A 50298-nucleotide genomic window follows, 5' to 3' on the forward strand; every position below is an offset into this window, starting at 1 on the left:
ATGGAGAACGGCGTTGATCAGGGCGAGATGGGTGAAGGCCTGCGGGAAGTTGCCCAGATGGTGACCGCTATGGGGGTCGATCTCCTCCCCGTAGAGCTCCAGCGGTCCGGCGAACGAGAGCAGCTTGGCGCACAGCTGGCGCGCGAGGTGGTGCTCGCCGATCTCGCACAGCGCCGAGACCAGCCAGAACGAGCAGATCGTGAACGTCCCCTCCTCGCCGCTGAACCCGTCGTCGGTCTCCTCGACCTTGTAGCGCAGGACGAGGCCGTCGACGGTGAGCTCGTCGCGGATCGCCATCACCGTGGCCCGGATCCGTGGGTCGTCGGGCGGCAGGAACTGCAGCAGCGGCGCGAGCAGCAGGGACGCGTCCAGCGACGTACTGCCGTAGTACTGGGTGAGAACGCCGCGCTCGTCGACTCCGTGGTCGAGGATGTCCTGCTTGATCTCGTCGGCGGCGAGCTCCCACTCCGCGGCCTTGCCGTCGTCGCCGTTCATCCGGGCGAGCCTGGCGCCGCGGTCGACGGCGACCCAGCACATGATCTTCGACGACGTGAAGTGCTTCGGCTCGCCGCGCACCTCCCAGATGCCGGCGTCGGGCTCGCGCCAGTGCTTGAGCGCCTCGGTCACCTGGGTGTCGAGGATCGGCCAGATCCGGTTGTCCAGGTGGTCGGCGGCGCGGGAGTGCAGGTAGACGGAGTCGAGCAGGGCACCCCAGACGTCGTGCTGGCGCTGGGAGTACGCCGCATTGCCGACGCGCACCGGCCGGGAGTTGGCGTAGCCGGGCAGGTGGTCGAGCTCGTACTCCACCAGCTCCCGCTCGCCGCCGATGCCGTACATGATCTGCAGGTCCTGGTCGCAGCCGGCCATGTCTGCGATGAACTCGAAGAAGTCCACCGCCTCCCAGTCGAGCCCGAGGGAGTACATCGCCCACAGGGCGAACGTCGCGTCGCGGATCCAGGCGTAGCGGTAGTCGTAGTTGCGGTTGCCGCCGGGCGTCTCGGGGAGCGAGGTCGTGCCGGCCGCGGTCACCGCGCCGGTCGGTGAGTAGGTCAGCCCCTTGAGGGTCAGCGCGCTGCGCTGCAGGTAGCTGCGCCACGGATGGTCGGGGAACCGGCCTCGGGCCAGCCAGTGCTGCCAGTGGTGAGCGGTCCAGACCAGCCGCTTGTAGGCGTCGTCGTACGTCGTCGGCGGCTCGGCGCCGCCCCACGACAGCGCGACGAACCGTACGTCGCCCTCCTTGAGCAGCGTCCGCGATCCGGCGTGACCGCCCTCGAAGCCGAGCAGCATGTCGGTGGTCAGGGTCAACCGGACGTCGGCGTCGTCGGTGGAGCCCTGTGCCGCCGACGGAGCGGTGGCCACGCCCTGGTGGTAGCTCTCGCCGGTGTACTCCCAGCCGGCCAGGCCGCGGCCGTAGTCGAAGACCGGCTCGCAGTCCATCACCGTCTGCACCTCGCCCGAGACGCAGCGGATGGTGCGCAGCAGGATGTGCTCGGCCTCGTAGTCGTTCGGCGTGCGACGGTAGGTCACCGAGCGGTCGGCCTTGTGGTGCCACGGGCCGATCAGGAGCACGTCGCGGATGATGATCCAGCCGGTCTGGGTGCCCCAGCTGGTCTCGAGGATCATCGTGCCGGGCAGGTAGCGGCGGCTCGCCGGCACGCTCACGTCGAGCGGCGCGATCCGGAACTTGCCGGCCCGTGCCCCGAGGATCGACCCGAAAACGCTCGGGGCGTCGAAGCGTGGCACGCACATCCACACGACCGAGCCGTCCGGCGCCAGCAGCGCCGACACCTCGCCGTCGCTGAGGAAGCCGTGGTCGCCGATCGGCACGGCCCGGCTCCGGCCGATCGCGTCGGTCAGGGCGTCTGCGGCTTCGGCGGACATACCGGCAGGATCGACCGGCGCCCCCGGGATGCGCAAGCGAGTCAGTCGGCCTCGCGCGAGTTGGTACGCCGCGCGCCCAGCACGCCGAGGGTGGCCAGCGCGCTGCGGAGGTCGGCCACCTCGACCACGGTCATCCCGTCGACCGTGCGCTGCCCGGGCCGGGCGCTGCGGTCGCCGACCGGCACCACCGCGACCCTGAACCCGAGCCGGCCCGCCTCGGCGATGCGCTGCGGCAGGTCGCGCGCCTTGCGCACCTCGCCGGCCAGGCTGATCTCCCCGAGGGCCACCACGCCCTGCGGCGGCGCGGACCCGGTCGCTGCCGTCGCGAGCGCCACGGCGATCGCGAGGTCGCCGGCCGGCTCGGTCACCCGCGCTCCGCCGACCGTCGAGGCGAAGACGTCCTGGGTCGCGAGGCCGAGTCCGCAGTGCTGCTGGAGGACGGCGAGGATCATCGCGACCCGCGCCGAGTCGAGCCCCGACGTCGTACGCCGTGGCCGCTCCTGGGGGCTGTGGGTGACCAGGGCCTGCACCTCGGCCAGCATCGGCCGGCGTCCCTCCATCGTGACCGCGACGCAGGTGCCCGGGACCCTCGCCAGGTGGTTCTCCACGAAGAGGCCCGTCGGATCGGTGACCGCGGTGATGCCGTCGGAGCCGAGGTCGAAGCAGCCGACCTCGTCGACCGGGCCGAACCGGTTCTTCATGGCGCGGACCATCCGGAACCGCGAGTTGCGGTCGCCCTCGAAGTGCAGCACCACGTCGACGACGTGCTCGAGCACGCGGGGGCCGGCGATCGAACCGTCCTTGGTGACGTGGCCGACGATGATCGTGGTGATGTTGCGGGTCTTCGCGACCCGGATCAGCGCGGCCGCGACCTCCTTGACCTGGGTGACCCCGCCGGGCACGCCGTCGACGCCGGAGGCCCCGATGGTCTGGATCGAGTCGACGACCAGCACCTCGGGCCGGACCTGCTCGACGTGGGTGAGGACCGCGCCGAGGTCGGTCTCGGCGGCGAGGTAGAGCTCGTCGTGCACCCCGCCGGTGCGGTCGGCGCGCAGCCGCACCTGGGACGCCGATTCCTCCCCGGTGACGTAGAGCGTGCGGCGGTGGTAGCGCGAGGTCTGCGCCGCGACCTCGAGCAGGAGTGTGCTCTTGCCCACGCCGGGCTCACCGGCGAGCAGGATCGCGGCTCCGGGCACGAGCCCGCCCCCGAGCACCCGGTCGAGCTCGGGGACGCCGCTGCTGCGGAACGTCGACGCCTCGACCGAGACCTGCCCGATGGGCACGGCCGCCTCGGTGACCGGGCCGGCCCCTGCCCTTGTGGCGCGCGGCGCCGTGCGGGTCATCAGCGCCTCGGCCACCGACCCCCAGGCCTGGCACTCGCCACAGCGGCCGACCCATTTCGCGGAGGTCCAGCCGCACTCGGAGCACTGGTAGGACGGGCGCGGGGTCTTCGACATGGCGGGAACGCTAGACAGCGCCGCCGACAACGTGCGTGCGACGCGCGCGAGGCCTGTGGACAACAGGCCTGGACGCCGACCGGAACCCACGCCGTACCCCTGCGGGTGTGGCGGCGTCCGGACCGGAGGACGGACGGTATCCTCGCCATTGGATCGATCAAGAGGGAGGGCTGCAGTGGCGTGGTCCGGGCGACTGTCGCTGACGCCGCCGACCCTCGCCGACGTGGCCGAGCGGGCAGGCGTCTCGCGGCAGACCGTCTCCAACGCCGTGAACAACCCCGAGCTGCTCCGGCCCGACACCCTGGCCCGGGTGCAGGACGCGATCGAGGAGCTGGGCTACTCGCCCAACCGGGCGGCGCGCAACCTGCGCACCCGCGCGTCACACCTGATCGGGCTGAAGTTCAACCAGGCGCAGGAGGGCACCGCCAACGCCGCGATGGACCGGTTCGTGCACTCGGTGGTCGAGACCGCGGGGGAGAGCGGCTACCACATCCTGCTGTTCGCCGGGACCACCGACGACCCGCTCGGGGGGTACGACGACCTCCTCCGCTCGACCGCCGTCGACGCGTTCATCGTCACCGATACCTACCTCGGAAACCCGCAGGCCGCCTGGCTGACCTCGCGGCGCGCGCCGTTCGTGGCCTTCGGTCGTCCCTGGGACAACCCCGAGGCGACCCATGCGTGGGTCGACGTCGACGGTGCCGCCGGCGCCGAGCTGGCCACGAACCACCTGCTCGACAAGGGCCACACCCGGATCGCCTGGATCGGCTGGCGCAAGGACTCCTTCATCGGCGAGGACCGGCGCTCGGGCTGGACCCGGGCCATGCACGCGCGTGACCTGCCCACCACGGGCCTGGCGTCGCGGGTCGAGGACACCGTCGCCTCCGGTCGTGAGGCGGCCTCGGTGCTGCTCGACGAGGCCCGTCCGTCGGCGTTCGTGTGCGCCTCCGACACGCTGGCGATGGGGGTGCTGCACGCCCTCGGCGACCGCGGCATCCACTGGGGCCAGGACATCGCGGTCGTCGGCTTCGACGACTCCCAGGTCGCCCAGGTCGTGCCGGGTGGCCTGACGTCGGTCCGCCAGCCGCTGGAGGAGGTGGCCGTCGAGCTGGTGAAGGCGCTCGAGGGGCTGCTCTCCACACCCCCCGTCGCCGGCCCCGGGGTCCTGCTCTCCCCGACCCTCGCCGTCCGGCTGAGCTCGGGATAGGGGCGGTCGGTTTCCCCGGTACACCGGGGATCCATGACGTTCCCGGCCGAAACTTTCCCCCAGAACGTCAGCGTTCCCCGGTGTACCGGGGAAACCGCCGGGCGCTCAGAACCTGCGCCACCAGAGGTTGGCCGCGTAGTCGACGGTGGTCCCGGAGTGCTCGGCCAGGATCGCCTCGGCCACCTCGGGGGTGAACTCGATCCGGACTACCGCTTCGAGGTCCGCTCGGTCGTCGAAGCGCCAGTCGATGTCCAGCGGCACCCGGCTCCAGCCCTGCAGGGACCAGAAGCGCTCGACGGCGGCCGGGTCGACCCCGGGATACCCCCGGCGGAACCACCGGCCGAACGTCGAGCGCGTCGCGTCGTTGTCGATCACGAACGCCGTGCCACCACGACGTACGACTCTCGCCAGCTCGCGCAGACCCGGCTCGCACCCCGGCCCGAAGAAGTACGCCCACCGCGCGTGCGCCACGTCCACCGACGCATCGGGCAGCGGCACCGCTTGGGCGGTGCCACCCAACAGCGTCACGTTCGACAGGGAGCGGGCACGCCGAGCAGCCAGCCGCAGCAGCGCCGGGTGCGGCTCGACGCCGTACACGCGGGCGGCGGACGAGGCGAAGCGGGGCAGATGGAAGCCCGACCCACAGCCGAGGTCCAGCACCTCGCGGCCCGACCAGGATGCGACCGACGACATGGCCTGCTCGATGAGACCGTCACGGTCGACCGCGCGGTTCTCGATCTCGTACGTCGCGGGGTGCTCCCAGATGTTCGGGCTGGGGACGGCACCCCACTCCACGGTCAGACGCGCACCAACCCGCTCGGGGTCTGGAACTGTGCGGCGATGATCCCGGGCGTGCCGTGCGGGGCGACCCACTCGACCTTCACGTCCTCCAGCGGTGCCTCGACGGTCTCGCCGAGCCACTCGCTGACCCGCTGCGGGTCGCCGGCGATCTCGAGGCAGGCCAGCGACCAGTCGTCCACGCCACCGGTCGACGGGTGCAGCCCGTCGGGGCTCAGCCACTGCACGAAGAACGGCAGCTGCGGGTCTGCGATCAGGCCGTTGACACCGATCTGCTTCCACAGCAGCTCGGTGCCGTCGGGACGGCGCCGGTTGCCGGCGACCGACTGGCGGCCGAGCCGCAGCTCGACCGACCCGATGTCATCGACCGCGACCACCCAGCCGAGCCAGCCGCCGCCGAGGGCCGAACGGGCCCGCACGGCCTGGCCGAACGGCGCCTTGTCGGAGGCCGGGTGGTCGAGCACCTCGACCACCTCGAGGTAGGTGTGGTCGGCCAGCGGCAGGACCATGTTGCGGGTCCCGAACCGGGGGTGGATGCCGCCCTCGACGAAGTTCCGGCCGAGCAACCCCCCGATGCGCTGGGCGGTGCCGGCGAGGCCGTCCGGGCCGGCGGCGTAGCTGAGATGGTCCAGGCGCATGCCGAGCATTCTGCGCCACCGGGTACGCCGTTTCGGACAGGGGGTCGGGTTCTCTCGACGTCGAGACGTGATAGGGAGGGGCGGTTCCGGCTAGCGCCGGATCGAACGGTCCTCGCGCGGGTCGGCCGGATGGATCGCCAGCCGGTCGCGCGTTGCCAGGTGTCGCTCGCAGTGCGTGACCAGCTCGTCGTACGCCGGACCACCCATCAGCTCGACGAGCTCCGCCTCGTTGGTGACGTAGAGCGGTTCCCGCGCCACGTGCGCCTCGGTGTTGCCGGAGCAGTACCAGTCGAGGTCGTGACCGCCGGGGCCCCAGCCGCGGCGGTCGTACTCGCCGATCGTCACCTCGGTGTACGACGTGTCGTCCGGCCGCTCGACCTTGCGGAACGTCCGGCGGATCGGCAGCTGCCAGCACACGTCGGGCTTGGTCTCCAGCGGGTTGCGGCCCTGCTGTAGCGCCAGCGAGTGGAGCGCGCACCCCGCACCCGTCGCGAAGTCCTGGCGGTTGTGGAAGATGCACGCCGACTGCCCGTCGTGCTCGACGACCTTCGTCTTCCGCTCACCGTCGGCGTCCTTCTCGACCCAGTCGGACTTCCGGACGCTGCCCCCCGGATGGAACTGCCAGAGGTCCGGGCCGAGCTCCTCGACGTACGCCGCGACCCGCTTCTCGTCGGCCTTGTCCGAGAAGTGCGCCCCGAGGGCGCAGCACCCCACGTCGGGGGCGTCGGCGTAGATGCCGCGGCAGCCCTGGCCGAAGATGCAGGTGTAGCGCGACGTCAGCCAGGTGAGGTCGCATCGGAACACCTGGTCCGCGTCGGCCGGGTCGACGAACTCGACGAAGGCGCGCGGAAAGACCAGATCGACCTCGGGCACCGCACCAGCGTAGGCGCGCAGAGGTGGCGTAATAGATTCGGGCCATGTGCCTGGACCAGCTCTCGGGCGAGGGAGAGTCGTGAGCCTGGTCGCCCTCTCGACCGCGTCTGTGTATCCGGAGTCCAGCGCGCACGCGTTCAGCTACGCCAAGTCACTGGGGTATGACGCCGTCGAGGTGATGGTCGGCATCGACGCGCTCAGCCAGCAGACCGCCGCGGTCAAGCAGCTCTCGGACCACCACGACCTCCCGGTCTGCGCCGTGCACTCGCCCTGCCTGCTGTTCACCCAGCGGGTCTGGGGCACCGACCCGTGGGGGAAGCTCGAGCGCTCGGCGGAGATGGCCCACGCGGTCGGTGCCGACGTCGTGGTCGTCCACCCGCCCTTCCGCTGGCAGCGCGAGTACGCCGCGGGGTTCGTCGACGGCATCGCGGCTCTGGAGGAGTCGACCGGGCTGGCGTTCGCCGTCGAGAACATGTACCCGTGGCGCGCCTCGGCCCGTCGTGGCGTCGAGATGTACCTGCCGGGCTGGGACCCGTCGGAGGAGAACTACGCCAACGCGACCGTCGACCTCTCCCACGCCGCGATCGCGCAGAGCTCGCCGGTCGAGATGGCGCGGCGGCTCGGACACCGGCTGCGGCACGTGCACCTCACCGACGGCTCGGGCTCTGCCAAGGACGAGCATCTCGTGCCCGGCCGGGGAGCGATGGACGCGGCCGGGTTCCTGCGCCACCTGGCGGGCTCGGGCTTCACCGGCCACCTGGTGCTGGAGATCAACACCCGCCGGGCCGCGACCCGTGACGACCGCGAGATCGACCTGCGCGAGTCGCTGGCCTTCGCCCGGAAGCACTTCCGCCCCTGATCCGCTCGGACCTCGGCGTAGCCTTCGCGCATGCCGACCCCGCGCGCCACACGTCGCGGTCGGCGTCCGGGAGCACCGGACACGAGAGCCACGATCCTGACCGCGGCGCGGTCCGCCTTCGCGGAGAAGGGCCTCGCTGGTACGACGATCCGGGCGGTTGCCGCGGCCGCCGGCGTGGACGCCGCGCTGGTGCATCACTACTTCGGCACCAAGGACGACCTGTTCCTGGCCGCGATGGAGCTGCCGGTCGACCCTCGTCAGGTGATCGGACCGGCGCTGGCCGGCGGGGCGGAGGGCGCCGGCGAGCGGCTCATGCGCGTCATCCTGTCGTTGTGGGACGACCCCGCGATCTCACCGTCCCTGGTGGGGATCGTCCGCTCGACGATGCAGCCCGGGGGAGAGCGGCTGCTCACCCAGGGCTTCGTGCCGGTGGTGCTGATGCCGGCCGGGGAGGCGCTCGGGATCGACCGCCCCCAGCTGCGGATGCCGCTCGTGATCAGCCAGGTCGCCGGGCTCATCCTCACCCGCTACGTGATCGGGCTCGAGCCGATCGCGTCCATGCCGGCCGAGACCGTGGTGGCGGCGTACGCCCCGGTGATCCAGCACTACCTCACCGGAGACCTCGGAATCCGCGGCGAGCGTTGAGATTTGCCCCGGAATCGTGTCCGAACTGACGTCTGGAGACACGTTCACGGAGTGTTCCCGCCGGGTCCCCCCGGGCGTAGTCTGCCCGCACCAAGATTCGCTGTGGTCGAGCAGCGAGGCCATTTCCAAGGCTCGGACCGGTCGAGAGACGGAGTACCACCACGATGCAGATACCACCTCGTACCCGCCTCGCGGGGACAGCGGCACTGGCAGCGATCGGGCTGGCCCTCGCTGCGTGCGGCAGCAACAACAGCTCCTCGCCCACCGCCTCCGGTAGCTCCGGCGGCACGACCGACTGGGCCACGGTCCAGTCCGTCGAGGCGGGTGGCGGGATGGACGCGCTGGTCGCGGCCGCGCAGAAGGAAGGCACGCTGAACACGATCGCGCTGCCGCCGTCCTGGGCCAACTACGGCGAGATCCTCGCGACGTTCAAGCAGAAGTACGGCATCAAGATCAACAACGAGAACCCCGACGGCTCCAGCGGCGACGAGATCAACGCCCTGAAGTCGACCAAGGGGCAGTCCAGCGCTCCCGACGTCGTCGACATCGGCAACTCCTATGCGCTCTCGGCCGCCCAGGACGGCCTCTTCGCGCCGTACAAGGTCGCGACGTGGGACGACATCCCCGACGGCCAGAAGGACCCGGGTGGCCTGTGGACCTCCGACTACGGCGGCTACATCTCGATCGGCTGCAACGTGACCAAGGTGAAGACCTGCCCGAAGACGATCGCCGACCTCGACAACCCGGCGTACAAGAACATGGTCGCGCTGAACGGTGACCCGACCAGCTCCAACTCCGCCTTCCAGGGCGTGTGGGCACTGGCGCTCGCCAACGGCGGCTCCGCCGACGACATCCAGCCCGGGATCGACTTCATCAAGAAGCTCAACGGCGAGGGCATCTTCAACAAGACCCAGGTGACGCCGGCGACGGTGGCGTCCGGGGCGACGCCGATCGTGATCGACTGGGACTACCTGAACGTCGCGGTGGCGCCCGAGCTCGCCAAGAAGGGCCAGAAGTGGGAGGTCAACGACCCGGCCGACGGCCTGGTCTCCGCGTACTACTCCCAGGCGATCAGCCGGAACGCACCGCACCCGGCCGCGGCCCGGCTGTGGGAGGAGTTCCTGTACAGCCAGGCGGCCGACGGCGGCCAGAACCTCTGGCTGAAGGGCTACGCCCGTCCGATCGAGCTCGTGGCGATGCAGGACAACAACTCGGTGGACAAGGCGGCCCTCGCCAAGGTGCCGCCCGTCAACGACACCAACCCGTTCGTCCCGACGCAGGCCCAGGTGACCAAGGCGACGGCCACCGTCACCAAGAACTGGTCCGCGGCGGTAGCCGGGTGACCAACACTCTCGAGACCGGCGGGACCGGGCATTCCCGGGCCCGCCGGTTCTCACTGGCGTGGCTCGGGCTGACGCCGTTCTTCGCGTACGTCGCGCTGGTGTTCCTGGTGCCGATCGGGTTCATCCTGTTCGAGGCCTTCCGGCGTACGACGACCTCCGGGGTCACCCGCGACCCCGTCACCCAACAGTTCGTCAAGCACACCGAGACCTCGTTCACGTTCGCCAACGTCCACGACTCGCTCCAGGGCATCTACCGCACCTCGCTGGTGACCAGCGTCAAGCTGTCCGCGATCACGGCGGTGATCGGTGCCGTGCTCGGGATGCTGCTCGCCGCGGCCGTGGTCAACAGCTCCAGCGCGTTCCTGCGCCAGGTCGTGACCTCGGCGGCAGCGGTCACCGCCAACTTCGGCGGCATCCCGCTGGCGTTCCTGTTCATCGCCACCCTCGACGCCAACTCCGGCGTCGCGACCACGTTCCTGCAGGACCACTTCGGCCTCTCGCTGCAGGACGACCTGCATCTCCAGCTCCCCGAGCTGTCCGGGCTGTGCCTGGTCTACCTCTACTTCCTGGTCCCGCTGATGGTGCTGGTGATGGCGCCCGCCCTGGAGGGGCTGAAACCCCAGTGGGCCGAGGCCGCCGAGAACCTCGGCGCCAGCCGCTGGACCTACTGGCGGCTGGTGGCCGCCCCGGTCCTGCTGCCCAGCTTCCTGGGCGCGGTGCTGCTGCTGTTCTGCTCGGCGTTCTCCGCCTACGCCACGGCGTACGCGATCAACGCGTCGTTCCCGCTGATCACCATCCGCATCAACGCCGTCCTCTCCGGCAACGTCCTGGCCGGGCAGGAGAACCTCGGCGCCGCGCTCGCCCTGCTGATGATCGTCTTCGTGCTGCCGCTGACGGTGATCTACCAGCTGCTCCAGCGCCGCACGAGCAGGTGGCTGGCATGAGGTGTGTCCCGTGACGACCGGTATCGGCGGCATCGCCGGGGCGCCCGACCTCGCCGCGGCCCCGACCACCCCGGAGACGGGTCCGTCAGCGGCGGCGCGCCGGAGCCGGAACGCCAGGTACGGACGCTGGCTGATCCTGCTGGTCGCGGCGATCTACTTCCTCGGCCCGCTGGTGGCGGCCATCGCGTTCACGCTGAAGGGCGACAACGGCGGGATCAGCTTCGCGGCGTACGGCGACATCTTCACCACCTCGAACGGCCAGACGGGCCTCGGCGGGGCACTGCTGTACTCACTGCTGATCGCCGCGGTCTCGATCGTGATCACTCTCGCCCTGATGCTGCCGACGCAGCTCCTCGTGCACCTGCGGCTGCCCGCCTGGCGGCCGCTCGTGGAGACGCTGACCCTGCTGCCGCTGGTGTTCCCACCGATCGTCCTCGTGGTCGGCGTCAGCGACGTCTACGCCTGGGCCGCTCCGCCGACGAACGCCGCGGCCGGCACCCAGGAGAGCTTCGTCTTCCACATCCTGAAGTTCCTGCGCGAGGACAGCCATCCACTGCTGCTCGCCCTGCTCTACGTGATCCTGGCGATGCCCTTCACCTTCCGCGCGCTCGACTCCGGGATCCGCGCGATCGACGCGCAGACCCTGGTCGAGGCCGCGCGCAACCTGGGTGCCGGCTGGAGCACGGTGCTGTTCCGGGTGCTGATGCCGTGCCTGCGGACGGCTCTGGTCAATGCCGCCTTCCTGTGCTTCGCCCTGGTGATGGGGGAGTTCACGATCTCCTCGGTCCTCCTCTACACCAAGCCGTTCCCGGTCTGGCTGGCGCAGCTGCCGACCACGTCGGGGCAGGTCCAGGCCGCGGTCTCGGTGTTCAGCCTGTTGCTGGTCGAAGTGATCTTGTTGGTGCTGGGCGCGCTCAACGTGCGCGGCCCGGCGGGTCGGAAGGAGTGAGACGTGTCCAGTCTCCCCGTCACCACGCCGCTGTCGGAGTCGTCGTTCGCGACCCAACGCGGCGCCACCGTCGAGTACCGCGGCGTACGCCGGGTGTTCGGCGCGACCTCGGCGCTCGACGGGCTCGACCTCAAGATCGAGCCCGGTGAGCTGCTGGCGTTGCTCGGCCCCTCGGGCTGCGGCAAGACCACGGCGCTGCGGCTGCTCGCGGGGTTCGACACGCCGACCGCGGGTGACGTCCTGGTCGACGACAAGGACGTCTCGCACACGCCGGCGAACAAGCGCGACATGGGCATGGTCTTCCAGTCCTACAGCCTCTTCCCGACCATGTCGGCGATCGACAACGTCGGCTTCGGACTGCGCATGCGTGGTCAGGGCACGCGCGACCGGCGTGACCGCGCCGGCGAGCTGCTGGACCTGGTCGGCCTGTCCGAGCACGCGAAGAAGTACCCCCACCAGCTCTCGGGCGGGCAGCAGCAGCGGGTCGCGCTGGCGCGCGCTCTCGCCGTACGGCCGCGCGTCCTGCTGCTCGACGAACCCCTGTCGGCGTTGGACGCCAAGGTCCGCGAGCAGCTGCGCGACGAGATCCGGCGCATCCAGCTGGAGCTCGGCGTGACCACGGTGTTCGTCACCCACGACCAGGAGGAGGCGCTGTCGATGGCCGACCGCGTCGGGGTGATGCGCGCCGGGAAGCTGGAGCAGTGCGACGCGCCCGCCGTCCTCTACGACCGCCCGGCGACGCCGTTCGTGGCGGAGTTCGTGGGCACGATGAACCACATCCCGGGTCGCACCGAGGAGGGCGGCCGGGTGCGCGTGCTCGGTCAGGTGCTACCGAGCGACGCGGAGGGCGCGGTCCCGCCGGCCGGGGTCGAGGTCGACGTCCTCGTGCGTCCCGAGGCCGTGGTCCTGCATCCGGCTCCGGACGGTGACGCGGTGGTGATGGTGTCGACGTTCCGGGGCTCGAGCGTCCGGATCCGGCTCGCCCTGCGTGACGGTAGCGAGCTGCTCGCCGACGTCGCCTCGCACCGGGCCGGCGAGCTCGCTGCCGGCACGCACGTGTCGCTGTCGCTCCTCGACCGACCGGTCCTCCTCGCGACCTGACGTGACGACGTACGAGCGGACGCTGCGCGCCTCGGCACCCGACGCGCGCGGCTACCGCCGGCTGGCGCCGGCCCCCGGCGAGGCGCATCTCGACCGCCAGGGCCGCGGCGCTCTCATCGGTGACGAGGAGGTGCTGGTCACCATCGCGCAGCTCTCTGACCTGCACGTGTGTGACGCCCAGTCGCCGGCCCGGGCCGAGCTGCTCGACCGCTGGGCCGACCCGGACTCCCCGATCGGCGACGTGATCGGCGAGGTCGGGACCTACCGGGCCCAGGAGATGCTCACCACGCAGGTCGTCGAGGCGATGGTGCGCGCCCTCAACGACGTACGCCGCGGGCCGCTCGCGGGTGCGCCCGTGGACGCCGCGCTGGTCACCGGGGACAACACCGACAACATGCAGGCGAACGAGCTCGGGTGGTATCTCACGCTGTTGGACGGCGGCGAGGTCAGCCCCGACTCCGGCGATCCGACCCGCTGGGAGGGGGTCGCCGCCGGCACGAACGATGACGATCGGTACTGGCACCCCGACCGCGAGCGCTCGGACCTGCCCCGCAGCCGGTACGGCTTCCCGGTCGTGCCCGGCCTGCTCGACGCGGCTCGCGAGACGTTCCGCGCGACCGGGCTCGACCACCCCTGGCTCGCCGTGCACGGCAACCATGACCGGCTGCTGCAGGGGACCCTGCCGTCGGCGTCGTGGTGGGCCCGCATCGCGACGGGGTCCCGGCACGTGGCCGCTCTCTGGCCGGACGTCACTCCGCAGGAGGTTCTCGAGCTCGTCGCGGGCCTCGACGCGTGCGAGCCCGAGGCTCTCGAGCGGCTCGCGCGCGGGCGCACGGTGTCGGTGACTCCCGACCGGGCACGCCGGGCGACCTCGCGCGAGGAGTTCGTCGCCGCCCACGACCACCCGGCGGCCCGGCCGCCCCGACACGGGTTCGCCGTGGACGGTCGCCTCTACTACCGGCACGACCTCGCAGGGGTGCGGCTGCTGGTGATGGACACCGTCAACCCGAGCGGCGGGTGGCAGGGCTCGGTGGACCGGGAGCAGTTCGGGTGGCTCTCCGCCGAGCTCGGCCGGGCCGACGCCGAGCGTGCCTACGTCGTGCTCGCCAGCCACCACCCACTGGACACCTGGATCAACGACCGCGGCGACCCGACCCGGGTGCTCGCCCCCGAGATGACCGCGCTGCTGGCCGGGCATCCGAGCGTCGTGCTGTGGCTGAACGGCCACACCCACCGCGCCGAGATCCAGGCCCGCGACGGCTGGTGGGAGGTCACCTGCCCCTCGCTCATCGACTGGCCGCAGCAGGGCAGGATCGTCGAGATGCTCCGCGGCGACGGCGTACTCCGGATCGGCTGCACGATGGTCGACCACGGCGGCGACGCGCCGTGGTCGGGCTCGATCGCCGGGCCGGCCGCGCTGGCCGGGCTGTCGCGCGAGCTCGCCGCGAACGACTGGCAGGCCGACCGGCCGGACCACCGGGAGCATCCGCCAGCGGGGCGTGCGCACGACCGCAACGTCGTGCTCACCCTGCCCGACCCGTGGCCCGACCCTCCTCCTCCGGGGCTCTTGACCCCCGTCGTCCGGCGGACCCATAATTCATCGCATGGTGAATAACTTGGTCGAGGTCCGCGGTCTGGTCGTCGACCGGGGCGGGCGACGGGTCCTGCACGGGCTCGACATCACCATCGAGCAGGGGAGCGTGACCGGGCTGCTCGGCCCGAGCGGCTGCGGCAAGAGCACGCTGATGCGCTCCCTGGTCGGCGTCCAGCAGCTGACGTCGGGGCGGGTGACCATCGCGGGCGCCGAGGCCGGCAGCAAGGAGCTGCGCAGCCGGGTCGGCTACGTCACGCAGGCCGCCAGCGTGTACGACGACCTCACCGTCGGCGAGAACCTCACCTTCTTCGCCCGCGTCCTGGGCGTGGACACCGCCGCCGTCACCGACGCGATCGCGACGGTCGACCTCGCGTCCCACGCCGACCAGGTCGTGGGGCGGCTCAGCGGCGGGCAGAGGTCGCGGGCGAGCCTCGCGGTCGCGCTCCTGAACAGACCCGACCTGCTCGTGCTCGACGAGCCGACGGTCGGGCTCGACCCGGTGCTGCGCCGCGACCTCTGGGCGTTGTTCCACCGGCTCGCCGAAGGTGGCGCGGCGGTCTTCGTCTCCAGCCACGTCATGGACGAGGCCGACCGATGCGACCGGCTGCTGCTGATGCGCGAGGGCAGGATCATCGCCGACGACACCCCCGACCGCATCCGCGAGAAGACACAGACCGACGACATCGAGAGCGCCTTCCTCGCGCTGGTCGACGCCGACCACTCCGACGAGGGCAGCGCCGCATGACACCTCGGATCCTGTTCGCGGTCAGCCGTCGGGTGGTCACCCAGCTGCGCCGGGACCGTCGTACCGCGGCCATGCTGCTGGTGCTGCCCTGCGTGCTGATGACGCTGCTCTGGTGGATGTTCCAGGACATCCCCGGCTCGCTCTTCGACCGCTTCGGGCCGGCCCTGCTGGCGTTGTTCCCCTTCATCGTGATGTTCCTGGTGACCAGCGTGACCACGCTTCGCGAGCGCTCCTCCGGCACCCTCGAGCGCCTGCTGGCGATGCCGATGGGCAAGCTCGACTTCCTCGGCGGGTACGCCGTGGCGTTCGGCGTGGTCGCGGCGGCGCAGGCGGCGTTCGCGGTGGCGCTCAGCGTGGGGCTGCTCGGGCTCGAGGTCGAGGGGCCGGTCCTGCTGCTCGGGATCGTCGCCGTGGCCGACGCGGTGCTCGGCACGGCGCTCGGGCTGTTCGTCAGTGCCTTCGCGCGCACGGAGTTCCAGGCCGTGCAGTTCATGCCGCTGTTCGTGATCCCGCAGATCCTGCTCTGCGGACTGTTCGTCCCACGCTCGTCGCTTCCCGACGTGCTCCACGGCGTCAGCGACGTACTGCCCCTCAGCTACGCCACCGACGCGATGCAGACCCTCGTGACCACCCCCGCCACCGGTGACGTCTGGCGTGACCTCGGGATCGTCGCGGCCTTCGTCGTCGCCGCCCTCGGCCTCGGCGCCGCCACCCTCCGCCGCCGTACTCCGTGAGCCCATGGCGGCGGGATCCCCGGTATACCGGGGAACGCTGACGTTCTCGGGCAAAACTTCCCCCCAGAACGTCATGGCTCCCCGGTACACCGGGGAAACCGCCGCCCCCCGGACCCCCCGCGCGCGTCCGGGCTACAGGGAGGAACCGCGTAGCCTGTCGGCATGTCGCTCCTCCGCCAGCCGTTGCTGCTGCTCGCTCGCAGCGGCCGGGTCAAGGACCTGGTCAGCACGTTGCCGGTGTCGGCCGGGATAGTGCGCAGCTACGTGCCCGGTGAGGACACCGAGGATGCCGTCCGCGCGACCGCCGATCTGGTCGACGAGCACCTCCGGGTGACCCTCGACTACCTCGGCGAGGACACGCTCGACTCCGACCAGGCGGACAACACGGTCCAGGCCTACCTTGACCTGCTCGGCGCCCTCTCGGCCAGCGGGCTCACCCGGCACGCAGAGGTCTCGGTGAAGCTATCGGCGGTCGGCCAGGCGATCCCGCAGCAGGGACACAAGATCGCCCTCGAGAACGCCCGGACCATCTGCCGCGCCGCGCGCAACGCCGGCACCACGGTCACCCTCGACATGGAGGACCACACCACCACCGACGCGACGCTGGTGACTCTGCGCGAGCTGCGCAAGGACTTCCCCGAGACGGGCGCGGTCCTCCAGGCCTACCTCCACCGCACCGAGGCCGACTGCCGAGCCCTCGCCTACGAGGGCTCGCGGGTGCGCCTCTGCAAGGGCGCGTACGACGAACCCGCCGAGTTCGCCTTCCAGAGCCGGCTCGACGTCGACAAGTCCTACGTCCGCTGCCTCAAGGTGCTGCTGGCCGGCCAGGGCTACCCCATGATCGCGACCCACGACCCGCGGATGGTCCGGATCGCCTCCTCGCTGGCGAGCCGGAACGGCCGTGCCGCCGGGAGCTACGAGTTCCAGATGCTCTACGGAATCCGGCCCGAGGAGCAGCGCCGGCTGGCTGCGGCCGGTGAGTCGGTGCGCGTCTACGTCCCCTACGGCACCGAGTGGTACGGCTATCTCATGAGACGTCTCGCGGAACGACCGCGGAACCTGACATTCTTCGTCCGGTCCCTCATCTCCAAGAGCTAGTTCTCCTCAGAAGTTAGGCACGCATGTCCGTCACGGCGATCATCGGCGCCGGCGTCATGGGCGAGACACTCCTCTCCGGACTGGTCCGCGCCGGACGCCCGCCCGCCGACCTCCTCGTCGGCGAGAAGCGCCCCGAGCGCGCCCGCGAGCTCGAGGAGAAGTACGCCGTCTCCGTCGTCTCCAACCTCGACGCCACCAAGCGCGCCGCCACCATCGCGCTCGTCGTGAAGCCCCAGGACATGGCCGGGCTCCTCGACGAGATCGGCCGGGCCGTCCGGCCCGGACAGCTCGTCGTCTCCCTGGCGGCGGGCATCACCACGTCGTTCCTGGAGTCGCGTCTGCCGGACGGCGTACCGGTCGTGCGGGTCATGCCCAACACCCCCGCCCTCGTCGACGAGGGCATGGCCGGGATCGCCCCCGGGCTGCACTGCGACGACGAGCACCTGGCCATCGCCGAGGACCTGCTCGGATCGACCGGACGGGTCGTGCGGGTGCCCGAGTCGCAGATGGACGCCGTCACCGCGATCTCCGGCACGGGTCCGGCGTACGTGTTCTTCGTCGTCGAGTCGATGATCGAGGCCGGCGTCCATCTCGGACTGCCGCGGGCCACCGCGACCGAGCTGGTGGTCCAGACCCTGGTCGGCTCGGCGAAGATGCTGCGCGAGACGGGCACCCACCCGACCGTCCTGCGTGAGCAGGTCACCTCGCCCGGCGGCACCACCGCCGCGGCGCTCCGTGAGCTCGAGGTGCACAAGGTCCGCGCGGCGTTCCTGGCCGCCATGGAGGCCGCGCGCAACCGCTCGGCCCAGCTCGCCGAGGGTTCCTGAGCCTGGTCCTGACGCCGGTGGGGACGGTTCACCACGCTGGGTGGTCGAGCCGTCGCTGGGCCAGGTGAGCTCCGCTGGCCATGTGCGGGCTCACCTACCCAGCGTGGTGAACCGTCCGCCGGAACCGAACCTCCCGGCCGCCCGTCGACGTTGGTGAGGCAGAGAGGTCCGGAGGTGCCATGACTGTCCCGGAGTACGACGACGTGTACGCCGCCCTGTGGCCGCGCCTGGTGCGCACGGCGTACGCCGTCTCCGGTGACCGCGGGCTCGCGGAGGACGCCGTGCAGACGGCGTTCGCCAAGGCGTACCGCAGCTGGCGCCGCATCTCCCGGTTGGAGGCACCGGAGGCGTACCTGCGCCGGATGGCCATCAACGAGGTGCTCAACGAACGCAGGCTCGCGCGCCGTCGGCACGAGATGTCGAGCGCAGAGCCGCCGGAGCGCGCCGCCGGCGGGAGCACCGACGAGGCGCTGGCGCACGACGAGATGTGGCGTGCCGTCTCCTCGCTGCCGCCGCGGCAGCGGGCGGTGCTGGTGCTGAGGTACTACGAGGACCTGAGCGAGCAACAGATCGCCGACGCCCTCGGCTGCCGACCGGGCACCGTCAAGTCGCAGGCATCCGCCGCCCTGGCGTCGCTGCGTACGCGTCTCGACCTTCCCACCCGAGCCGGAGAGGGGCTGTGATGACGGAGCTGGAGCAGCAGCTACGAGAGGCGTACGTCGAGCGCCTCGGCGCCCTCGACCTGTCCGGCGGCGACCTCGCCGCCGCGCGTCGTACCGGTGCGCGGATGCGAGGCCGACGCCGTCTGGCCGTGGGCGCGGCCGCAATCGCCGTCGTGGCCGTGGCGATCGGGGGCTCCATGATCGGATCCGGCCGGATGGCCGTCGGTCCGTCGAGCCCGAGCGGGCAGTGGCGCGAGCTGCCGGCCGCCCCGTTGTCGCCGCGTGCGAATGCCGAGTCGGTCTGGACGGGGCACGAGGTGATCGTGCTCGGCGGCGAGACGGAGCCGTGCCCGCCGAACGCCGACTGCGCGGCGGGCCCGAGCGGGCTCCGTGACGGTGCTGCCTTCGACCCGACCACGAACACCTGGCGCCGGATCGCCAGCGCACCAGTGCCGGTCGGGCCGGGAGACAGACTTCTCGCAGCCGGCGACCTCGTGGTGCTGCGGTCCGCCGGCACGTCCGCGTGGTTCGTGTTCGACCCGGCCCGGAACCACTGGCTGCGCCTCCGCGACGTCCCGAAGGGGGTCGGCGGCCTGCCGTCCTCCTACGGCTCCCTCGTGTACGCGCTCGCCGGCCGGCAGGTGGTGTCGTACGACGCGTCGAGCGGCGCGTGGAGCACCCTGCCCCCGGATCCGATCACGCCGGCGTTGCGCCAACGGCGAGTCACCGCAACGTCGTCCGGACCGGTGGTCACCGGGGTCGACGCGACGAAGCCACACGACGGCTCGGTCCCGCCGATCATTCTCGCGGACGTCTTCGACGGCACCTCGTGGCATCGGCTCCCGGCGACCGGGCAGATCGCGGGCAACTCCTGGACCTGGACCGGCACCCGGATGGTCGATCCCGAGCCGTTCACGCTCGACGGGGGCGAGGTCGACGGCTGGGGACGCGCTTATCCGATGGGCGGCATCCTCGACCCCGCCAGCGGCACCTGGACCTCCCTGCCCGAGGCGCTCGTGAACGCATCCCAGGGCGACGATCGAGGGTGGGTTGTCTCGGCCGCGGGAGGTTCCTGGATCGCGGTGCTCGGTCAGGTGTACGACGACTCGACCGGGCGGCTGTACCGACTCGACCGCCCCAACGGCGCACCGGCGTACGGCACCACCGCGGCTTGGGCCGATGGCCGCCTGGTCGTCTTCGGCGGCACGGACTTCAACGAGGACACGTCCTGCCGCGGGCCGGGGTCGACGTGCGCCCAGCTCGTCGACCTCACCAACCACGCCTGGCTCTGGACGCCCTGACCTCACCGCATGAGGTTCTGGGCCGATCCATGACGTTCCCGGGGGAAACTTCCCCCGGGAACGTCATGGTTCCCCGGTGCACCGGGGAACGCGCCGCCCGCATCTCACAGCCCCATGGCGGCGGTCGCGGCCGCGAGCACGGAGGCGGTCACCTCCCGGCACCGCACGGACCCGTCGGCGAAGACCGAGTCGACGTACGCCGGGTCGTCGGCCAGCTCGGCGTAGGCCTTCTGCAGCGGCGACAGTGTCGCCACGACGGCCTCGGTGACCGCCGACTTCAGGGCGCCGTACGTCTTGATCCCGTCCGTGGACCCGCCGCAGGCGGAGAGGATGTCGAGCAGGTTGGACACGCCCGGCTTCTCCGAGCGCGACGACCGCACAGCAGACGGCCCGACGTCGGAGTCCGTGACGGCTCGCGCGACCTTGCGGCGTACGACGTCCGGCGGGTCGAGCAGCCGGATCACGCCGGCATCCGACGCGGCCGACTTCGACATCTTCGTCGACGGCTCCTGCAGGTCCATCACCCGCGCTCCGGCCCGGGGCAGCGTCACCTCCGGCACCACGAAGACGGTCCCGTAGGTGTGGTTGAACCGGATCGCCAGGTCGCGGGTCAGCTCGACGTGCTGCCGCTGGTCCTCGCCCACCGGCACCCGCGCCGGCCGGTACAGCAGGATGTCGGCCGCCATCAGGGCCGGATAGGTGTACAGCGAGGCCCGCGTCGACGGGACCCCGCGCCCCTTCTCCTTGAACTGGATCATCCGGTTCAGCTCGCCGGTGTACGTCGTGCACTCCAGCAGGTAGGCCAGCTCGCGATGCGCCGGCACCAGGCTCTGCCGGAACAGCGTCACCCGCGAGGGATCGAGCCCGGCCGCGAGGAAGAGCGTCGCCATCTCGCGGATGGTGTCCCGCAGTTCGGCCGGGTCCTGGGGTGTGGTGAGGGCGTGCAGGTCGGACAGACCGAAGAAGCAGTCGTCCGGCGAGTACGCCGCGTCCTGCGCCGCGACGAAACGCCGCAGCGCACCGAGGTGGTTGCCGAGCGTGAGCCGCCCGGTGGGAGTGATCAGGGAGAGGTTGCGGTCCATGGTGGGCTCCTGCCGTTGATGCGGTGGTGGCGAGCCCACGGGTGGTCCGGGAAATGCAGAACGGCCGCCCGTGGGCGGCCGTGGGATGCGAGTGCGTGCTCGATCGGGTGTCCGCCGTCAGGCGGGCCACCAGCCGAGGTTCGTGGATCGGAGCACGCGTCGAGGGTACCGGTAGCGTGGCGGCCATGCCAGCGTGCCCGGGTCCCGCCTCGGTGGTGTTCGACCCGACGCTGACCGAGTACGACTTCGGTCCGAGCCACCCTATGTCCCCGATCCGGGTGGACCTCACGATGCGTCTCGCCGCCGACCTCGGCGTGCTCGACCGGCTGGCGACCGTCCCGGCCGAGGTGGCCGACGACGAACTGATCGCCACCGTCCACGAGCCCGGCCTCATCGACGCGGTGAAGCGGGCCGGCAAGGACCCCGAGGCCTTCGAGCCGGCGTACGGACTGGGCAGCGATGACAACCCGGTCTTCGCCGACATGCATCGCGCCGCAGCGCACGTCGTCGGCGCGACGACCGAGGCGTTCCGGCAGGTCCGGAGCGGCGACAGCCTGCACAGTGCGAGCATCTGCGGCGGGCTCCACCACGCCATGCCAGACCGCGCCAGCGGCTTCTGCATCTACAACGACGTCGCCGTCGGCATGCGCTGGCTGCTCGACCAGGGCGTGCGGAAGATCGCGTACGTCGACGTCGACGTCCACCACGGCGACGGTGTGGAGCACATCTTCTACGACGACCCGCGGGTGCTCACGATCTCGTTGCACGAGACCGGCCAGGCGCTCTTCCCGGGCACCGGCTTCCCCGTCGACAGCGGCGGGCCCGACGCGCAGGGCAGCGCCGTGAACGTCGCCCTCCCGCCCGGTACGTCGGACGCCGGGTGGCTGCGCGCCTTCCACGCGATCGTCCCGCCGCTGGTCCGCGAGTTCCGACCCGACGTCCTGGTCAGCCAGCACGGCTGTGACAGCCATCGCGACGACCCCCTCGCCGACCTGATGCTCAGCGTCGACGGCCAGCGCGCGTCGTACCTCGCGATCCACGACCTGGCCCACGAGGTCACCGACGGCCGCTGGGTCGCCACCGGGGGCGGCGGATACGCACTGGTGGACGTCGTCCCGCGCGCCTGGACCCACCTGCTCGCGGTACTCGCGGGAGAGCCGCTCGACCCCGAGACGACCACGCCCGAGTCATGGCGCACCTACGTCCGCGAGACGCTCGGCCGCACCGCGCCGGCGCGGCTCACCGACGGCCGCGACCCGGCGTACCGCGACTGGTCGGAGGGCTACGACCCGGCCTCCTGGCTCGACCGCTCGATCATGGCCACCCGCGCGGAGATCTTCCCCTTCCACGGCCTGGACCCCCGGCCGTGACCCGGTCGATTGGTTCCGATCAGTAAAATTCGCGTCCGTTTCAAGTCGACACGCGTGAGTACCGTGAGTTTCTGTAGAGATTTCCTTCCCCACGAGTCACTTCAGGCCCTATTCTCACCACAAGCGCGGGACGTGGAGTCACCGGAGGGGAAGCCGGTGCGTGCCTGCCAAGAAAGACGGTGCCTGCGATGCCTGCCCACGAGCCCGGAGACATCTCCGAGGTGAAGTTCCTGACCGTGGCCGAGGTGGCCGCGATGATGCGCGTGTCCAAGATGACGGTCTATCGCCTGGTGCACAGCGGCGAGCTGCCCGCGGTGCGCGTCGGCCGGTCGTTCCGGGTGACCGAGGACGACGTGAACGAGTACCTCCGCAAGAGCTTCTACAGCGCCGGTTGATCACGCGATCCGGCTCTCGCGCTGGATTCGTGACCTCACCCCCTGCCCGTTAGGCTGTCGGGGTCGTCCCGGCGCGTCCGGGACCTCCTGACATCGGAGCGGAGAAGGTCTACGTGGGTTCGGTCATCAAGAAGCGTCGCAAGCGGATGGCGAAGAAGAAGCACCGCAAGCTGCTGAAGAAGACGCGCGTCCAGCGACGCAAGCTCGGGAAGTAACCCCACCACCCGGGGATCACCGTGGGCGCCGACCGGTCGGTCGTACTCGTCACCGGGGTCTCCCGCGACCTCGGCCGCAGGTTCGCCCGGCACCTTGCCGCCCAGCCCGGCATCGGCCGGGTCATCGGCGTCGACGCCGTTCCTCCAGGCCATGACCTCGGTGACGATGTCGGTGACGTCTCGTTCGTCCGCGCCGACATCCGCGGCCCGGCGATCGCCGAGGTGATCGCTGCGGAGGACGTCGACACCGTCGTCCATATGAGCGTCATCGCCACCCCCGGCCCGACAGGCGGCCGCGGCACGATGAAGGAGCTCAACGTCATCGGGACGATGCAGCTCCTCGCCGCCTGCCAGAAGTCCGGAGGCCTCCGCAACCTGGTCGTGAAGTCGACCTCGACCGTGTACGGCGCGAGCAGCCGCGACCCGGCCATGTTCACCGAGGACATGCAGCCGCGCCACCAGCCGAGCTCCGGCTACGCCAAGGACGCCGCGGAGATCGAGGGGTACGTCCGCGGCTTCGCCCGCCGTCGCTCCGACGTCCGCGTCACCACACTCCGACTGGCCAACGTCCTGGGTCCGCACGTGACCAGCCCCATCACGTCGTACTTCCGGCTCCCGGCGATCCCGACCGTGCTCGGCTTCGACCCGCGGCTTCAGTTCGTGCACGAGACCGACCTGATGCGGGTGCTCACCCACTGCGTCCAGACCGAGGTGGCCGGCACGTTCAACATCGCCGGCGACGGTGTGCTCCTGCTCTCGCAGGCCGTACGCCGCCTCCGCAAGGCCGCCGTCCCGCTCGTGCGGCCGGCGGTCGGCGGGATCGCCGCCGCCCTCGTGTCGGCGCGGATGGCCGACTTCTCGCCCGAGCAGCTCGAGTTCCTCACGTTCGGCCGCGGCCTCGACACCACCCGGATGCGCACCGAGCTCGGCTTCGAGCCGGCGTACACGACCGAGGAGGCCTTCGCCGACTTCGCCTCCGGTGCCGAGGACGGCACGGGCACGGCAGGTCGAGTGGTCGACGGCCTCGCGTCGTCGGGGGCCGGCAGGGCCCGCGGAACCCAGGGACGAGCGGGCCGTGGCTGACGCCGAGGTCATCCCGATCGGGACCGGCGGCCGGCCCGGGCGCGGCTCCGGAAGCAACCGGCCATCCCGCGCATCGCGCACCTTGGCCGGCGGTGCCGCCCCTCGATCGACCCGGCGCAGGTCCGCGCCGAAGCCGAAGGATCCTGTCCCACCCACGGCCGAGCCCCCTCGAGCGTCCGACGACGTGCGCCCCGCGGCCACGACCGAGGAGCGCGGACCGGGCATTGCGCCGGACGAGTGGCTGATGGCGTTCCGGACCGGCGCCGGCGAGGTCTTCGGCGACGACTGGGAACGGCAGCTGGCGCGGTTCCTGGCGTTCCTGCGCCGCCGACTGACCGGCGAGTACGCCGTCGACGAGTACGGCTTCGACCAGGAGGTGGCCGAGAAGCTCCTGTTCGCGAGCCTGCGCCCGATCGCCGAGAAGTGGTTCCGGATCGAGACCCGCGGCCTGGAGAACCTCCCGGCCGACGGCGGCGCCCTCGTGGTCTCCAACCACTCGGGGACGCTTCCCGTCGACGGCCTGATGACGATGTTCACGATCCACGAGCACACCGGCCGCTTCCTCCGACCGCTCGGCGCCGACCTGGTGTTCCGGATGCCGTTCGTCGGCGGGCTGGCGCGCAAGGGCGGGGCGACGCTGGCGTGCAACGAGGACGCCGAGCGGATGCTGTCCGCCGGCGAGCTGGTGGGGGTCTGGCCCGAGGGCTTCAAGGGGATCGGCAAGCCGTTCGCCGAGCGGTACCGGCTCCAGCGCTTCGGCCGGGGCGGCTTCGTCTCGGCGGCGGTGCGGACGGGCGTCCCGATCGTGCCGCTGTCGGTGGTCGGGGCGGAGGAGATCTACCCCTTGGTCGGCAACATGCCGTCACTGGCCCGGTTGCTCGGCATCCCGTACCTGCCGATCACGCCGCTGTTCCCCTGGCTCGGGCCGCTCGGGCTGGTGCCGCTTCCGTCGAAGTGGCTGATGGAGTTCGGCGAGCCGATCCGCACCGACCGGTACGACGTGGCCGCGGCCGACGACCCGATGGTGGTCCTCGAGGTGACCGACCAGGTGCGCGAGACCATCCAGCAGTCGTTGCACTCCCTGCTGATGCAGCGCGAGTCCGTGTGGCGCTGACGCCGGCGTACTGAACCGTCCGACGGCGCAGCGGGTCAGGGCAGGTCAGGGGAGGGTCGGCAGCGCGCTCTGGATGCCGCCGACGGTCTGGTCGAGGGTGTCCGTGACCTGGTTGCCGACCTCCCCGACCGCGTCGAGCAGGTTGTTCGTGGTGTCGGAGACGGTGGAGGCCACGTCGTTCTGCTGCCCGTCGCTCAGGCCGTCGGTGAGGTGCTTGACCGTGTGCTGGACGTCGCCGGCAGTCGGCGGCTGCGTCTCACCGGGATCGGCGCTCGAGGTGTCCGGGTCGGTGACGCTCGCCGGCGGCAGCTTGGACGGGAGGTCGGGCAGCTGAGGGCCGCCGTCCGACCCCTCGTGCACGATGCCGTGGTGGCGCGGCTTGGGGGCGGCGACCTGCCAGGTGTCGACCGTCGACCGGGACGCATGCACGAGCACGCTCGGCATCGAGGAGACCATCGGACCCGGGCAGGAGGGACAGGTGTGCACCGAGGTCTGCTGCACCTGGTCGAGTGCCTGGGCGGCCTGCAGCAGCGACTCGAGGGACTGCGACGGGATCTCGGACTGCAGTGCCTCGAGCCGGCCCATGCTGGTCGCGGTGAACGAGCGGAGCGCGGTGATCGACGTGCGGTCACCTGTCGCCTCGTAGTCGGCCACCAATAGGTCGGAGCCGTCGATCGCCTGCTGGGTGAACGCGTCCAGTGCCTGGTCGACCCGGGTCGAGTCGGCGTGCTCCCGGCTGAGCTCCTCGGCCTCGTCGAGGCGGGTGCCGGCGCTCGAGAGCAGCACCCGGCCACGGTCGCCCCGGTCGAAGGTGAGCTCGGCGTGGGCGCTCTCGATCCCGCGCTTGACCGAGTAGAGGCCGTCCCCGGGCAAAGCGCTCTGGGACGCGACGGCCATCGTCGCCGAGGCGCCGACCAGGGCGACACCGCTGACCACGGCCGCGAGGCGGCGGTTGCGGCGCCGCGTCCGCGGTGTCGTCGGCCGCAGTCGGAGCCGGGCGTCGGTGTCGTCGCGCTCGGCGGCCGCGGCGGCGAGGACGGACTCGGCCTCGGCAAGAAGCCGTTCGCGCAGCGTGGCCACGAACTCGGGATCCGCGACAGGCTCGGGTACGGCGCGGAGCGCGCCCACGACCTCGAGCAGGTCGGCGTACTCGGGCAGGCGGGCACCACCCGTCGAGGCGCCCTCGACGAGCTCGTGGAACTGCTGAGCGCGTCGCCCCGTGATCACGATGATCCTCGCTGGTCCTTCTCAGAGTGGTGGTGTGAGTGGTGTCGGTCGCGGCGAGGGCCGGACAGGGGAGACAACGACCTGCGCGGGTGTGGGGTTACGCCCCGCCTGCAGCTCGCGTCACTCATCGCGCCACCCCGCGGGCATGAGCTTGGCCAGGTTGCGGACCCCGCGGAGCTGGAGCTGCTTGATCGCGCCCTCGCTCCGGCCGAGCACCTCCGCGGTCTCGGCGATGCTGAGGCCCTGGAGGAACCGCATGATCAGGCAGTCGCGTTGCTCCTCCGAGAGCCGGCGCAGGCCGCCGAGCAGCACCTCGTTGGTGAGCCCGGTCAGCACGGCGTTCTCCGGTCCCTCGGTGGCGTCGTCGTGGACGCCCATGTCCTCGGTGGTCTGCTCGAGCCGGGTGCGTCCGGCCTTGTAGTGGTCGGTGCACAGGTTGCGGGCGATGGTCATCAGCCAGGCGCCGAAGTCCTTGCCCTGCCAGCGGAACCCGCTCATGTTGCGCAGTGCGCGCAGGAAGGTCTCGGAGGTGAGGTCCTCGGCCAGGGTCTGCGAGCGCGTGCGGTAGAAGACGAACCGGTAGACCGAGCCCTGGTAGTGGTCGTAGAGCTGGCCGAACGCCTCGCTGTCACCGCCGCGGGCCAGCTCGACGAGCGCGATCAGGCGGGTGCGCTCGACCTCGGAGTCCTCCGACGAGACGGCCCGGTCGGAGTCGTCGAAACCCCCCGACGACGAGGCGCCACCGGTCACGGTGCTGGTCGGTCGGACCTCGCTGAGCAGCATCCAGGCGGGTACGCCGGCCGGCTGAGGTCGCAGACCGAGGACACCGAGGACTGCGGCGCGCAGGTCGTCCAGTCCGCGTGCCGTGTCGTGGTGAGCCCACGTCATGGCTTGAGTTCCTCCCGAGCACCAGGGGGCAGTGGCGCTCCTTCATGGTAAGTGCCTCAGGTCACAGGTGTAACCCGGTGTGACGAAAACCCCGACGCGTGCCGGCCGGATCGCTACCGGCGGCGGCGTACGGCGGCTCCCGCGGCGACCGCGCCCGTCGCCGCGCCGGCCACGGCGGCGGCCATCAGGCCCGCTCGGGCCGCCTTCCGGCCGGTCCGGTAGTCGCGGACCCGCCAGCCCTGCTGCCGGGCGTAGGCCCGGAGCCGGGCGTCGGGGTTGATCGCGCAGGGGCCGCCGACCAGGGAGAGCATCGCGAGGTCGTTGTAGGAGTCGGAGTACGCCGAGCAGGCGCCGAGGTCGAGTCCCTCGCGCTCGGCGAGCGCCTTGACCGCCTCGCCCTTGGCCGGGCCGTGCAGCATGTCGCCGACCAGCCGTCCGGTGTAGACCCCGTCGACGTGCTCCGCGACGGTGCCCAGCGCCCCGGTCAGGCCGAGCCGCCGGGCGATGATCTGGGCGATCTCGATCGGCGCGGCGGTGACCAGCCAGACCCGCTGGCCCTCGTCGAGGTGCATCTGCGCCAGCGCGCGGGTGCCGGGCCAGATGCGGTGCGCCATCGCCTCGTCGAAGATCTCCTCGCCGAGCTCCTGCAGCTCCTCCACGGTGTGGCCGCAGATGAACGACAGGGCGGACGCCCGCGTGCTCGCGACGTGATCGGGATCCTCGACACCGACGATGCGGAAGTAGGCCTGCTTCCAGGCCGCCGAGGCGATCTCCCGGGTCGTGAAGAACTTGCGACGGTGCAGGCCGCGTGCGAGGTGGAAGATGCTCGCGCCCTGCATCATCGTGTTGTCGACGTCGAAGAAGGCGGCCGCGGTCGGGTCGGCGGGAGTGGCGAGGGCGGCCTCCACATCGGCGGACGCCGCCGCGGCCTCACCCGCGAGAGTCGAGCGCTGCTGGAGGTCCAGCGGTCTGCGGCTCTTCTCGGGAGTCATCCGGGGAAGCCTAGGGGCTCGTCGGTCGGCTCGCGAGTGAGCTCATTCGCCCGTCGCTGCGGCCGTTCCGGCCGCGCTACGCCCGATCGGAACCTCCTCGCTCGCGCGGGAACGTCCTCGGTCGCACTGTGGGATCCTTGCCCGCATGCCCGACATCCATGACGTCACCACGCTGTTGGCGGAGGCGGCGCTCGACCGGCCGGAGATGCTCGCGGTGGTGGAGTCCGGGGGTCGCAGCGTGACCTGGGGCGTTCTCGAGGACGAGGTCGCCCGGGTCGCCACCGGGCTCGGTGCTGCCGGCGTCGTGGCCGGCCAGCGGGTGGTCGTGGCGATGGGCAACCGGATCGAGTTCGTGACGTCCTACCTGGGCGTGCTCCGGGCACAGGTGGTCGCCGTCCCGGTCAACCCGCGCTCGACGGCGGGGGAGCTGGCCCGGATGATCGCCGACTCCGGCTCCGTGGTCGTGGTGGCCGACGGGGAGACGATCGCCACCGTGCGGGACGCCGTACGACTGGTGCGCTCCGCGCTCGCCGGTGACACCGACGAGCTCGACGCAGACCTGGTCGAGCGCGCGCACGACCCGCGGGTCTATGTCGTCGACGGCGAGCCCGCGGAGGGCGAGCAGGCCTACGACGCGCTGCGCTCGGCCGCACCGCGTCCCGTTCCGCCGCTGCCCGACCCGGAGAAGCTGGCCTGTCTGCTGTACACGAGCGGCACGTCGGGTCGGCCTCGCGCCGCGATGCTCACCCATCGCGCCCTGGTCGCCAACATCGAGCAGGCGGCCGAGGTCCAGCCGCCGATGATCCACGGTGACGACGTCGTGCTCGGCGTGCTGCCGCTGTTCCACGTCTACGGCCTGAACGCCGTGCTCGGCGGCGTGCTCCGGCACCGGGCCAAGCTGGTGCTGGCCGACCGGTTCGACCCGCAGGCGACTCTCGACCTGATCGACGACGAGGCGGTCAGCGTGGTCCCGGTCGCACCGCCGGTCTTCGCCTACTGGGCGCCCGAGGAGAACCTGCGCGAGCGGCTCGGTCCGGTCCGGCTGATGCTGTCCGGCTCAGCGCCGTTGTCGCCGGAGCTGCTCGAGCGGTTCACGGAAGCGACCGGCATACCGGTCCACCAGGGCTACGGGCTGACCGAGGCGGCGCCGATCGTGACCAGCACGCTGTGCAGCGCCGGACACCAGACCGGCTCGGTCGGCGCGGCCCTGCCCGGGATCGAGATCAGGCTCCTCGACGAGCACGGCTCGTCGCCCGAGGGCGAGGACGCGGGGGAGATCTGGATCCGCGGCGCCAACGTCTTCAGCGGGTACTGGCCCGACGGCGACGGCGGGCCCGACGCCGACGGCTGGTGGGGCACCGGCGACGTGGGCTTCCTCGATGCGTCGGGGGACCTGTTCCTGGTCGACCGGCTCAAGGAGCTGGTCATCGTCTCGGGCTTCAACGTCTACCCGGTCGAGGTCGAGGACGTGATCCGCGAGGTCGACGGAGTCGCGGAGACGGCCGTGATCGGCGTCGAGGACGCCGTGACCGGCCAGGCCGTGGTCGCGTACGTCGTACCGGCGGACGAGGACGGGGCCGGCGCGCTCGCCGACGCCGTCCGCGACCACTGCGCCGTACGGCTGGCGCGCTTCAAGCAGCCCTCGCGGATCGAGGTCGTCGACCGTCTTCCACTGACGGTGACCGGCAAGGTGCAGAAGGGCCGCCTCCGCGGCATCGAGCGCCGGCGCAGCCTGGGTCTCCTCGAGTAGCAGATCGCGGCGTGTGCGCCATCTCTGCACAATGGGTCGCGTGAGCGAGTCCCGCGTCACCCTGTACACGCGCCCCGGTTGTCACCTCTGCGACGAGGCCCGCGTGGTGATCGAGCAGGTCTGCGCGGACGCGGGGGAGTCCTACGCCGAGGTGTCCATCGCCGGCGACCCCGAGCTCGAGCGCCGGTTCGGGCACGAGGTGCCGGTCACCTTCGTCGACGGCAAGCAGCACGACTTCTGGCGGGTCGACGCCGCCCGCCTGCGCGCCGCCCTCTTCCCCTGACGCCGAAGTGAGGACTCTCCGCCGCCGACGGGTGGTTTCTCCCGCGGCGAAGCGTGAGTTCTCCGTGAGTGGCTGACACCCGGGTTGGCCACTTGTGGCGGAGTTGTCCCACGTGGGCCGTGTCGAGACCCAGGGCGGGGCGGCACGGTCGGTTTCCCCGGTTCACCCGGTAGTCATGACGTTCGGGGCGGAAATTTCGGCCGAGAACGTCATCGATCCCCGGTGAACCGGGGAACGCGCCGCCACGCGCCCGGCGCGCCCGGCGGGCTCGGGACGCGTTGTCAGCCCCTCGTTCCTCGGGTCCGAGCCGACGCTCCTCGACCTCCCGCCCTGATCGCGGACTTCGCAAGCTCAGTGCGCGGGGCGTGATTTTGTTCTCCTGTTCACAAACTCCTACAGTGAACGTTGCCGCTCGGGCCGGGCCTGTCCCACCACGGGGAGACCCCGTGTCCTGCGGCTGGAAAGCGAAGCCTTGACCGCACGGACGTCCAACGACACCGCCCGGGAGATCCCCGAGGCGACCGTGGCCCGACTTCCCGTCTACCTGCGGGCGCTGAGCACCTTGTCCGAGGCGGGCACCACGGTCTGCTCGAGCGAGGATCTCGCCGCGGCCGCGGGTGTCAACAGCGCCAAGCTCCGCAAGGACCTCTCCTACCTCGGCAGCTACGGCACCCGCGGGGTCGGGTACGACGTGGACTACCTGCGCTACCAGATCGCTCGTGAGATGGGAGCGACCCGCGACTGGCCGGTGGTCATCGTCGGGATCGGGAACCTCGGGCACGCCCTGGCCAACTACTCCGGATTTCGCAGCCGCGGCTTCCGCGTCGTCGCCCTGCTCGACGCCGACGGGCAGCGGCACGGCGAGGTCGTGGCCGGTGTCGTGGTCCGCGCGTTCGACGACCTGCGCTCGATCGTCCGCGAGCACGGCGTCGCCATCGGCGTGATCGCCACTCCGGCCGCCGCTGCCCAGGACGTCGCCGACCAGATGGTCGACGCCGGCATCACCAGCATCCTGAACTTCGCCCCGACCGTGCTCAGCGTCGGACCGCACGTCGCGGTCAGCAAGGTCGACCTGTCCAAGGAGCTCCAGGTGCTCGCCTACCACGAGCAGCGCAAGGCCACCCAGGAGCCCGCATGACGGCCCTGGTCGTAGGCATCTCCCACCGCTCCGCACCGATCGCCCTGCTCGAGCGGGTCGCCGTCGACGCCGACGGTGCGTGCAAGCTGATCGAGGACGTCCTCGCCAACCCGCGCGTCTCCGAGGCGACGGTGGTCGCGACCTGCAACCGGCTGGAGATCTACGCCGCGGTCGACCGGTTCCACGGCAGCGTCGAGGACATCTCCCAACGTTTGCTCGAGCCCGCCGAGGAGAGCGTCGAGGCGCTGATCCCGCACCTCTACGTGCACTACGACGACGGCGCGGTCTCCCATCTCTTCCGGGTCGCGGCCGGTCTCGACTCGATGGCGGTCGGCGAGGCGCAGATCCTCGGCCAGACCCGCGACGCCCTGCGGCTCGGCCAGGAGCAGGGCTCGGTGGGGCCGGTCCTGAACACCCTCTTCCAGCAGGCACTGCGCGTCGGCAAGCGCGCCCACGCCGAGACGGGCATCGACCGGGCGGCGCCGACGCTGGTCACCGCCGCGCTCGACCGGGCCGCCGGCGACCTCGCCGGTCGCCGGGTGGTCGTGGTCGGGGCCGGTGCGATGGCCGCGCTGAGCGTCGCCACCGTCGTACGCCGTGGAGCCGGCGAGGTCGTCGTCGTCAACCGCACACCCGAGCGGGCCGAGCGCCTCGCCGCCGAGTACGCCGCGCGGTGGGCGCCGCTGGCGGCCGTCGACGCCGAGATCGCCTCGGCCGACGTGGTCGTGGCCTGCGCGGGCGCCGTCGGCGTCCTCGTCAGTCGCGACGCCGTCGCGGCCGCGCCGGGACCGATCGCGCTGGTCGACCTCGCGTTGCCGCACGACGTCGACCCGTCGGTGGTCGACCTCCCCGGCGTCACCCTGGTGACGCTGGCGGACCTGGGTGACGAGCTCCGTGGCTCCGACGTGGGGGACGAGGTCGAGGCGGTCCGCGCGATCGTCACCGACGAGGTCGAGGCCTTCCTGTCCGCCCGCCGCCAGGCGAGCATGACCCCGACCGTCGTCGCCCTGCGCTCGATGGCCACCGGCGTCGTCGAGTCCGAGATGGAGCGGCTCCAGCGGCGCCTGCCCGGCCTCGACGAGAACACCCGCTCCGAGCTGCTGCAGACCCTCCGTCGGGTCGCCGACAAGCTGGTGCACCAGCCCACGATCCGCGCCAAGGAGCTCGGCGACCGCGACGCCGTCTCGTACGCGACCGCGTTGGCCGAGCTCTTCGCCCTCGACCCGGAGGCGGTCGACGCCGTGACCCGACCGCTGGAGCCGCGTCTGCCGGGGGAGGAGTCATGATCCGCCTCGGCACCCGCGCCTCCCTGCTGGCGATGACCCAGTCCCGCTGGGTCGGCGACCGGCTGGCCCAGGCGCTCGGGCGCGAGGTCGAGCTGGTCGAGATCACCACGGACGGCGACCGCGACCGGCAGCCGCTGGCCCAGCTCGGCGGCACCGGTGTCTTCGTCAGCGCGCTTCGCGAGGCTCTGCTCGACGGCCGGATAGACGTCGCGGTCCATTCGCTCAAGGACCTGCCGACCAGCCCCGCAGCCGGTATCTCGCTGGCCGCGATCCCGCTCCGGGAGGACCCACGCGACGTGGTCGTCGCCCGCGACGGGCTGACCCTCGGCGAGCTCCCCGCCGGAAGCCGTGTCGGCACGGGCTCGCCACGGCGTGCGGCACAGCTCCACGCCCTCGGTCTCGGTTTGGAGATCGCCGACATCCGGGGCAATGTGGACACCCGGATCCGCAAGGTCCGTGAGGGTGCGTACGACGCGATCGTGCTCGCCCGCGCCGGGCTGGCCCGCATCGGCCGACTCGACGAGGCCACCGAGGTCCTCGACCCGCTCCAGATGCTGCCGGCGCCGGGGCAGGGTGCGCTGGCCGTCGAGACGCGGGAGGGAGACGACCTGACGCCCGACGTGGCCGTCCTCGACGACGTCCGTTCCCGGGCCGCCGTGACCGCCGAGCGTGCCGTCCTGGCCACGCTCGAGGGCGGGTGCGCGGCCCCGATCGGAGCTCTCGCCGAGGTGGTCGAGGGCGACGAAGGAGACGAGCTCTGGGTGCGAGCGGCGGCGCTCTCACCCGACGGGACGCTGGCGGTGCGGATGTCCGCCTCCGGCGACCCGGCCGACGCCACCGGCGTCGGCAGCCGCCTCGCCGGGCAGATGCTCGATGAGGGGGCAGGACAGCTGACGGAGACCGAGACAGCACACTCAGCCCAGGCAGCACCGACATCCCAGACAGCACAGCCGACGACACCGCACGAGCAGCCGGTGACCGACTGCGAAAGGCAAGACGCATGACGACCCGAGCCCAGCGGGCCCAGTCCGAGACCACCGTGACCCCGACGACCGGCACAACAGGGCCGGTCAAGCCGACCCGTACCAGCCCGAAACCGGGGTGGGTCGCCTTCGTCGGGAGTGGACCGGGTGACCCCGGTCTGCTCACGGTGCGTGCCGCCGACCTCATCCGCGAGGCCGACGTCGTGATCACCGAGGGTCCCGAGCACCCGGCGCTGGTCCGCAGCCTGCTCGGTCTTCCCGAGGGCTCCGAGGGTGGGCCCGAGCTGGTCGACGGCGGGTTCGGCGAGGACGGCCAGCCGCTGACCCACGCGGCGCGCGCCAAGGTCGTGGTCCGGCAGGCGAAGCGCGGCGGCCGGGTCGTCCGGCTGATGACCGGAGACCCGTTCGTCTACGCATCGGGCCCCGAGGAGGCTGCGGCGTGCGCGAAGGCGGGGCTCGGCTTCGAGATCGTCCCCGGGGTGTCCTCTGCGGCCGCGGTTCCGGCGTACGCCGGCATCCCGCTGACCACCAAGGACCACCGCGAGGTCACCGTGGTCACCGCGGGCGACAAGGTCGACTGGAGCCGGTACGCCGACTGCAGGACCTTGGTCCTCCTCTCGGCGGTGAACTCCATCGCCGACATCGCCAGGGCGCTGGTCGTCGCCGGCCGCGACCCCGAGACCCCGGTGGCGATGACGCGCACCGGCACCACGACCGAGCAGCAGACCGTGACCTCGACCCTGGAGCACATCGCCGCCGACGCCCGCGCCGCTCGGATGGCGCCGCCGGCCGTCACCGTGGTCGGCGAGGTGGTCGAGATGCGCGAGGCGCTCTCGTGGTTCGAGACCAAGCCGCTGTTCGGCTGGCGGATCCTGGTGCCGCGCACGAAGGAACAGGCGGGCTCCCTGTCGGCCCGGCTGCGCGGCTTCGGCGGCGTTCCGGAGGAGGTCCCGACGATCTCGGTGGAGCCCCCGCGCAACCCGCTGCAGATGGACAAGGCCGTCCGCGGACTGGTCGAGGGGCGCTACGAGTGGATCGCGTTCACCAGCGTGAACGCGGTCAAGGCGGTGCGCGAGAAGTTCGAGGAGTACGGCCTCGACGCCCGTGCCTTCTCGGGTCTCAAGATCGCCGCGGTGGGCGACAAGACGGCGGCCGCGATCTCCGACTGGGGACTGCGCGCCGACCTGGTCCCCAGCGGCGAGCAGTCGGCCGCCGGCCTGCTCGAGGACTGGCCGGAGTACGACGAGCTCCTCGACCCGATCAACCGGGTCTTCCTGCCGCGTGCCGACATCGCGACCGAGAACCTCGTGGCCGGGTTGATCGACCTCGGCTGGGAGTGCGACGACGTCACGGCGTACCGCACCGTCCGCGCGGCCCCGCCGCCGGCGCCGGTGCGCGACGCGATCAAGAGCGGCAAGTTCGACGCCGTGGTGTTCACGTCGTCCTCGACGGTGCGCAACCTGGTCGGCATCGCCGGCAAGCCGCACCCGTCGACGGTGATCGCGGTGATCGGCCCGGCCACCGCCAAGACCGCGGAGGAGCACGGCCTGCGGGTCGACGTCCTGGCACCCAAGCCGGACATCGACGACCTGGTCGACGCGCTCGCCGACTACGGCGCGGGTCGTCGCGCGGAGCTGCTCGAGGCGGGTCTGCCGGTCACGAAGCCGTCGGAGCGCAAGTCGTCCTCGCGCAAGAAGGCCACGTCCTCGCGATGACGGCGTCATGAGCGAGCAGCTCGGCGAGTCCGTCCCGCGGCCGGTGACCCGTCCGCGGCGGCTCCGCACGACCCAGGGTCTGCGGAGCCTGGTCGCCGAGACCCGGCTCGCTCCGGAGCAGCTGGTGCTGCCGATGTTCGTCCGTGAGGGGCTCAGCGATCCTCGTCCGATCGCCTCGATGCCGGGCGTCGTGCAGCACACCCGCGACTCGCTGCTGAAGGCCGCCCACGAGGCCGCCGAGCTGGGTCTCGGTGGCGTGATGCTCTTCGGCATCCCGGAGGACAAGGACGCCGTCGGCTCGGGCGCCATCGACCCGTCGGGCATCCTCAACCTCGCGATCACCGACGTGGTCGCCGAGGTCGGCGACGCGTTGACCGTGATGAGCGACCTGTGCCTCGACGAGTTCACCGACCACGGCCACTGCGGCGTCCTCACCCCCGACGGCCGCGTCGACAACGACCGGACCCTCGAGGCCTACGCCGAGATGGCGCTCGCCCAGGCGCACGCGGGCGTCGACATGGTCGGTCCGAGCGGGATGATGGACGGCCAGGTGGCCGCCATCCGTGGTGCGCTCGACGGAGCGGGTCACACGGACGTCGCGATCCTGGCCTACTCCGCCAAGTACGCCTCCGCCTTCTTCGGCCCGTTCCGCGAGGCCGTCGACTCGTCGCTGCAGGGCGATCGCCGCACCTACCAGCAGGACCCCGCAAACGCCCGCGAGGGTGTGCGCGAGGCGCTGCTCGACGTCGCCGAGGGCGCCGACATCGTGATGGTGAAGCCGGCGCTCGGCTACCTCGACGTCGTACGCCGGGTGCGCGACGCGGTCGACGTGCCGGTCGCGGCGTACAACGTCTCCGGTGAGTACGCCGCGATCGAGGCCGCTGCCGAGAACGGATGGATCGACCGCGAGCGGGCCGTTCTCGAGGTGCTCACCTCGATCCGCCGCGCCGGCGCCGACGTGGTGCTGACCTACTGGGCCGCCGAGGCCGCTCGCCTGCTGCGCGCCTGAACCCTCGGGGAGCGGTGACCTGGGATCGGTTCGCGGCGACCGGTCGGGTCCTATGTCACCGCCGGTGGGTGGGTCGGCGGTGGGTCGGTGGTTGGGGTGCGGGGAGCGGTGACCGGGGATCGGTTCGCGGCGACCGGTCGGGTCCTATGTCACCGCCCGGTGGGTGGGTCGGCGGTTGTGGTGCGGGGAGCGGTGACCTGGGATCGGTTCGCGGTGACCGGACGAGTCCTGTCTCACCGCCGGGGGGCGGGCGCGGTCAGTGCGTCAGGTCGTAGACGCACTGGTCGAAGGCAGCGGTGCCCACGATCAGGTTCTGCAAGAGACACTGTGTCGTGGCTTCGGCCTGCGTGAGCAGAGTCGGCGTAGACGTCGGGATCAACGTCGGGAGGCTGATCGACGGATCCGGGAGTGCCGTCGAGCCGCTGGTGGCTGCCTGAGTCGGGTTGACCGTGGGATCCGCAGTGGGATCGGCGGTCGGCCCCACACTGGGTCCGGCGGTCGGACCGGACGAGGTCTGGGTCGTCGTGGCGTTGGTGTGATGCCCATGATGGCTGACGCCGTGATGCCGGGTGTGATGGCCGTGGTGGACGGCGTTGGTCAGCAGCGGCGGCGTCCCGAGCGAGAAGCCAATCGTCGTCGTGCCGTTGGGGACCGAGGTGTAGTCGCCGCTCAGGTAGGCCCGCGTGATCGCGAGCACGAGCGCGACGTACTTCTGGCTGTGGTTGTAACGGAACACCGCGGACCGCTGGCCGGCCGTCGTCGAGAGGTCGTCGGGGCCGGAGCACAGGTAGACCGCCGAGCCGAGCGCGGCGTCGTAGATGTCCTGCGGGTTGCGCTGCCCGTCGTTGTCGGCGTCGACGCCCACGATCGCCCAGGTGGAGGGGATGAACTGCATCGGGCCTACCGCCCGGTCGAATTTCGTGTCGTGGTCGTACTGCCCGGCGTCGGTGTCCCTGATCAGCGTCGTCCCGTGCTTGCCGTCCAGGGCGGGGCCGAAGATGCCGGGCTTCGCGATGCCCTTGTCGGTCAGCACGTTGCCGTCGATCCGACCGTGGTCGGACTCGACCCGGCCGATCGCGGCGACCAGCTGCCACGGCATGTGGCAGGAGCGGTCGGCTGCGTCGATCACCGTGGCGGCGCGCTGGTACGCCGCGAGCGCGACCGCGGGGATGCCGCTCGCGGAGGCTGTGGAGACAATCTGGCTGGTGTTGCCGCCGATGCCGTGCGTCAGGTCGTGGGGCGGGGTGAGGCTGGCCGGCGCCCTCACCACGTGGGACGGGAGTTTCGTGCCGTCGGGGAGGGAGTTCGGATCGGCCGCGGCCGAGGCGTCGGACCCGGTCGTGGCCAGCCCGGCCGTCCAGGCCGCCGAGAGCACGGCGAGCGGCAGCAGCGCCGACGCCTGTCGTGCACGTCCGAACCTGGCCATGGACAATTCTTCCTCCCGGGAACCGCGTCCGTTCCGGCCGCGCAGCGACGACGCAGTCCGTCTGGAGAGTTCCCTTCCCTGACAACCTCTAAACGATCGACACCGAGGGATGTTACGCACCAGTACGCGTGGCCCGGGCCACTTCCCCCGAGGCTTGACCCCCCGCGATTCTCGCCCGGCTTGGGGCCTCGGCCACAATGGCCCGGTGACGCACGACCGGTCGGACGCTCTGTTCGCGCGCGCCTGCGCGGTCACGCCCGGCGGTGTCAACTCCCCCGTGCGCGCCTTCCGGGCCGTCGGCGGCACGCCGCGCTTCATCCGGTCGGCGTCCGGAGCACGGCTGACCGACGTCGACGGCCGCGAGTACGTCGACCTGGTCGGTTCCTGGGGTCCGATGCTGCTCGGCCACGCCCATCCCGAGGTGATGGCGGCGGTGCGGGACGCTCTTGCCCGCGGCACGTCGTACGGCGCGCCCACGGAGGCCGAGGTCGGCCTGGCCGAGGAGATCGTCGGGCGCACGCCCGTCGACCAGGTCCGCCTGGTCTCCTCCGGCACCGAGGCCACGATGTCCGCCATCCGCCTGGCCCGCGGCTTCACCGGCCGCGACGTCGTGGTGAAGTTCGCGGGGTGCTACCACGGGCACGTCGACGCCCTGCTGGCCTCGGCCGGCTCCGGCCTCACGACTCTGGCCGTGCCCGGGACCCCCGGGGTTCCCGAGACCGCCACGGCGCTCACTCGGGTGCTGCCCTACAACGACCGGGACGCGGTCGCGGCGCTGTTCGCCGAGGAGGGCGATCGGATCGCGTGCCTGATCACCGAGGCCGCCGCCGGCAACATGGGCGTGATCGCGCCGGACCCTGGCTTCAACCGGTTCCTGGCGCAGACCTGCGCCGACCACGGCGCGCTGTTCGTCAGCGACGAGGTGATGACCGGCTTCCGCGCGTCCCGCCTCGGCCAGTGGGGCCTGGACGGCGCCCTCGAGGGCTGGGCACCCGATCTGATGACCTTCGGCAAGGTGATGGGCGGCGGTTTCCCGGCCGCGGCGTTCGGCGGGCGCGCTGAGGTGATGGAGATGCTGTCGCCGGTCGGCCCCGTCTACCAGGCCGGCACGCTGTCGGGGAACCCGATCGCCGCGACCGCCGGCCTCACCACGCTGCGCCTGGCTACCGATGACGTCTACGCCCGGATCACCGCGGTGGGCGACGCCGTCAAGGACGCCGCGGACAAGGCGCTGTCCGACTCCGGGGTGCCGCACGTCGTCTCCTCGGCGGGCACGATGTTCTCGGTCTTCTTCGCCGACGGCCCGGTCCGCGACTTCGAGGACGCACAGCGCCAGGACACCGCGGCGTACGCGGCGTTCTTCCACGCGATGCTCGACCGCGGTGTGTACCTCCCGCCGTCGGCGTACGAGGCCTGGTTCGTCTCCTCCATGCACGACGACGCAGCCGTCGAGACCGTCCTCGCGGCGCTGGCCCCGGCAGCCGAAGCCGCAGCGGCCGCCCGGGAGGTCCGGCGTGGCTGACCGGATGCGGGAGCAGACCCGCACGACCGTGCACCTGATCCGGCACGGCGAGGTGCACAACCCGGAAGGTGTGCTCTACGGGCGGCGCGACGGCTACCACCTCTCCGACCTCGGGCGCGAGATGGCCGAGCGCATCGGCAAGGCCCTGGGCGACCGCGACATCGTGCACCTCCGTACGTCGCCCCTCGAGCGGGCGCAGGAGACCGCAGCACCTCTGGCGAAGGCTCGCGACCTCGCCCCGGTCCTCGACCCGCGGCTGATCGAGTCCACCAACGTGTTCGAGGGCAAGCGCTTCGGGCACGGCGACAACGCGCTGCGGAAGCCCACCACCTGGCTCCATCTGTGGAACCCGTGGAAGCCGTCGTGGGGCGAGCCCTACAAGGAGATCGTCACCCGGATGCTCGCTGCGATCCACGACGCCCGCGACGCGGCACGCGGACATGAGGCCGCGGTCGTGTCCCACCAGCTGCCGATCTGGGTCACCCGGCTCTCGCTGGAGCGCAGGTCGTTCGTGCACGACCCGCGTCGGCGGCAGTGCACCCTGTGCTCGGTGACATCTCTCGAGTTCACCGACGACGCGCTGGCGACCATCCGCTACTCCGAGCCGGCCGGCGACCTCATCCCGGTCCGCGACAAGTCTGCGCCGTTCTCGGCCGGCGACGCCCCGGAGGCGAAGAGGCCCTAGGTGCGCACTCGTCTCCTCTCGCTCCTCGCGGTGGCTCTCCTCCTGCTGACCGCGAGCGGCTGCTCCTCGCTCCACGGGCTCCAGGCCAGCGGCGACAAGGGGTACGTCGCGGGCGACGGCTCGATCCGGACGATCGCGGTCGGCGACCGCGGCAAGCCGGTGACGCTGTCGGGCACCGACCTCGAGGGCAAGCCGATCTCCCTGGCCTCGATGCGCGGCAAGCCGACGGTGGTCAACGTCTGGGGCTCCTGGTGCGCGGACTGCCACAGGGAGCAGCCCCTCGTCGTCGCCGCCGCACGGAAGCTGGGCGACCAGGCGCACTTCGTCGGCATCGACAGCCGCGACAACGGCACGGCCCAGGCGAAGTCCTACAACCGCCGCTACGGCATCACCTGGCCGTCGTTCTTCTCGCCGGGAGGTGAGGCGCTGCTGGCCTTCCCGGGCGTGATCGGGCCGAACTCCATCCCCTCGACGGTGATCCTCGACGCCCAGGGGCGCCCGGCCGCCGCGATCAACGGCGGCGTGCCCTCCACCCTGACGCTCGTGCAGATGGTGCAGGACGTGGCACGCGATGGGTGACTGGTTCCAGCACCAGGCGTCGTCCGGCTCCCTGCTCCTCGCCGTGCCCGTCGCGCTCGTTGCCGGCCTGGTGTCCTTCTTCTCGCCCTGCGTGATCCCGCTGTTGCCGGGCTACCTCTCCTACGCGACCGGGCTCTCCGGCGCCGACCTCGAGCACGCCCGTCGCGGCCGGATGCTGGCCGGCGCCGTCCTGTTCGTCCTCGGCTTCAGCCTGGTGTACGTCGTGATCGGCTTCACCGCGGGCTCGCTCGGCACCTGGCTCGTCCGGTCGCGCACCCAGCTCGAGGTCGTCCTGGGCATCGTGCTGATCCTGCTCGGCCTGGCCTTCGCCGGTCTCGTCCCGTTCCTGCAACGCGACCTCCGCGTCCACACCGTGCCGGCGGTCGGGCTCGGCGCAGCGCCGCTCCTCGGGTTCCTCTTCGGGCTCGGCTGGACCCCGTGCGTCGGGCCGACCCTGAGCGCGATCATCACGCTCGGGCTCAACGAGGGCACGGCCGACCGTGGCGCCCTCCTGGCGGCGGTCTACTGCCTGGGCCTCGGCGTCCCGTTCATCGCCGCCGCACTCGCGTACCGGAGGGCGCTCGGCGCCTTCCGGTTCGTCCGCCGGCACCAGCAGTGGGTCACCCGGGTCGGCGGCGCCATGCTGGTGCTCGTCGGTCTCGCCCTCCTCACTGGCTGGTGGGACCAGGCTGTGACCTGGCTGCAGATCCATCTGGTGAACCAGTCGACGGTGGCGGTCTGAGCGATGAGCACCACCGACACCACGCGCCACGACCCGCTGACGCCACCCGAGCCGCCTCGGCGCCCCGAGCGTCGTGCGGGGGAGCTGACGGCATGGGAGTTCGTGCGCTGGATCTGGCGCCAGCTCACCTCGATGCGCACCGCGCTGGTGCTGTTGCTCCTGCTGGCACTCGGCGCGATTCCGGGGTCGGTGATCCCGCAGCAGGGTGTCAACGCTCTGAAGACGGAGGACTGGCAGGCGGCCCATCCTCACCTGACGCCGATCTACTCGAAGCTCAGCCTGTTCAACGTCTACCACTCGCCCTGGTTCGCCGCGATCTACCTGCTGCTGATGGTGTCGCTGGTCGGCTGCATCGTGCCGCGGCTGTTCGTGTACTGGCGCAGCTTCCGCCGCGAGCCGCCCCCCGCACCCCGCAACCTGACCCGCCTGCCGGACCACGCGGCGTACACGACGGACGAGCAGCCGTCGGTCGTCCTGCACCGCGCCGCCGGTCACCTCTCGCGCGGCAACCGGCTGGCCACGTCCGAGGGTGCTGGGGCCGCATCGTTCGAGGGCGTCGACGACGGGTGGGTGTCGGCGGAGCGGGGCCGGCTCCGTGAGGCCGGTAACCTGCTCTTCCACCTGTCGGTGCTGATCGTGCTGGTGGGCTTCGGGATCGGCAGCCTGTTCGGCTACAAGGGCGGCGTCATCCTGATCGTCGGCAACGGCTTCTCCAACACGCTCACGCAGTACGACGACTTCGCACCCGGGTCGCTGTTCGACGCCGACAAGATGGAGCCGTTCTGCTTCACGGTCCGCGACTTCTCCGCGGACTGGATCCAGTCGGGTCCGCGCCAGGGCATGGCCCGGGGTTTCGAGGCGCCGCTGAACTACCACACGTCGTGCCAGGGGGAGCGGTCGACCTGGTCGCCGGAGCGGACCTACGACCTGCGGGTCAACCACCCCCTCACGATCGGCGGCACCCAGATATTCCTGATCGGGCACGGCTACGCACCCGAGATCACCGTCCGCGACGGACAGGGACACGAGCTGTACAACGGCCCGACGGTGTTCCTTCCGGAGAGCTCGAACTTCGAGTCGTTCGGGGTCGTGAAGGCGCCCGGTCTGAAGGCCGGCCAGGACATCGGGCTCGAAGGGTTGTTCTACCCGACCTTCGCCCTGGTGAACGGCGACCCGATCAACGTGATGGGCGACGACAAGAACCCCACCCTGTCGATGCTCGCCTACGTCGGCGACCTCGGGCTCGACAACGGCGTGCCGCAGTCGGTGTACGCCATGGACAAGGCGAACATGCGGCAGCTGAAGAAGCCGGGCGGCAAGATGTTCCGCGTCGACCTGCAGCCCGGCCAGACCGTGCAGCTGCCCGACGGCGCGGGGTCGGTGAGCTTCCACGGCGTCAAGCACTGGACCCGTCTCCAGATCAGCCGCACCCCCGACGTCTGGGTCACCTTGCTCGGCGTCATCCTGGCCCTGCTCGGCCTGCTCGGCTCGCTGTTCATCCGGCCACGCAGGATCTGGGTGCGCGCTCGCAGACGCGACGGGACCACCCTGGTCGAGGTGGCTGCCCTGGACCGGTCGGGGGGCGGCGACCTGACCCCCGTACTCTCGTCGGTGGTGGACTCACTCCAGACCACCGGTCCGGGCACACTCGCCCGCGACGGTGAGGGCCGGCGTACCGAGGAAGGAACTCGCGCATGAGCTGGGAGGACCTCAGCAACCAGGCGATCGCGGCGGCGGGGGTGCTGTACTTCCTGGCGCTGCTGGCCCACCTCGTCGAGTGGAGCGCGTTGCGCACAGTGCCGGTGACGGCAGCTGCCCATCGGCCCGTCGAGGCGAAGGTCGCCGCGGGGCTGGTGGCGACGGGCTCGACCGGCTCGACGCGCGGTGCCGCCGGCTCGACCGTTCGGCCGGACGAGTCCACCCGGTTCCGGATCGCGATGTTCGGCAACCTCGCCCTGATCCTGACCACCGCCGGCTGCGTCGCCCACCTCGCAGCCCTGCTCGGCCGCGGGATGGCCGCGGGCCGGGTGCCGTGGGGCAACATGTACGAGTTCACGATCTCCGGCTCGTTCGTCGTGGTCGCCGGCTACCTGCTGCTGCGCAAGCGTTTCGGGCTTTCCTGGATGGGGCCGATCGTCACCGCGATGGTGCTGGTGCTGCTGATGGTCGCCGTGCTGTGGCTGTACTCGCCGGTCGAGCCGCTGACCGAGGCCCTGAACTCGCCGTGGCTGGTGATCCACGTGATGTCCGCGATGATCGCGACCGGGGCGTTCACGCTCGGCGGCATCTCCTCGACGCTGTACCTGGTCCGGGCACGCGCCGAGAAGCGCGGCGCCGAGCGCGGCTACGTCGCCCGGCTGCCGTCACGTCCGACCCTGGACCGGGTCTCCTACCGCATCCACGCGTTCGCGTTCCCGGTCTGGACCTTCGCGGTGCTGATCTCCGGCCCGATCTGGGCGCACCAGGCCTGGTCGTCGTACTGGAACTGGGACCCCAAGGAGGTCTGCGCTTTCATCACCTGGGTGGTGTACGCCGCGTACCTGCACGCCCGTGCGACCGCGGGCTGGCGCGGCCGGAACGCCGCGATCCTGGCGCTGATCGGCGTGGCCTCGCTGTGGTTCAACTTCATCGGGATCAACTACTTCTCGACGACGAGCCAGCACTCCTACGCCAGCGGTGCTCCTTATTCGAGCCTCGTGGCGCGCTGACCCTCCGGACGTCATACGGTCGGAGCCATCTAGGGCTCGCTCCGTATGACGTCGTGGGTCAGCCTTGGTCCTCCGGGCCCTTCTTCCGCGAGATCTGGGCGAGGAACTCGTCGTCGTCGTCCGGGCCGAGGGGCCGCACGTACTCGTCGTCCCGGCGTTTGATGCGCGGGAAGCCCTCGAGCAGGAACCGAGCGGCGTAGTAGGAACCCACCGCGACCACCACCAGGAGCAGCACGAACCTCCACACACCGACAGGGTAGGTCGCCGATGGTCGTGGGGATACGGGACCTGCGGATTCTGGTCGATGCGTTCGGGCTGACTACCCTGGCGGGGTGAAGGAGTTCTGGGTCTACACCGGTCTGCGGCTGCTGCTGTTCGCCGCGTCGGTGGCCCTCGTCGGGGGGATCTGGCTCGCCACGTCGGACTCGGCCAACCTGATGTGGATCCTGATCATCGCGCTGGTCGTCAGCGGGCTCGCGTCGTACTTCGCCCTCGGCCGGCAGCGCACGGCGCTCGCCCGCCACGTCGACGAGCGCGCGCGCCGCGCTTCGGAGAAGCTCGACGAGATCAAGGCCCGAGAAGACGTCGATTAAGGCCCAATCGAGATAGTACGGATCAGCCGGACGCTCGGACCCTCGGCGGGACCGGTCGCGTGATCCGCGCTATCGGGACCCTAGCGGCGGCGGCCGAGCTGGCGGTTGATCCGCGACTCCGACTGACCGGTGAGCTTGGCGATCAGCTTGACACGCATCTTCCAGGCCACGACGCCGGCCACCACGATCACCAGCAGGATCAACCAGAACATGGGATCAGCGTAGACGGGTGGTGGGTGGCGGCCGGCGACGAACTGGCCTACAAACCGCCTTGGTCCCTGCCCGGCGGCGCCGGTTTGTAGGCCAGTTAGTGCCCGAGCGCCAGCCCGACCAGCAGCCCGAGCCCGTAGAGCAGCTCGGCGACACCGGTCAGCTGGAGTGCCGGGATGAGAGCGGGGCCGACGGCTCCGGACCGGATGACCCCGACCGCCTTCAGTGACGGGACGACGTACAGCAGCGCCAGAAGGGACCACCAGCCGGTCGAGAGGGCGACGCCGACCAGGGCGAGGAGGGCCACCAGCATCAGCAGCACGTAGAACAGTCGCGTGCGCTCGTCGCCGAGCCGGACCGCGAGAGTGATCTTCCCGGCGCCCCGGTCGGTGGGAATGTCGCGGAGGTTGTTGGCGACCAGGATCGCGCAGGCGATCGCACCGATCCCCACCGCGGCGTACACCGCGGAGGCACGCCACTCGTCGCCCTGGACGTACGCCGTGCCGATCACCGCCACGAGTCCGAAGCACACGAAGACCATGACCTCGCCGAGCCCGAGGTAGCCGTACGGCTTGGAGCCGCCGGTGTAGAACCACGCGGCCACCATGCACAGAGCACCGACGGCCACCAGCCACCAGGCTGTCGTGGCGGCGAGCACCAGCCCGGCCAGCGCGGCGACGCCGAACGCCAGGAACGCGGCGCGCTTCACGGCGCCGGGTGACGCCGTACCCGATCCGACCAGCCGCATCGGGCCGACCCGATCGGCGTCGGTGCCGCGGATCCCGTCGGAGTAGTCGTTGGCGTAGTTCACACCGACCTGGAGCGCGATCGCGACCACCAGCGCGAGCAGGGCCTTCCACCAGACGGCGTCGTCGGCGTACGCCGCGACGCCGGTGCCGGCGAGGACCGGCGAGATGGCGGCGGGCAAGGTGCGCGGGCGCGCACCGGCGACCCACGACGAGGCGGTGGGACCGGCCGACGGCACGCCGGAGGGCCCGTTGGATGGCATGGCCGGATTCAAGCAGTCGCGGCGGAGGGGCCCAGCGCGTGGGTGGCCAGGAACCGTTCGGCGGCCCGAGCGATCCGCGCCGAGACCCAGAGACCCTGGCCGGGAGACTGCTCCAGGTGTCAGTAGCGTTCGTGGTGTGCGGTCGCTACGTCTGAGCGGTGTCGTCGACAGCGACATCGACGCCGTCGAGGCGTGGCTGTCCGCCGATGACCCCGGACTCGCCGTCATCGCGACCTCCGGGTCCTCGGGTACGCCGAAGCAGGTCGTGCTCTCCCGCGACGCCGTTCTCGCCTCGGCGAGCGCCTCCGCGGCGCGGCTCGGCGGGTCCGGTCCCTGGCTGCTGGCGCTGCCGTCGTCGTACGTCGCGGGGCTGAACGTCGTCGTCCGATCGCTGGTGGCGGGTCATCGCCCGGCGGTCCTCGGCGAACGCTCGCCACGCGACATGCGCCTCGCCGGCGGCTTCCTCTCGCTGGTGCCGACCCAGCTCCACCGCTGGCTCGACAGTCCGGCGGACGCCGAGGCGCTCGCGGCCTTCGAGGCCGTGCTCGTGGGCGGCGGCCCGGTCGACGTCTCCCTCAAGGACCGAGCTCGGCACGCCGGCATCCGGTTGGTGGCGACCTACGGGATGGCGGAGACCTGCGGCGGGTGCGTGTACGACGGGCTGCCGCTGGACGGGGTCGGGCTCGCGCTGGCGACCGACGGGCGAGTTCGGCTGGCGGGGCCGACGCTCTTCGACGGCTACCTCGACGATCCCGACGCGACCGCGGAGGTGCTCGTCGACGGATGGTTCCACACCTCCGACGCCGGGCGGCTCGACGAGGACGGCCGGTTGCAGGTGCTCGGTCGGATGGACGACATGGTCGTCAGCGGTGGGGTCAACGTGCCGGCCGCCGCCGTGGCCGCGCGGCTGCGCGAGCACCCGAGCGTCTCGGCTGCGGAGGTCGTCGGCCTGTCGGATCCCGAGTGGGGCAACCGAGTCGTCGCCGTCCTCTCGCTGGTCGAGCCCGTGCGGGCGCTGGCGCTCGACGAGGCCCGCGACTGGGTGGCCGAGCGCCACCCGAGGGCGTGGGCGCCGCGGGACGTGGTCGTCGTACCGGCGCTGCCGATGCTCGCCAACGGCAAGGTGGACCGGCTCGCCGTCCGTGAGCTGGCGGAGGACGCCCGGTGAGGGTCTTCGCGATCCCGATGGCCACGCGGTTCCGCGGGATCACCGTACGTGAGGGCGTCCTGATCGAGGGCGAGGCCGGGTGGGGCGAGTGGAGCCCGTTCACCGAGTACCCGCCGGAGGTCGCCGAGCCCTGGCTGCGGTGTGCCGAGGAGGCAGCGGCCGGCGACTGGCCGGCGCCGGTGCGCGACGCGGTGCCGGTCAACGCGACGGTCCCGGTCGTGACACCCGAGGTGGCGCACGCGCTGGTACGGCGTTCCGCCTGCGCCACGGCCAAGGTGAAGGTGGCCGATCCGGGCACCCCGCTGGCGGACGACCTGGCGCGGGTCGAGGCCGTCCGCGACGCACTCGGTCCGGCCGGGATGCTGCGGGTCGACGCGAACGGCGCCTGGGACGTGGACGGCGCGGTCGCCGCCATCGCCGCTCTCGACCGGGCCGCGGGAGGCCTGGAGTACGTCGAGCAGCCCTGCGCCGCGGTCGAGGACCTGGCCGCCGTACGCCGCAAGGTCGACGTCCCGATCGCGGCCGACGAGTCGATCCGGAGGGCCGAGGACCCCTACCGCGTCCGCGACCTCGAGGCCGCCGACGTGGCGGTGCTCAAGGTGCAGCCGCTCGGCGGCGTCCACGCCTGCCTGCGGATCGCCGCGGACATCGGGATGCCGGTCGTCGTGTCGTCGGCGCTCGAGACCTCGGTGGGGCTGGCTGCCGGAGTCGCCCTCGCCGCGGCGCTGCCGTCGCTCGACCACGCGTGCGGGCTGGCCACGCGAGCCCTGCTGACCGCCGACGTGACGTCACCGGAGCTGGTCCCGGTGAACGGCGCGCTTCCCGTCGGCGTACCCACGGTCGTGCCCGCACTCCTGGACGCCGTCGCGGCGCCGCCCGAGCGGGTCGCCTGGTGGGAGAAGCGGATCGCGGCGGTCCGTGGCCTGCGGCAGGCTCGTGCTGAGGAGGTCGCGCAGCGACCGTCACGAAGGGATCCTCTGCCGTGAACGCCACAGTGCTGGCCCGCGCCGTCGTCGGCCATCTGGTCGAGCAGGGGATCAGGGAGATCGTGCTCGCTCCCGGGTCGCGCAACGCGCCGCTGTCGTTCGCCGCGTACGACGCCGCGCAGGCGGGCCTCGTCCGGCTGCACACGCGCATCGACGAGCGCTCGGCCGGCTTCCTGGCGCTGGGGCTGACCAAGGTCGGGTCGGCGGCCGCGGTCATCTGTACCTCCGGCACTGCCGTCGCGAACCTCCACCCGGCGATGCTCGAGGCCGCCCATGCCGGGGTGAGCCTGGTCGCCGTGACCGCCGACCGCCCCGCGCGCCTCCGCGGCACTGCCGCCAACCAGACCACCGACCAGGTCGGGATCTTCGGTCCGCTGGTCCCGACGGTCGACGTCACGACAGGCACCTATCCCGAGACGGACACCAGGCTCGGTGGGCCGGGCGCGCCACTCGGGAGCGTCATTCACCTCAACGTGTGCCTCGACGAGCCGTTGGTGCCGGAGGACCGGTGGACACCGCACCTGGAGCAGGGCCGCTGGATGACCGGGCCGGCTGTCCTGCTGCCGCTCACGACGATCCCTCTCGGGCCGCGGACCGTCGTGGTCGCCGGCGACGACGCCGGCCCGCCGGCGCGGGTGCTGGCCGAGCGTGCCGACTGGCCGCTCTTCGCCGAACCCACCAGTGGCTCGCGGACGGGCACGCATGCGATCCGGACCTACCGACTGCTGCTCGGTTCAGGGCTCTCCGACCAGGTCGAGCGAGTCGTGGTGTTCGGCCACCCCACGCTGTCCCGTCCCGTGATGCGGCTGCTGGCCCGCGATGACGTCGAGATCTGGAGTGCCGGGTCCGGGGGTCGCTGGGGGACCCAGCCGTTCCGGGTCGACCACGAGTTCATCCACCTGGCGGCCGACGAGAGCGAGGACAGCAGCTGGGTCGACATCTGGCGCGAGGCCGATGCCCGGGTGAGCCGCGACCTCGACGCGCTGCTCGCGGCCGAGCCGTCGATGACGGCGTACGACGTCGCCGGCGCCGTCGCGCGGGCACTCCCGCGCGAGGGGCTGCTCGTCGTGGGCGCCTCCAACCCGATCCGCGACCTCGACCTGATGGTGCCGCGCTACGGGGTGGGGGGTCGCCGCAAGACGATCGCCAACCGCGGCCTCTCCGGCATCGACGGTGTCGTCTCGACCGCCGTCGGCGCCGCCCTCGGCCGACGCTCCGACCGGAGTCTCGCGCTGGTCGGCGACATCACGTTCCTGCACGACGCCAACGGCTTGGTGCTCGGCCCGGAGGAGCCTCGCCCCGACCTCACGATGGTCGTGGTCAACGACGACGGGGGCTCGATCTTCGCGACCCTCGAGCAGGGTGCGGAGGAGTACGCCGACCGGTACGACCGGCTCTTCGGCACCCCCCACGGCGTGGATCTCGCGAGCCTCTGTGCCGCCACGCGCACGCCCCACCTCCAGGTGCACAGCCGGCCGGAGCTCGAGCAGGCGCTGGCGACGCCCAACGGAGGCATCGAGGTGATCGAGGCCGTCGTACGCCGTGACGACCGGCGCGAGCTCGACGCCCGCATCCGCGCCCTCGCCGAGGTGGCCCTGCCCTGACCTCCGTTTTGCTTGTAACGCCCTGTTATCCGCACCGGTGCGCCCGCGCCCAGGCGCGGATGCGTCGATAACAGGGCGTTACAAGCGCGGGCGAGCAAGCCGGATCAAGGCACCGCCCCGCGAACCGGGGCACCATGTCTGCATGACCTCACCCCACGGCGTTCTTCCCTTCCCCCGCTGCGCTCCTCCAGCGAACAACGCCGCGGGGACGCCGAGATGACCGTCGCCGCCGACACCTTCGCCGACTTCGTCGACGGGCTGGCCGCCGCCCTCGACGACCACGACGCGACCGGCGAGGACTGGGCGGCACGGCACCACTTCTCGCGCTACCACTTCGACCGGATGATCAAGTCCGTCGCGGGCGAGCCGCCGCAGGCGCTGCGCCGGCGCATCCTGCTCGAGCGCGCGGCGTACCGGATGATCACGACGAGGGCGCCGCTGCTCGACATCGCGGTCGAGGCCGGCTACTCCTCGCACGAGGCGTTCACGCGCGCGGTCACCAAGGCCTACGACGCGGCGCCCCGCGAGTGGCGCAAGAAGCCGGGCCACATCCAGATCGGGGAGGCGAACGGCGTGCACTTCGTGCCGCCGGGGAGCATCCGGCTGCCGTCACGCGACGTCGTCCGCGGGGCCGATCTGCTGGAGAGGATGGTCGACCACCACGTCTGGCTCACCGGCGAGCTGATCCGGGACGCCGGCCTTCTCACCGACCAGGAGCTGGACACCGAGATCGCGCTCGAGGACGACGACGAGGGGCAGACGATCCGCTCGCTGCTCAGCCGGCTCGTCGGTCAGATGGGCATGTGGAACGCCGCGATGGCCACCCGCGACTACGACTGGAGCGTGGAGGAGCACGAGTCGATCAGCTCGATGCGGCGTC

Annotated in this window: 50 protein-coding genes; 37 read left to right on the forward strand and 13 right to left on the reverse strand. The window is 71.6% G+C overall.

Going from position 1 to position 50298, the window contains the following annotated elements; all coding sequences use genetic code 11:
• On the reverse strand, window positions 1-1881 hold a 1881-nt coding region (locus VGK78_RS14790), incomplete at its 3' end, for a glycoside hydrolase family 15 protein (RefSeq protein WP_331528446.1).
• 41 nt (window positions 1882-1922) lie between these two features.
• Complete coding sequence (gene radA / locus VGK78_RS14795; protein WP_331528448.1) at window positions 1923-3338, reverse strand: DNA repair protein RadA; 1416 nt, start codon at window positions 3336-3338, stop codon at window positions 1923-1925.
• 175 nt (window positions 3339-3513) lie between these two features.
• On the opposite strand from radA, the gene VGK78_RS14800 reads away from it, so the two are divergent.
• Window positions 3514-4545 carry a LacI family DNA-binding transcriptional regulator gene (locus VGK78_RS14800; RefSeq protein WP_331528449.1) on the forward strand — a complete coding sequence of 344 codons (1032 nt, stop codon included), beginning with the start codon at window positions 3514-3516 and terminating at the stop codon, window positions 4543-4545.
• 105 nt (window positions 4546-4650) lie between these two features.
• On the opposite strand, the gene VGK78_RS14805 is transcribed toward VGK78_RS14800, so the two are convergent.
• The 3 genes from VGK78_RS14805 to VGK78_RS14815 form a co-directional block, all read right to left on the reverse strand.
• Window positions 4651-5340 carry a class I SAM-dependent methyltransferase gene (locus VGK78_RS14805; protein ID WP_331528450.1) on the reverse strand — a complete coding sequence of 230 codons (690 nt, stop codon included), beginning with the start codon at window positions 5338-5340 and terminating at the stop codon, window positions 4651-4653.
• Between the two features lie 2 nt (window positions 5341-5342).
• Window positions 5343-5981, reverse strand: coding sequence for a VOC family protein (locus VGK78_RS14810; protein WP_331528451.1), 639 nt, complete (start codon window positions 5979-5981; stop codon window positions 5343-5345).
• A gap of 90 nt (window positions 5982-6071) precedes the next feature.
• Window positions 6072-6854 (reverse strand): hypothetical protein, encoded by a 783-nt coding sequence (locus tag VGK78_RS14815; protein ID WP_331528452.1) that lies wholly within the window; start codon window positions 6852-6854, stop codon window positions 6072-6074.
• A gap of 85 nt (window positions 6855-6939) precedes the next feature.
• Between VGK78_RS14815 and VGK78_RS14820 the strand changes: the two genes are divergently transcribed.
• The 13 genes from VGK78_RS14820 (at window position 6940) to VGK78_RS14880 (ending at window position 19656) form a co-directional block, all read left to right on the forward strand.
• The gene (locus VGK78_RS14820; RefSeq protein ID WP_414690694.1) at window positions 6940-7713 is read left to right on the forward strand and encodes a sugar phosphate isomerase/epimerase family protein; all 774 of its coding nucleotides are present in this window, start codon (window positions 6940-6942) and stop codon (window positions 7711-7713) included.
• A gap of 30 nt (window positions 7714-7743) precedes the next feature.
• The gene (locus tag VGK78_RS14825; protein WP_331528454.1) at window positions 7744-8358 is read left to right on the forward strand and encodes a TetR/AcrR family transcriptional regulator; all 615 of its coding nucleotides are present in this window, start codon (window positions 7744-7746) and stop codon (window positions 8356-8358) included.
• Window positions 8359-8522: 164 nt separating this feature from the next.
• Window positions 8523-9701: an ABC transporter substrate-binding protein gene (locus tag VGK78_RS14830; protein WP_331528455.1), complete on the forward strand. Its 1179-nt coding sequence runs from the start codon at window positions 8523-8525 to the stop codon at window positions 9699-9701.
• Window positions 9698-10645, forward strand: coding sequence for an ABC transporter permease (locus VGK78_RS14835; RefSeq protein WP_331528456.1), 948 nt, complete (start codon window positions 9698-9700; stop codon window positions 10643-10645). Before VGK78_RS14830 ends, VGK78_RS14835 begins: the two co-directional genes overlap by 4 nt.
• Before the next feature lie 10 nt (window positions 10646-10655).
• Window positions 10656-11594: an ABC transporter permease gene (locus VGK78_RS14840; RefSeq protein ID WP_331528457.1), complete on the forward strand. Its 939-nt coding sequence runs from the start codon at window positions 10656-10658 to the stop codon at window positions 11592-11594.
• 3 nt (window positions 11595-11597) lie between these two features.
• Window positions 11598-12695 (forward strand): ABC transporter ATP-binding protein, encoded by a 1098-nt coding sequence (locus VGK78_RS14845; protein WP_331528458.1) that lies wholly within the window; start codon window positions 11598-11600, stop codon window positions 12693-12695.
• Between the two features lies 1 nt (window position 12696).
• Complete coding sequence (locus VGK78_RS14850) at window positions 12697-14310, forward strand: TIGR03767 family metallophosphoesterase (protein ID WP_331528459.1); 1614 nt, start codon at window positions 12697-12699, stop codon at window positions 14308-14310.
• Entirely contained in the window at window positions 14300-15034 is a 735-nt protein-coding gene (locus VGK78_RS14855) for an ABC transporter ATP-binding protein (RefSeq protein ID WP_331528460.1), read from the forward strand. The genes VGK78_RS14850 and VGK78_RS14855 overlap by 11 nt, the downstream gene beginning before the upstream one ends.
• Complete coding sequence (locus VGK78_RS14860; protein ID WP_331528461.1) at window positions 15031-15768, forward strand: ABC transporter permease; 738 nt, start codon at window positions 15031-15033, stop codon at window positions 15766-15768. Before VGK78_RS14855 ends, VGK78_RS14860 begins: the two co-directional genes overlap by 4 nt.
• Before the next feature lie 162 nt (window positions 15769-15930).
• Window positions 15931-16866: a proline dehydrogenase family protein gene (locus VGK78_RS14865; protein ID WP_331528462.1), complete on the forward strand. Its 936-nt coding sequence runs from the start codon at window positions 15931-15933 to the stop codon at window positions 16864-16866.
• 23 nt (window positions 16867-16889) lie between these two features.
• Complete coding sequence (gene proC, locus VGK78_RS14870; RefSeq protein WP_331528463.1) at window positions 16890-17693, forward strand: pyrroline-5-carboxylate reductase; 804 nt, start codon at window positions 16890-16892, stop codon at window positions 17691-17693.
• Window positions 17694-17872: 179 nt separating this feature from the next.
• Entirely contained in the window at window positions 17873-18376 is a 504-nt protein-coding gene (locus VGK78_RS14875) for a SigE family RNA polymerase sigma factor (protein ID WP_331528464.1), read from the forward strand.
• Window positions 18376-19656, forward strand: coding sequence for a hypothetical protein (locus VGK78_RS14880; RefSeq protein ID WP_331528465.1), 1281 nt, complete (start codon window positions 18376-18378; stop codon window positions 19654-19656). The genes VGK78_RS14875 and VGK78_RS14880 overlap by 1 nt, the downstream gene beginning before the upstream one ends.
• A gap of 104 nt (window positions 19657-19760) precedes the next feature.
• Here VGK78_RS14880 and trpS read toward each other — a convergent pair whose 3' ends face one another.
• Entirely contained in the window at window positions 19761-20738 is a 978-nt protein-coding gene (gene trpS, locus VGK78_RS14885; RefSeq protein ID WP_331528466.1) for a tryptophan--tRNA ligase, read from the reverse strand.
• Window positions 20739-20923: 185 nt separating this feature from the next.
• On the opposite strand from trpS, the gene VGK78_RS14890 reads away from it, so the two are divergent.
• From VGK78_RS14890 to VGK78_RS14910, 5 genes are all read left to right on the forward strand, one after another.
• On the forward strand, window positions 20924-22108 hold the full coding sequence (locus tag VGK78_RS14890; RefSeq protein WP_331528467.1) for an acetoin utilization protein AcuC: 1185 nt from the start codon (window positions 20924-20926) through the stop codon (window positions 22106-22108).
• Window positions 22109-22296: 188 nt separating this feature from the next.
• Window positions 22297-22503, forward strand: a complete 207-nt coding sequence (locus tag VGK78_RS14895; RefSeq protein ID WP_331528468.1) for a helix-turn-helix domain-containing protein — start codon at window positions 22297-22299, stop codon at window positions 22501-22503.
• Window positions 22504-22616: 113 nt separating this feature from the next.
• Window positions 22617-22718, forward strand: coding sequence for a 30S ribosomal protein bS22 (locus VGK78_RS14900; protein WP_008356322.1), 102 nt, complete (start codon window positions 22617-22619; stop codon window positions 22716-22718).
• Window positions 22719-22739: 21 nt separating this feature from the next.
• Window positions 22740-23801, forward strand: coding sequence for an NAD-dependent epimerase/dehydratase family protein (locus tag VGK78_RS14905; RefSeq protein ID WP_331528470.1), 1062 nt, complete (start codon window positions 22740-22742; stop codon window positions 23799-23801).
• Window positions 23802-23985: 184 nt separating this feature from the next.
• Complete coding sequence (locus VGK78_RS14910) at window positions 23986-24915, forward strand: lysophospholipid acyltransferase family protein (protein WP_414690692.1); 930 nt, start codon at window positions 23986-23988, stop codon at window positions 24913-24915.
• A 45-nt stretch (window positions 24916-24960) separates the two neighbouring features.
• Here the strand turns inward: VGK78_RS14910 and VGK78_RS14915 are convergent, their stop codons facing one another.
• The 3 genes from VGK78_RS14915 to VGK78_RS14925 all read right to left on the reverse strand — a co-directional run bounded on the left by VGK78_RS14915 (window position 24961) and on the right by VGK78_RS14925 (window position 28022).
• Window positions 24961-26142 carry a DUF5667 domain-containing protein gene (locus VGK78_RS14915; RefSeq protein ID WP_331528472.1) on the reverse strand — a complete coding sequence of 394 codons (1182 nt, stop codon included), beginning with the start codon at window positions 26140-26142 and terminating at the stop codon, window positions 24961-24963.
• A gap of 120 nt (window positions 26143-26262) precedes the next feature.
• Complete coding sequence (locus VGK78_RS14920) at window positions 26263-27030, reverse strand: sigma-70 family RNA polymerase sigma factor (protein WP_331528473.1); 768 nt, start codon at window positions 27028-27030, stop codon at window positions 26263-26265.
• Between the two features lie 113 nt (window positions 27031-27143).
• Window positions 27144-28022 carry an HAD family hydrolase gene (locus VGK78_RS14925; protein WP_331528474.1) on the reverse strand — a complete coding sequence of 293 codons (879 nt, stop codon included), beginning with the start codon at window positions 28020-28022 and terminating at the stop codon, window positions 27144-27146.
• Between the two features lie 145 nt (window positions 28023-28167).
• Here VGK78_RS14925 and VGK78_RS14930 point away from each other — a divergent pair, with 145 nt between their 5' ends.
• From VGK78_RS14930 to hemB, 7 genes are all read left to right on the forward strand, one after another.
• Entirely contained in the window at window positions 28168-29772 is a 1605-nt protein-coding gene (locus VGK78_RS14930) for a class I adenylate-forming enzyme family protein (RefSeq protein ID WP_331528475.1), read from the forward strand.
• A gap of 31 nt (window positions 29773-29803) precedes the next feature.
• The gene (locus VGK78_RS14935) at window positions 29804-30055 is read left to right on the forward strand and encodes a glutaredoxin family protein (protein WP_414690693.1); all 252 of its coding nucleotides are present in this window, start codon (window positions 29804-29806) and stop codon (window positions 30053-30055) included.
• A 472-nt stretch (window positions 30056-30527) separates the two neighbouring features.
• Window positions 30528-31193 (forward strand): redox-sensing transcriptional repressor Rex, encoded by a 666-nt coding sequence (locus VGK78_RS14940; RefSeq protein WP_331528477.1) that lies wholly within the window; start codon window positions 30528-30530, stop codon window positions 31191-31193.
• Window positions 31190-32479, forward strand: a complete 1290-nt coding sequence (locus tag VGK78_RS14945; protein ID WP_331528478.1) for a glutamyl-tRNA reductase — start codon at window positions 31190-31192, stop codon at window positions 32477-32479. Before VGK78_RS14940 ends, VGK78_RS14945 begins: the two co-directional genes overlap by 4 nt.
• Window positions 32476-33483: a hydroxymethylbilane synthase gene (gene hemC / locus VGK78_RS14950; protein ID WP_331528479.1), complete on the forward strand. Its 1008-nt coding sequence runs from the start codon at window positions 32476-32478 to the stop codon at window positions 33481-33483. Before VGK78_RS14945 ends, hemC begins: the two co-directional genes overlap by 4 nt.
• Window positions 33480-35177 (forward strand): uroporphyrinogen-III synthase, encoded by a 1698-nt coding sequence (locus VGK78_RS14955; RefSeq protein WP_331528480.1) that lies wholly within the window; start codon window positions 33480-33482, stop codon window positions 35175-35177. Before hemC ends, VGK78_RS14955 begins: the two co-directional genes overlap by 4 nt.
• A gap of 7 nt (window positions 35178-35184) precedes the next feature.
• Window positions 35185-36186, forward strand: coding sequence for a porphobilinogen synthase (hemB, locus tag VGK78_RS14960; RefSeq protein ID WP_331528481.1), 1002 nt, complete (start codon window positions 35185-35187; stop codon window positions 36184-36186).
• Between the two features lie 256 nt (window positions 36187-36442).
• On the opposite strand, the gene VGK78_RS14965 is transcribed toward hemB, so the two are convergent.
• A complete protein-coding gene (locus tag VGK78_RS14965) occupies window positions 36443-37612 on the reverse strand; it encodes a hypothetical protein (protein WP_331528482.1) in 1170 nt (389 codons plus the stop codon).
• Between the two features lie 205 nt (window positions 37613-37817).
• On the opposite strand from VGK78_RS14965, the gene hemL reads away from it, so the two are divergent.
• The 6 genes from hemL to ccsB are packed head-to-tail and all read left to right on the forward strand — an operon-like array spanning window position 37818 to window position 43848.
• Complete coding sequence (hemL, locus tag VGK78_RS14970; protein ID WP_331528483.1) at window positions 37818-39134, forward strand: glutamate-1-semialdehyde 2,1-aminomutase; 1317 nt, start codon at window positions 37818-37820, stop codon at window positions 39132-39134.
• Window positions 39135-39138: 4 nt separating this feature from the next.
• Window positions 39139-39819 (forward strand): histidine phosphatase family protein, encoded by a 681-nt coding sequence (locus VGK78_RS14975; protein ID WP_331528496.1) that lies wholly within the window; start codon window positions 39139-39141, stop codon window positions 39817-39819.
• Complete coding sequence (locus VGK78_RS14980; protein ID WP_331528484.1) at window positions 39820-40398, forward strand: TlpA family protein disulfide reductase; 579 nt, start codon at window positions 39820-39822, stop codon at window positions 40396-40398.
• Window positions 40391-41140 carry a cytochrome c biogenesis CcdA family protein gene (locus tag VGK78_RS14985; RefSeq protein ID WP_331528485.1) on the forward strand — a complete coding sequence of 250 codons (750 nt, stop codon included), beginning with the start codon at window positions 40391-40393 and terminating at the stop codon, window positions 41138-41140. Before VGK78_RS14980 ends, VGK78_RS14985 begins: the two co-directional genes overlap by 8 nt.
• Window positions 41141-41143: 3 nt before the next feature.
• Complete coding sequence (resB, locus tag VGK78_RS14990) at window positions 41144-42838, forward strand: cytochrome c biogenesis protein ResB (RefSeq protein ID WP_331528486.1); 1695 nt, start codon at window positions 41144-41146, stop codon at window positions 42836-42838.
• Entirely contained in the window at window positions 42835-43848 is a 1014-nt protein-coding gene (ccsB, locus tag VGK78_RS14995; RefSeq protein ID WP_331528487.1) for a c-type cytochrome biogenesis protein CcsB, read from the forward strand. The genes resB and ccsB overlap by 4 nt, the downstream gene beginning before the upstream one ends.
• Before the next feature lie 58 nt (window positions 43849-43906).
• Here ccsB and VGK78_RS15000 read toward each other — a convergent pair whose 3' ends face one another.
• Entirely contained in the window at window positions 43907-44095 is a 189-nt protein-coding gene (locus VGK78_RS15000) for a hypothetical protein (protein WP_331528488.1), read from the reverse strand.
• Between the two features lie 85 nt (window positions 44096-44180).
• On the opposite strand from VGK78_RS15000, the gene VGK78_RS15005 reads away from it, so the two are divergent.
• A complete protein-coding gene (locus VGK78_RS15005; RefSeq protein ID WP_331528489.1) occupies window positions 44181-44441 on the forward strand; it encodes a DUF4229 domain-containing protein in 261 nt (86 codons plus the stop codon).
• Between the two features lie 80 nt (window positions 44442-44521).
• On the opposite strand, the gene VGK78_RS15010 is transcribed toward VGK78_RS15005, so the two are convergent.
• A complete protein-coding gene (locus VGK78_RS15010) occupies window positions 44522-44653 on the reverse strand; it encodes a hypothetical protein (protein ID WP_331528490.1) in 132 nt (43 codons plus the stop codon).
• A gap of 95 nt (window positions 44654-44748) precedes the next feature.
• Entirely contained in the window at window positions 44749-45660 is a 912-nt protein-coding gene (locus VGK78_RS15015) for a 1,4-dihydroxy-2-naphthoate polyprenyltransferase (RefSeq protein ID WP_331528491.1), read from the reverse strand.
• A gap of 136 nt (window positions 45661-45796) precedes the next feature.
• Here VGK78_RS15015 and VGK78_RS15020 point away from each other — a divergent pair, with 136 nt between their 5' ends.
• From VGK78_RS15020 to VGK78_RS15035, 4 genes are all read left to right on the forward strand, one after another.
• A complete protein-coding gene (locus VGK78_RS15020) occupies window positions 45797-46828 on the forward strand; it encodes an AMP-binding protein (protein WP_331528492.1) in 1032 nt (343 codons plus the stop codon).
• A complete protein-coding gene (locus tag VGK78_RS15025) occupies window positions 46825-47814 on the forward strand; it encodes an o-succinylbenzoate synthase (RefSeq protein ID WP_331528493.1) in 990 nt (329 codons plus the stop codon). The genes VGK78_RS15020 and VGK78_RS15025 overlap by 4 nt, the downstream gene beginning before the upstream one ends.
• Entirely contained in the window at window positions 47811-49418 is a 1608-nt protein-coding gene (gene menD / locus VGK78_RS15030; RefSeq protein WP_331528494.1) for a 2-succinyl-5-enolpyruvyl-6-hydroxy-3-cyclohexene-1-carboxylic-acid synthase, read from the forward strand. The genes VGK78_RS15025 and menD overlap by 4 nt, the downstream gene beginning before the upstream one ends.
• 216 nt (window positions 49419-49634) lie before the next feature.
• The coding region (locus tag VGK78_RS15035) for a helix-turn-helix transcriptional regulator (protein WP_331528495.1) at window positions 49635-50298 on the forward strand (664 nt) is incomplete at its 3' end.

Source organism: Nocardioides sp., from assembly GCF_036503465.1.
Taxonomy (GTDB): Bacteria; Actinomycetota; Actinomycetes; order Propionibacteriales; family Nocardioidaceae; genus Nocardioides.

Excerpts from the sequence above, each read along its gene's own strand:
- radA (WP_331528448.1), bottom strand. The coding sequence starts at position 3,338 with ATGTCGAAGACCCCGCGCCCGTCCTACCAGTGCTCCGAGTGCGGCTGG.
- VGK78_RS14810 (WP_331528451.1), bottom strand. The coding sequence starts at position 5,981 with ATGCGCCTGGACCATCTCAGCTACGCCGCCGGCCCGGACGGCCTCGCC.
- VGK78_RS14825 (WP_331528454.1), top strand. The coding sequence starts at position 7,744 with ATGCCGACCCCGCGCGCCACACGTCGCGGTCGGCGTCCGGGAGCACCG.
- VGK78_RS14830 (WP_331528455.1), top strand. The coding sequence starts at position 8,523 with ATGCAGATACCACCTCGTACCCGCCTCGCGGGGACAGCGGCACTGGCA.
- VGK78_RS14855 (WP_331528460.1), top strand. The coding sequence starts at position 14,300 with ATGGTGAATAACTTGGTCGAGGTCCGCGGTCTGGTCGTCGACCGGGGC.
- VGK78_RS14860 (WP_331528461.1), top strand. The coding sequence starts at position 15,031 with ATGACACCTCGGATCCTGTTCGCGGTCAGCCGTCGGGTGGTCACCCAG.
- VGK78_RS14865 (WP_331528462.1), top strand. The coding sequence starts at position 15,931 with ATGTCGCTCCTCCGCCAGCCGTTGCTGCTGCTCGCTCGCAGCGGCCGG.
- proC (WP_331528463.1), top strand. The coding sequence starts at position 16,890 with ATGTCCGTCACGGCGATCATCGGCGCCGGCGTCATGGGCGAGACACTC.
- VGK78_RS14875 (WP_331528464.1), top strand. The coding sequence starts at position 17,873 with ATGACTGTCCCGGAGTACGACGACGTGTACGCCGCCCTGTGGCCGCGC.
- VGK78_RS14880 (WP_331528465.1), top strand. The coding sequence starts at position 18,376 with ATGACGGAGCTGGAGCAGCAGCTACGAGAGGCGTACGTCGAGCGCCTC.
- trpS (WP_331528466.1), bottom strand. The coding sequence starts at position 20,738 with ATGGACCGCAACCTCTCCCTGATCACTCCCACCGGGCGGCTCACGCTC.
- VGK78_RS14890 (WP_331528467.1), top strand. The coding sequence starts at position 20,924 with ATGCCAGCGTGCCCGGGTCCCGCCTCGGTGGTGTTCGACCCGACGCTG.
- VGK78_RS14895 (WP_331528468.1), top strand. The coding sequence starts at position 22,297 with ATGCCTGCCCACGAGCCCGGAGACATCTCCGAGGTGAAGTTCCTGACC.
- VGK78_RS14920 (WP_331528473.1), bottom strand. The coding sequence starts at position 27,030 with ATGACGTGGGCTCACCACGACACGGCACGCGGACTGGACGACCTGCGC.
- VGK78_RS14925 (WP_331528474.1), bottom strand. The coding sequence starts at position 28,022 with ATGACTCCCGAGAAGAGCCGCAGACCGCTGGACCTCCAGCAGCGCTCG.
- VGK78_RS14930 (WP_331528475.1), top strand. The coding sequence starts at position 28,168 with ATGCCCGACATCCATGACGTCACCACGCTGTTGGCGGAGGCGGCGCTC.
- VGK78_RS14935 (WP_414690693.1), top strand. The coding sequence starts at position 29,804 with ATGGGTCGCGTGAGCGAGTCCCGCGTCACCCTGTACACGCGCCCCGGT.
- VGK78_RS14945 (WP_331528478.1), top strand. The coding sequence starts at position 31,190 with ATGACGGCCCTGGTCGTAGGCATCTCCCACCGCTCCGCACCGATCGCC.
- hemC (WP_331528479.1), top strand. The coding sequence starts at position 32,476 with ATGATCCGCCTCGGCACCCGCGCCTCCCTGCTGGCGATGACCCAGTCC.
- VGK78_RS14955 (WP_331528480.1), top strand. The coding sequence starts at position 33,480 with ATGACGACCCGAGCCCAGCGGGCCCAGTCCGAGACCACCGTGACCCCG.
- hemB (WP_331528481.1), top strand. The coding sequence starts at position 35,185 with ATGAGCGAGCAGCTCGGCGAGTCCGTCCCGCGGCCGGTGACCCGTCCG.
- VGK78_RS14965 (WP_331528482.1), bottom strand. The coding sequence starts at position 37,612 with ATGGCCAGGTTCGGACGTGCACGACAGGCGTCGGCGCTGCTGCCGCTC.
- VGK78_RS14975 (WP_331528496.1), top strand. The coding sequence starts at position 39,139 with ATGCGGGAGCAGACCCGCACGACCGTGCACCTGATCCGGCACGGCGAG.
- VGK78_RS14985 (WP_331528485.1), top strand. The coding sequence starts at position 40,391 with ATGGGTGACTGGTTCCAGCACCAGGCGTCGTCCGGCTCCCTGCTCCTC.
- resB (WP_331528486.1), top strand. The coding sequence starts at position 41,144 with ATGAGCACCACCGACACCACGCGCCACGACCCGCTGACGCCACCCGAG.
- ccsB (WP_331528487.1), top strand. The coding sequence starts at position 42,835 with ATGAGCTGGGAGGACCTCAGCAACCAGGCGATCGCGGCGGCGGGGGTG.
- VGK78_RS15010 (WP_331528490.1), bottom strand. The coding sequence starts at position 44,653 with ATGTTCTGGTTGATCCTGCTGGTGATCGTGGTGGCCGGCGTCGTGGCC.
- VGK78_RS15015 (WP_331528491.1), bottom strand. The coding sequence starts at position 45,660 with ATGCCATCCAACGGGCCCTCCGGCGTGCCGTCGGCCGGTCCCACCGCC.